At 41.4% G+C, this 57,671-nt stretch carries 46 protein-coding genes and 1 tRNA gene; 17 read left to right on the forward strand and 30 right to left on the reverse strand.

The window, feature by feature from the left end:
• Positions 1–1,919 (forward strand): OB-fold nucleic acid binding domain-containing protein (locus JWQ54_RS01430; protein WP_299579128.1); only part of this gene is annotated, 1,919 nt, incomplete at its 5' end.
• A 110-nt stretch (positions 1,920–2,029) separates the two neighbouring features.
• Here the strand turns inward: JWQ54_RS01430 and JWQ54_RS01435 are convergent.
• On the reverse strand, positions 2,030–2,263 hold the full coding sequence (locus tag JWQ54_RS01435; RefSeq protein ID WP_299579129.1) for a hypothetical protein: 234 nt from the start codon (positions 2,261–2,263) through the stop codon (positions 2,030–2,032).
• Positions 2,264–3,150: 887 nt separating this feature from the next.
• On the opposite strand from JWQ54_RS01435, the gene JWQ54_RS01440 reads away from it, so the two are divergent.
• Together JWQ54_RS01440 and JWQ54_RS01445 are read left to right on the forward strand one after the other, a co-directional pair.
• Positions 3,151–4,167 carry a family 43 glycosylhydrolase gene (locus JWQ54_RS01440; protein ID WP_299579130.1) on the forward strand — a complete coding sequence of 339 codons (1,017 nt, stop codon included), beginning with the start codon at positions 3,151–3,153 and terminating at the stop codon, positions 4,165–4,167.
• Between the two features lie 398 nt (positions 4,168–4,565).
• Positions 4,566–5,066, forward strand: coding sequence for a VOC family protein (locus tag JWQ54_RS01445; protein WP_299579131.1), 501 nt, complete (start codon positions 4,566–4,568; stop codon positions 5,064–5,066).
• Between the two features lie 103 nt (positions 5,067–5,169).
• On the opposite strand, the gene JWQ54_RS01450 is transcribed toward JWQ54_RS01445, so the two are convergent.
• From JWQ54_RS01450 to JWQ54_RS01460, 3 genes are all read right to left on the reverse strand, one after another.
• A complete protein-coding gene (locus JWQ54_RS01450; RefSeq protein ID WP_299579132.1) occupies positions 5,170–6,327 on the reverse strand; it encodes a heparan-alpha-glucosaminide N-acetyltransferase domain-containing protein in 1,158 nt (385 codons plus the stop codon).
• A gap of 577 nt (positions 6,328–6,904) precedes the next feature.
• Complete coding sequence (locus tag JWQ54_RS01455; protein WP_299579133.1) at positions 6,905–7,324, reverse strand: hypothetical protein; 420 nt, start codon at positions 7,322–7,324, stop codon at positions 6,905–6,907.
• On the reverse strand, positions 7,321–7,878 hold the full coding sequence (locus JWQ54_RS01460; RefSeq protein ID WP_299579134.1) for a sigma-70 family RNA polymerase sigma factor: 558 nt from the start codon (positions 7,876–7,878) through the stop codon (positions 7,321–7,323). Before JWQ54_RS01460 ends, JWQ54_RS01455 begins: the two co-directional genes overlap by 4 nt.
• A 113-nt stretch (positions 7,879–7,991) precedes the next feature.
• Here JWQ54_RS01460 and JWQ54_RS01465 point away from each other — a divergent pair, with 113 nt between their 5' ends.
• Positions 7,992–8,330: a hypothetical protein gene (locus JWQ54_RS01465; RefSeq protein ID WP_299579135.1), complete on the forward strand. Its 339-nt coding sequence runs from the start codon at positions 7,992–7,994 to the stop codon at positions 8,328–8,330.
• Between the two features lie 91 nt (positions 8,331–8,421).
• Complete coding sequence (locus JWQ54_RS01470) at positions 8,422–10,872, forward strand: outer membrane beta-barrel protein (protein ID WP_299579136.1); 2,451 nt, start codon at positions 8,422–8,424, stop codon at positions 10,870–10,872.
• A 55-nt stretch (positions 10,873–10,927) separates the two neighbouring features.
• Here the strand turns inward: JWQ54_RS01470 and JWQ54_RS01475 are convergent.
• A tRNA-His gene (locus JWQ54_RS01475) sits at positions 10,928–11,001 on the reverse strand.
• A 292-nt stretch (positions 11,002–11,293) separates the two neighbouring features.
• On the opposite strand from JWQ54_RS01475, the gene JWQ54_RS01480 reads away from it, so the two are divergent.
• Together JWQ54_RS01480 and rnhA are read left to right on the forward strand one after the other, a co-directional pair.
• Positions 11,294–13,384 carry a cation-translocating P-type ATPase gene (locus JWQ54_RS01480; RefSeq protein ID WP_299579137.1) on the forward strand — a complete coding sequence of 697 codons (2,091 nt, stop codon included), beginning with the start codon at positions 11,294–11,296 and terminating at the stop codon, positions 13,382–13,384.
• 137 nt (positions 13,385–13,521) lie between these two features.
• Positions 13,522–13,992, forward strand: a complete 471-nt coding sequence (rnhA, locus tag JWQ54_RS01485; protein ID WP_299579138.1) for a ribonuclease HI — start codon at positions 13,522–13,524, stop codon at positions 13,990–13,992.
• 79 nt (positions 13,993–14,071) lie between these two features.
• Here the strand turns inward: rnhA and JWQ54_RS01490 are convergent, their stop codons facing one another.
• From JWQ54_RS01490 to JWQ54_RS01530, 9 genes are all read right to left on the reverse strand, one after another.
• Positions 14,072–14,566: a metallophosphoesterase family protein gene (locus tag JWQ54_RS01490; RefSeq protein WP_299579140.1), complete on the reverse strand. Its 495-nt coding sequence runs from the start codon at positions 14,564–14,566 to the stop codon at positions 14,072–14,074.
• Between the two features lie 16 nt (positions 14,567–14,582).
• On the reverse strand, positions 14,583–15,287 hold the full coding sequence (locus tag JWQ54_RS01495; RefSeq protein ID WP_299579142.1) for a methyltransferase: 705 nt from the start codon (positions 15,285–15,287) through the stop codon (positions 14,583–14,585).
• Between the two features lie 25 nt (positions 15,288–15,312).
• On the reverse strand, positions 15,313–17,016 hold the full coding sequence (locus JWQ54_RS01500) for a GMC family oxidoreductase (protein ID WP_299579144.1): 1,704 nt from the start codon (positions 17,014–17,016) through the stop codon (positions 15,313–15,315).
• Between the two features lie 137 nt (positions 17,017–17,153).
• The gene (locus JWQ54_RS01505) at positions 17,154–17,543 is read right to left on the reverse strand and encodes a VOC family protein (protein WP_299579145.1); all 390 of its coding nucleotides are present in this window, start codon (positions 17,541–17,543) and stop codon (positions 17,154–17,156) included.
• The gene (locus tag JWQ54_RS01510) at positions 17,536–17,820 is read right to left on the reverse strand and encodes a type II toxin-antitoxin system HicB family antitoxin (RefSeq protein WP_299579146.1); all 285 of its coding nucleotides are present in this window, start codon (positions 17,818–17,820) and stop codon (positions 17,536–17,538) included. Before JWQ54_RS01510 ends, JWQ54_RS01505 begins: the two co-directional genes overlap by 8 nt.
• A gap of 103 nt (positions 17,821–17,923) precedes the next feature.
• Positions 17,924–20,146, reverse strand: a complete 2,223-nt coding sequence (gene purL, locus JWQ54_RS01515) for a phosphoribosylformylglycinamidine synthase subunit PurL (RefSeq protein WP_299579147.1) — start codon at positions 20,144–20,146, stop codon at positions 17,924–17,926.
• 152 nt (positions 20,147–20,298) lie between these two features.
• Positions 20,299–20,550 (reverse strand): hypothetical protein, encoded by a 252-nt coding sequence (locus tag JWQ54_RS01520; protein ID WP_299579148.1) that lies wholly within the window; start codon positions 20,548–20,550, stop codon positions 20,299–20,301.
• Between the two features lie 198 nt (positions 20,551–20,748).
• Positions 20,749–21,561, reverse strand: coding sequence for an energy transducer TonB (locus JWQ54_RS01525; protein ID WP_299579149.1), 813 nt, complete (start codon positions 21,559–21,561; stop codon positions 20,749–20,751).
• A 68-nt stretch (positions 21,562–21,629) separates the two neighbouring features.
• Complete coding sequence (locus JWQ54_RS01530) at positions 21,630–22,454, reverse strand: energy transducer TonB (protein WP_299579151.1); 825 nt, start codon at positions 22,452–22,454, stop codon at positions 21,630–21,632.
• 551 nt (positions 22,455–23,005) lie between these two features.
• Between JWQ54_RS01530 and JWQ54_RS01535 the strand changes: the two genes are divergently transcribed.
• The gene (locus tag JWQ54_RS01535) at positions 23,006–23,371 is read left to right on the forward strand and encodes a hypothetical protein (RefSeq protein ID WP_299579153.1); all 366 of its coding nucleotides are present in this window, start codon (positions 23,006–23,008) and stop codon (positions 23,369–23,371) included.
• A gap of 238 nt (positions 23,372–23,609) precedes the next feature.
• A complete protein-coding gene (locus tag JWQ54_RS01540) occupies positions 23,610–24,917 on the forward strand; it encodes an ammonium transporter (RefSeq protein ID WP_299579155.1) in 1,308 nt (435 codons plus the stop codon).
• A gap of 139 nt (positions 24,918–25,056) precedes the next feature.
• On the opposite strand, the gene JWQ54_RS01545 is transcribed toward JWQ54_RS01540, so the two are convergent.
• From JWQ54_RS01545 to JWQ54_RS01555, 3 genes are all read right to left on the reverse strand, one after another.
• Positions 25,057–25,635 carry a DUF4468 domain-containing protein gene (locus tag JWQ54_RS01545; RefSeq protein WP_299579157.1) on the reverse strand — a complete coding sequence of 193 codons (579 nt, stop codon included), beginning with the start codon at positions 25,633–25,635 and terminating at the stop codon, positions 25,057–25,059.
• Positions 25,636–25,701: 66 nt separating this feature from the next.
• The gene (locus JWQ54_RS01550; protein WP_299579159.1) at positions 25,702–26,781 is read right to left on the reverse strand and encodes a porin; all 1,080 of its coding nucleotides are present in this window, start codon (positions 26,779–26,781) and stop codon (positions 25,702–25,704) included.
• Positions 26,782–26,995: 214 nt separating this feature from the next.
• Entirely contained in the window at positions 26,996–28,615 is a 1,620-nt protein-coding gene (locus JWQ54_RS01555; protein WP_299579161.1) for an ammonium transporter, read from the reverse strand.
• A gap of 548 nt (positions 28,616–29,163) precedes the next feature.
• Between JWQ54_RS01555 and JWQ54_RS01560 the strand changes: the two genes are divergently transcribed.
• Positions 29,164–31,338 carry a glutamine synthetase III gene (locus tag JWQ54_RS01560; RefSeq protein ID WP_299579163.1) on the forward strand — a complete coding sequence of 725 codons (2,175 nt, stop codon included), beginning with the start codon at positions 29,164–29,166 and terminating at the stop codon, positions 31,336–31,338.
• A gap of 56 nt (positions 31,339–31,394) precedes the next feature.
• Here the strand turns inward: JWQ54_RS01560 and JWQ54_RS01565 are convergent, their stop codons facing one another.
• Complete coding sequence (locus JWQ54_RS01565) at positions 31,395–32,834, reverse strand: chloride channel protein (protein ID WP_299579166.1); 1,440 nt, start codon at positions 32,832–32,834, stop codon at positions 31,395–31,397.
• A gap of 167 nt (positions 32,835–33,001) precedes the next feature.
• On the opposite strand from JWQ54_RS01565, the gene JWQ54_RS01570 reads away from it, so the two are divergent.
• Positions 33,002–34,183, forward strand: coding sequence for an AIR synthase related protein (locus tag JWQ54_RS01570; RefSeq protein WP_299579168.1), 1,182 nt, complete (start codon positions 33,002–33,004; stop codon positions 34,181–34,183).
• 75 nt (positions 34,184–34,258) lie between these two features.
• On the opposite strand, the gene JWQ54_RS01575 is transcribed toward JWQ54_RS01570, so the two are convergent.
• The gene (locus tag JWQ54_RS01575; RefSeq protein WP_299579171.1) at positions 34,259–37,606 is read right to left on the reverse strand and encodes a TonB-dependent receptor; all 3,348 of its coding nucleotides are present in this window, start codon (positions 37,604–37,606) and stop codon (positions 34,259–34,261) included.
• A gap of 420 nt (positions 37,607–38,026) precedes the next feature.
• Between JWQ54_RS01575 and lpdA the strand changes: the two genes are divergently transcribed.
• Complete coding sequence (gene lpdA / locus JWQ54_RS01580) at positions 38,027–39,415, forward strand: dihydrolipoyl dehydrogenase (protein ID WP_299579174.1); 1,389 nt, start codon at positions 38,027–38,029, stop codon at positions 39,413–39,415.
• Positions 39,416–39,472: 57 nt separating this feature from the next.
• Here the strand turns inward: lpdA and JWQ54_RS01585 are convergent, their stop codons facing one another.
• Both JWQ54_RS01585 and JWQ54_RS01590 read right to left on the reverse strand, forming a co-directional pair.
• Positions 39,473–40,009 (reverse strand): RNA methyltransferase, encoded by a 537-nt coding sequence (locus tag JWQ54_RS01585; RefSeq protein WP_299579177.1) that lies wholly within the window; start codon positions 40,007–40,009, stop codon positions 39,473–39,475.
• A gap of 66 nt (positions 40,010–40,075) precedes the next feature.
• The gene (locus JWQ54_RS01590) at positions 40,076–41,254 is read right to left on the reverse strand and encodes a galactokinase (RefSeq protein ID WP_299579180.1); all 1,179 of its coding nucleotides are present in this window, start codon (positions 41,252–41,254) and stop codon (positions 40,076–40,078) included.
• A gap of 144 nt (positions 41,255–41,398) precedes the next feature.
• On the opposite strand from JWQ54_RS01590, the gene JWQ54_RS01595 reads away from it, so the two are divergent.
• The gene (locus JWQ54_RS01595; RefSeq protein ID WP_299579183.1) at positions 41,399–41,692 is read left to right on the forward strand and encodes a YciI family protein; all 294 of its coding nucleotides are present in this window, start codon (positions 41,399–41,401) and stop codon (positions 41,690–41,692) included.
• Between the two features lie 104 nt (positions 41,693–41,796).
• Here JWQ54_RS01595 and JWQ54_RS01600 read toward each other — a convergent pair whose 3' ends face one another.
• Complete coding sequence (locus JWQ54_RS01600; RefSeq protein ID WP_299579186.1) at positions 41,797–42,543, reverse strand: hypothetical protein; 747 nt, start codon at positions 42,541–42,543, stop codon at positions 41,797–41,799.
• A 159-nt stretch (positions 42,544–42,702) separates the two neighbouring features.
• The gene (locus tag JWQ54_RS01605; protein WP_299579189.1) at positions 42,703–43,566 is read right to left on the reverse strand and encodes an aldo/keto reductase; all 864 of its coding nucleotides are present in this window, start codon (positions 43,564–43,566) and stop codon (positions 42,703–42,705) included.
• 151 nt (positions 43,567–43,717) lie between these two features.
• On the opposite strand from JWQ54_RS01605, the gene JWQ54_RS01610 reads away from it, so the two are divergent.
• The gene (locus JWQ54_RS01610; protein WP_299579192.1) at positions 43,718–44,152 is read left to right on the forward strand and encodes a DUF6526 family protein; all 435 of its coding nucleotides are present in this window, start codon (positions 43,718–43,720) and stop codon (positions 44,150–44,152) included.
• 80 nt (positions 44,153–44,232) lie between these two features.
• Here JWQ54_RS01610 and JWQ54_RS01615 read toward each other — a convergent pair whose 3' ends face one another.
• The 3 genes from JWQ54_RS01615 to JWQ54_RS01625 all read right to left on the reverse strand — a co-directional run bounded on the left by JWQ54_RS01615 (position 44,233) and on the right by JWQ54_RS01625 (position 46,960).
• Positions 44,233–45,822, reverse strand: coding sequence for a DUF6600 domain-containing protein (locus JWQ54_RS01615; protein WP_299579195.1), 1,590 nt, complete (start codon positions 45,820–45,822; stop codon positions 44,233–44,235).
• Positions 45,823–46,075: 253 nt separating this feature from the next.
• Positions 46,076–46,489, reverse strand: a complete 414-nt coding sequence (locus JWQ54_RS01620; protein WP_299579198.1) for a DUF1761 domain-containing protein — start codon at positions 46,487–46,489, stop codon at positions 46,076–46,078.
• Positions 46,490–46,660: 171 nt separating this feature from the next.
• Entirely contained in the window at positions 46,661–46,960 is a 300-nt protein-coding gene (locus JWQ54_RS01625) for a DUF3892 domain-containing protein (protein WP_299579201.1), read from the reverse strand.
• 213 nt (positions 46,961–47,173) lie between these two features.
• Between JWQ54_RS01625 and JWQ54_RS01630 the strand changes: the two genes are divergently transcribed.
• Positions 47,174–47,533 carry a cupredoxin family copper-binding protein gene (locus JWQ54_RS01630; protein WP_299579204.1) on the forward strand — a complete coding sequence of 120 codons (360 nt, stop codon included), beginning with the start codon at positions 47,174–47,176 and terminating at the stop codon, positions 47,531–47,533.
• 75 nt (positions 47,534–47,608) lie between these two features.
• On the opposite strand, the gene JWQ54_RS01635 is transcribed toward JWQ54_RS01630, so the two are convergent.
• From JWQ54_RS01635 to JWQ54_RS01650, 4 genes are all read right to left on the reverse strand, one after another.
• Positions 47,609–48,295 carry a LytTR family DNA-binding domain-containing protein gene (locus tag JWQ54_RS01635; RefSeq protein ID WP_299579207.1) on the reverse strand — a complete coding sequence of 229 codons (687 nt, stop codon included), beginning with the start codon at positions 48,293–48,295 and terminating at the stop codon, positions 47,609–47,611.
• On the reverse strand, positions 48,295–49,437 hold the full coding sequence (locus JWQ54_RS01640; protein ID WP_299579210.1) for a TlpA disulfide reductase family protein: 1,143 nt from the start codon (positions 49,435–49,437) through the stop codon (positions 48,295–48,297). Before JWQ54_RS01640 ends, JWQ54_RS01635 begins: the two co-directional genes overlap by 1 nt.
• 16 nt (positions 49,438–49,453) lie before the next feature.
• Positions 49,454–50,518, reverse strand: coding sequence for a sensor histidine kinase (locus tag JWQ54_RS01645; RefSeq protein WP_299579213.1), 1,065 nt, complete (start codon positions 50,516–50,518; stop codon positions 49,454–49,456).
• Between the two features lie 233 nt (positions 50,519–50,751).
• Positions 50,752–51,105 carry a SnoaL-like domain-containing protein gene (locus JWQ54_RS01650; RefSeq protein WP_299579216.1) on the reverse strand — a complete coding sequence of 118 codons (354 nt, stop codon included), beginning with the start codon at positions 51,103–51,105 and terminating at the stop codon, positions 50,752–50,754.
• Positions 51,106–51,661: 556 nt separating this feature from the next.
• Here JWQ54_RS01650 and gltB point away from each other — a divergent pair.
• Both gltB and JWQ54_RS01660 read left to right on the forward strand, forming a co-directional pair.
• On the forward strand, positions 51,662–56,182 hold the full coding sequence (gene gltB / locus JWQ54_RS01655) for a glutamate synthase large subunit (protein WP_299579219.1): 4,521 nt from the start codon (positions 51,662–51,664) through the stop codon (positions 56,180–56,182).
• Positions 56,182–57,660: a glutamate synthase subunit beta gene (locus tag JWQ54_RS01660; RefSeq protein WP_299579222.1), complete on the forward strand. Its 1,479-nt coding sequence runs from the start codon at positions 56,182–56,184 to the stop codon at positions 57,658–57,660. Before gltB ends, JWQ54_RS01660 begins: the two co-directional genes overlap by 1 nt.
• The last annotated feature ends 11 nt before the right edge of the window (positions 57,661–57,671 follow it).

Here is a 57,671-nt window from a genome sequence, read left to right on the forward strand (position 1 = left end):
CAATGGGCTTATCCGAAGATAGCATTAAACGCATTGGTGCAACAATTTGGGATTTTAGCGAGGAAGGCTTTGACGAAAAAAGATTGACGGAACAAGGACTGAACCCACGTGACCCGTTGATCTACAAAGTATTGGAACTGACTACGCTACTGATGGGCTTCCCCCGGCAGTTGGGGCAACATACCGGTGGCTTTGTGATCACGGATAATAAGCTATCCGACCTCTGCCCGGTCCTTCATGCCCGGATGGAGAACCGCACACAATTGGAATGGAACAAGGATGACCTGGAAGCTTTGGGTATCCTGAAAGTAGATATATTAGGCCTGGGTATGCTGACGATGATCCGCAAGGCGTTTGACTTGGTGCAGCAGTGTTACGGTAAAAAATTAACGCTGGCGAACGTTCCCCAGGATGACCCAAAAGTTTACGAAATGATCTGTCATGCCGATACAATTGGTGTATTCCAGATCGAAAGCCGGGCACAAATGTCCATGTTGCCGCGCCTCAAACCCACCTGCTTTTATGATCTCGTGATCGAAGTCGCCATTGTACGCCCGGGGCCGATACAGGGCGACATGGTGCATCCCTACCTGCGCCGCCGTAACAAAGAGGAACCGGTGGAATACCCTTCAAAAGAACTGGAAGAAATATTAGGCCGCACGCTCGGGGTACCCTTATTCCAGGAGCAGGCCATGGAGATCGCCATTGTTGCCGCAGGGTTTACACCCGCAGAAGCAGACGAGTTGCGGCGCAGTATGGCGACTTTCAAAGCCAACGGCAAATTATACCTCTATGAAAAGAAGCTGGTGGACGGCATGGTGGCCAAGGGCTACGAGGAAGGCTTTTCCAGGCGGGTTTTTAAGCAGCTGCAGGGCTTTGAAGGGTATGGTTTCCCGGAGAGCCACGCCGCCTCCTTTGCATTGCTGGTTTATATATCTTCCTGGCTGAAATATTATTACCCCGATGTATTCTGCGCAGCATTACTCAACAGCCAGCCGATGGGCTTTTACCAGCCCGCGCAAATTGTTCGGGATGCGCGGGATCACCAGGTCAAGGTGCTGCCGGTAGATGTTAACTATTCATTTTGGGACAATAAGCTGGAAGAAAAGGACGGCGCGTATCATGCGGTTCGATTGGGTTTCCGGCAGGTCAAAGGGTTACGCGAGGAAGATATGACTTTATTAATAGCAGGCCGCCATTCATTTTACAGCCATGTTGACCAGCTGCAGGGGGCAGGCGTCCCCGAAGGTGCTTTGGAAAAGCTGGCAGATGCAGATGCCTTCCGCTCCCTGGGCGCAGACCGCCGCAAAGCTTTATGGGAGGTATCGGCTTTAGGCGACCGGCCCATAGCGCTTTTTGAGGGGCAACAATCGGAAAGCGTTAAAGAGGTACAGGTGCAATTACCGCTGATGACCGATGGTGAGCATGTGGTGCAGGATTATTCTTCTATTGGCTTATCCCTGAAAAACCACCCCGTAACACTCGTACGTGGAAAGCTGGACCTGCTGCACAACACAAAAATTGCTGATCTAAAAAACCGAAAAGACGGCGACCCTGTCAAAGTGGCCGGCCTGATCACCGTCCGGCAACGGCCCGGCACGGCTAAAGGCATCCTGTTTATGACGCTGGAGGACGAAACCGGCGCAGCCAATATCGTCGTGTGGGAAAAGCTGTTTGACAAATTCCGTAAAGAAATCATCCAGTCCCGCCTCTTCATGGTGGAAGGAAAATTGCAGATCGAGGGCGAAGTCATCCACGTAGTCGCCAGGCGCTGTTTTAACCTGAACAGCCTGCTGCGCGGGCTAACCATAGCAAACGAAGATAACCTGCCACTGCTGACACTGGCACGCGCAGACGAGACGACAGCGCCCGGTCCTGACAGCAGGGAGGCTTTTCATAAGGGGAGGAATTTTAAATGAGCAGAAATATCTGTGTGCATTGTGATAAGGGTGTAGATTAAAACCCCAGACAGCGAGTGCAAGGGGGCTTTTACTGCTTAGGTCGCTGCATAATACGCTGGCCAAAAAAATCATTTCAAGCATGCCTGATCCCGAAACACATAAAATTGGTAGCAAACTTCAACGAGAATATGAAATGGCTCTGCATCCCGTGATTCAGTAGGTATAGTATTTATCCATTCGTTCAATTCCATTATGCGTTTACACATGATCGGATAATATTTTGATATATCATTGCCGACGTACCAGTCTGCGGTTATATTCATTAAATCAAGGTGAATTTCGGCCATGAATGCATCATTCATTTTTATCAATGTTAGGGAGAGCTTCGGCTAATAATAGATTAATTCAGGGGGAGTTGTATTGTTTTTGCAGACTGCAATCGTGACGGGTTTATCATAGTAACCGGACTTTGATCGCAGGGCATGGGTACTGCCCAGCCGTTATTGCAGCAAGGACACCAAGCGATACTTTGATCAATGTAAACCGTCATGATTGTGATGCCGCATTGTTATCGGGCGGTCTGTCTACCAGAGATTGAACTTGCGGGCTTTTAACGCCAATACCATACGGCACCAGGCCAACGGGAGCTGTAGCTTTCATTAATGGGTCAGTATAAATTTAATCGGGGACTTAAAGGTATTATAATTTTTTGATTATCAAACAATTAAAATTTTCAGTGGATTAATTTCGTCATCTATTCGGTGCAGGCAATCTGCATAGTCAGATATCGAAAGCTCCTGCATTCTCTTGTCTTTTGCCTTCCCACGCAAAACAACGGTAAGCAATTGATCGGGAGCAGCATCCAAATTGACCCGCACCATACTGCCCCTATCGCGGGCGCTGAATACTTTGAATTAGATGCCTGCGGTTTGAAAATAGTTGTAATCAGGTATTACTCTCATAAATTTAAATTTCCCTATACAACACATCTTCAAAGGATATTCAATAGCACACAGAGTAGAAAAAAGCGTAGGAGTTCGAATTAAAGGCATACTGTAAAATGCACGACAGTAAAAACGCTTACTCCATAGCTGGTCTGAAAGAATTTGGTTCTAAATATCAAAGATAATAACGGTATTAATGTTTTATTAACGCTTTGTTATCCCGCAAAGCGTTATTTGCAACCGATACCACAAGAATAAAATTTGCTTAATCCCCTTTTGTAAAAACCAAATTATTAAGACAAACTATGCACATACGAAACTTTTTTTTCAAAGAGATCAAGACCGCTACTTTGAGGAAAACCACTGTCGTTTTATTTACTGCTGCAACTATATTTTCGGGTTGTAAGTCACAAAAATCAATTTCAATTTCTAAATTGGCGGAAAATCCGTTTATCAGGCATATGTATACCGCAGATCCCTCTGCAAGAGTATGGAAAGATGGCCGGTTATATGTTTATGCTTCACATGATGTGGATCCTCCGCGTGGATGCGATTTGATGGACCAGTACCATGTTTTTTCAACTGATAACATGGTGAACTGGAAAGATCACGGTGAAATATTGCGTGCCAGCCAGGTACCATGGGGCCGCAAGGAAGGTGGCTTTATGTGGGCTCCGGATTGTGTTTATAAAAATGGTACCTATTATTTTTATTTTCCTCATCCCAGTGGAACAGAATGGAATAAAACATGGAAAGTTGGAATTGCTACAAGCAAAAAGCCAACAGGTGATTTTGTTGTGCAAGGATACCTCGAATTAGGTAACGACAATTATGCGATGATTGACCCATGTGTTTTTGTTGATGATGACGGACAAGCTTATTTTTATTATGGCGGTGGTAGCAGATGCGCCGGAGCCAAATTGAAAGACAATATGTCTGAACTGGCTCAGCCTTTAGTATTTATGGATGGGTTAAAGGATTTTCATGAAGCTACGTGGGTGTTTAAAAAAGATGGATTATATTATCTCACTTATGCCGATAACAATAAAGTGAATGGAAAAAGTGCTAATCGTCTGAATTATGCAACGAGTAAAAGCCCTTTAGGCCCCTGGACTTATAGGGGTGTTTATCTAGACGCAACGGGCTGTGACACAAGCCACGGTTCAGTGGTAGAATATAAGGGGCAATGGTATGCTTTTTATCACAACGATGTACTTTCGGGACAGGGAAATCTTCGTTCTATTTGTGTGGATAAGCTATATTTTAATGCTGACGGAACAATTCAAAAGGTTATTCAAACAGGAAAGAAAAGCAATAAATAATAAGCAGCTTCCGGTCGTCTTATTGCAATTCTGCAAACCTGGGCTGAGTATAAACAATACATTATTGCAATGGCTTTTCAAAGGATAAGCCGTCACGCCTGCACGAACGAAGTTCCGAGATAATCTACCTGAAAAACAAAGAGTTACAAGCAAAAAAAGCGGGGCAAAAACCTGTTTTTCAGACCTCGCCCCATAAGGGGTCCTAATGGTACAAATGTCGAACCGGTTTATATTGGATTTGGAACAAATTGCTGGATTTTAGAACTAAGCTACCATTGAATTTTGATTCTGCCATTTGCACCCCTTTACCTTTCAATTCATTTTATCAAATATTTAATTGCGCTGGTGTTTGCAAAATCAACTTGCGTATTTCCTATCTTTAGGTTAAAATGCATATCATGAAAAAGTTTGCGCTAATCGGCCTGCTTTGCGCGGCCTTCCTGTTGGGCTATGGTTTCAGCCGTGTAACCAATACTGTTAATAGCGGTCCGCGCGTGACGGGCCTCGGTGGTATTTTTTTTAAGGCCAAAGACCCCGCGGCACTGAAAGCCTGGTACAGTAAGAACCTGGGCATCCGCATGGGGGAATACGGTTCAACTTTTGAATGGCACCAGGGCATGGACAGTACAAAAAAGGGGTTTACCGCATGGGCACCGTTTAAGGAAACCACCAAATACTTTCAGCCCTCTGAAAAACAATTTATGATCAATTATCGCGTGGAAGGGTTGACTCAACTTTTAGCCCAAATGAAAGCGGCGGATATCCTGCCGGTTGACAGCGTGGAAAAGACGAGCTATGGTAATTTTGTACACTTGATGGACCCGGAGGGCAATAAGATCGAATTATGGGAGCCCAATGATGTGGAATATGCCAAAATGGGCACCGCCACCACCAAATAAACAGCAGCGATGTCTATTCGCCTATGGTCGGTGTTATCCTTTAGACTTGCAGAAAAAAACGGAATGTGTAAAGATCAAACCGTGACTTACCGGCGGATGCCCACTACAAATAAGAGAGCCACCACCGGCGGTGCGCACGTTTATAATTACCATACCATTTACAAGGGAAATAAAATGCAGCCACCACAGACAGCCAAAAAAGATAGACGGCCCATAAAGGGAAACCAAAGCCTTGTGCCTGCCACACAAACGGATTTCCATCTGATTTGAATGGAAGGCCCTTCACTCCGATCAATAAAATATTCATAACCCTAAGCAGGCATAAATGCCCGATAAAATAGAAGTAGGGTACATTGCCATAGACTTCAAAGAAAGCGGTTACCCGATTATTGAACTTTTCTGCAAGTGCCAGCAGGACCATTACCGGCCCTAGTGTCATAGAGAAAAAGAGCAGTGAAGGCGTTTGTTTCGTTGTGTTGAGAAAAGACAGTAACGTATGGGCCGCATTCCGCTGGACCGACCAGGGAGCCGGGTCGCCATAATGGTTGACCATCCGCAATAGGATAAACACTCCGATGAACGATAAACCGCAAGCCAATAATACTTTTTGTCTTTTCCTAGCGTCGGCCCCGGTTTGATACAGTTTGCCAAAAACGTAGCCCAGCAGCAGTGCACCCGTCCAGGGGATGACCGCGTACAATTCGGCGATCGACCGGTGGGCGCTTAGCGGTATGATCGCTCCCCTGGCGGTCAGAAAAATAGTGCACAAGATACCCGTTATTTCATTTTCAGGAGGCCGCACGTAATCCAATGCATTATGCCCAAATAGAATGAGTAATGCTATAGCAGCGATCACCGCCCGCGGCGCATTGATCAGCAGCGCGAGGATAATCATCCCAAAGCCAATAACCCAAAGAACTTCCAGCACAAGCATGTGGTACTGCAGATCCAGGCTAAACAGTAAGCTGATGATCAGCAGGTCCGACAGAATGAGCCACGCCCCTCTTTTGAGCAGGACGCGGCTGAGTTCTTTTTTTGTTCTGCTCTGCCCTGCCAGGAATGCCGATACTCCGCTGAGAAAGACGAACGTTGGTGCGCAGTAATGCGTGATCCAGCGGGTGGAAAAAAGGATCACTGTTGTGGTATGCATGTTCACCGGCGAGGGCCCCGGGTAATGCAGGAAGTCGCGCGAATGGTCCAGCGTCATGATCACCATGATCAGGCCGCGAATAATGTCGATAGCATGGATGCGTTCTTTCATCGGTTCGGTTCAGATTTAAATACGGTAAGCCCAGCTTTCAGGTTGTTTCAACAACGAGTTGCCCACGGTTATTCGTTCCGGCCCAAGATTTCTGAACAAGAGAATTTTTATCGTTCAACTTCGTTTATTACCGCTTGCAATATACGACCAAAAATGCTTTCGCCAAAGCTTGCTTACCCCGCACTAAAGAACTTAATGCGGCAGTGGACGCTTGCATGATACCCGATTTCTCCGCTTTCAGACTTTAGTCGGCGTTATCACTGCATTAATTCCATTCCAAACAAAAAACGCCTCTCATTTACATGAGAGGCGCCTGGGTCGATCATGGGTCTATTTTCAAATAACTTTATAGCTGACTTGAAAAAAATTGCTCGAATTTGAGGACGGTAATGGGGCAAATTCGAACCAAGATGAATTTTATGGAAAAATCATTTTAAACAATATAGAGGTTGCAAAATGTAGCAATCCAGCGCGCGACCTTCAACCATACAACGCTTATTTTATCTATTATCTTAGTTGGTGCACGGCCTGGGAGCAAGTCTTCCAGGGAGCTTTAAGTTTAAAAATGCTGCTACTGTTAAAGCTCCGGCCTTTTAAAAATAGTTGATTTTATCAGTACCTGGTCGAGATATTGGATGGTTAGAAAACCGAATATACCCAAAAAAAATACCCATTTATAGTCTGTGGCTATGTTTAAAAATCCGCTGCCTAACTGTGGCTTTAATAGGAAAAACAGGCCATAGATCAATGCCATAACAACTGAAACTACCGCTATTGATATTAAATACGACCGCAGTTCGCTGTTCTGCCTGCTTTGGGCCTGCACCTGGCGTGTAACCCTGGCTGAAAAATCAAAAGGCAAGCCTTCAGCGGGCTCCCTACTGAGCAGGTCAAATAAGACGTGATAGGCTTTCGTGTCAACCGGGGGCATGCCGTCACTTTTATGTCCGTTTTCTTCCAGCCAATTTTGTATTTCTTCGTCATTCATCTTCTTCATAACAATTCGCTTTTAAGGTATATTTCCATCTTTTGCTTTAATAATTTTCGCGCCCTGAAAAGATAATTTTTTATCGTCCCTTCGGGCATTCCGGTAATTTCGCCGATCTCCTCATGGGAGAACTCATTGAGGTGAAAAAGTGTTATTACGGTGCGGTATTTGACCGGTAATTGTAAAACCAGCTGTTCAATATATTTTGCCGCATCTTTTTTGGTCAGCAGCAGCTCCGGGTTATCGTTGGTAAAATGGTAATTCTCCATATCCTCCGGGTAATTGATCGATACTTCCTTTTTATACTTTTTTATATAATTAATACCGGTAAAATAGGCTATCCGGGCTATCCAGGTGGAAAGCTTTGACTGATAGCCAAACCTGAAAAGGCTGTTATACACCTTAATGAAAACTTCCTGGCAAATATCCTCTACATCCTCCGGCTCACGTACCAGTCGGTTGACCACAACATAAACCAGGCGTTCATATTGTTTCACCAAAGACTCAAATGCGCCCATATCGCCATTTAAAATTTTGGTGACAGCCTCCCTTTCATTAAACATACCTCATTAGTCAGCAGTTATGAAAAAAGGTTGCAGTAAATATTTAAAAAAAATTGCAACCTAAACCCTTCCGGAGTTGACTACTGTGTAAATTTCATTTAAAAGAAATCAATATGAATCAGCAAAACTCAGCCTTCTTTGCGGTGATCGGACTGGCCGTCACCATCGCATGGGTCATCATATCCTGGTATAACTACCGCCTAAAAAAACGCATTATCGATTCCGGTCCCTTAAACGATGAAGCGCTTGGCTTCGTCAAAAAGCTGTCCGGTTCAGGTACCGAGGCGCTCAAATGGGGCTGCATCATCTTTTCGGCGGGGATGGGTTTGGTCGTGATCGATTTTATCAAATATGATAACGGGTCATCCTTACCCTTTGGCATCGAGGCCATGTTCATTGCGGCCGGTTTCCTGGTTTACTACTTCGCGTTAAAAAAACAGCAACAGCCTTAATTCCGCGGCCAGCATCATCATTCATTTTATAGAAATTAAAAGTATTTTTTACTTAAGGGGAAGATTATTGCCCTTTCAAACCTTTATCATCATGAAAAATAACTACGGGTATTTCATTTATTTTCTCTTTATCGTAATTTGCTTTGCTCAAAATTCGTCAGCTCAAAACAAAATAACAAGCGGCCGGATAAGTGGAAATATTACTGACAGCATCTCACAAGAGCCGGTGCGTTTTGCAACTTTGAGCCTTAGAACGGCAAAAGACAGCCTGGCTATGACTACCGTCAGCAAAGCAGATGGCAGTTTTAGTATGGACAATATCAGGCCGCAGACATACCGCCTGGTCATTATTTCAATTGGTTATGAACGAAAGATCGCGAACATTGACCTGGCAAATACCAAAGAAATAAATTTAGGCAGGCTAGGATTAACCCGCCTGACCCAAAGCCTAAAGGAAGTTCAGATAACAGCCGACCGGCCCATCGTTCAGCAAAAGACCGACCGCATTATTTACGATATGCAGGCCGACCCCGAAAGCAAAGTAACCAGTGTTTTGGGCATGATCCACAAGATACCCTTTCTTTCTGTTGACGCGGATGATAACGTGCTGATGAAAGGCAATACCAGCTTTAAAGTGCTGATCAACGGCAAAGAGTCGGGCATGTTCACCAATAATCTGAAGGAAATATTAAAAAGCATGCCGGCTACAAATATATTAAGAATAGAAGTGATCACGACCCCGCCTTCCAAATATGATGCCGAAGGTTTGGCAGGTATCATCAATATCATCACCAACCGCAAAATAGCAGGGGGCTACAAGGGGAATATTAATCTCAATGAAGGATTGCCGAATAGTGGCCCCGGTGCGGGCGGCTCGGTCACCGCGCAAAATGGCAAATTCGGTATCAATGCGTTTGGCGGCGGCAGTGCATACACTAACCCGGCGACAAATTACGAAACCAGGCGCACTGCTTTTGGCGGGAATCCTTCCCTGTTACAGCAGGCAGGCTATAACAGCGGCAGTGGTAGAAATGGCTACTTTGGCACAGATCTGAGTTATGAGATCGATTCGCTGCACCTGCTTTCAGCTGATTTTAACATCAGCGGCAATAAGAAAAATGGTTTTACCTATCAAAACTCCCGCCTTAAAGTGGCGGACGGCACCTTGTTGCAAGGCTATGACCTGGATAATCATAACCATTCCAACGGCAGCGGCTTTGATGCCGCATTGAATTACCAGTTGGGTTTTAAGTCGGATAAAAACACGCTGCTGACGTTTTCCTATCGCTATTCGCAGACCAGCAGCCATAATGCTGCCGATATCAGTTTCAGCAACCCTTTCGGCTATCCCACACCGGATTACCGGCAGCCCGATAACGAACAATCGCGTGAACAAACTGTTCAGGTCGATTATACAAAGCCTATCCATAAAGTGATAATGGAAGCCGGGGTAAAAGCCATTTTCCGTAATAGCAGGAGCGACTTTGAATACCTGTCGCTCGATAGCGCCAGCAACCAGTTTGAGAACGATGCGGCATTGGGTAATACCTTCAATTATGCGCAGGATGTTTTCGGGGTCTATAACTCGTACCGATTCAGTCTTAAAAAGTATAATTTCAGCGCTGGCCTCCGTGCGGAAGAAACGTACATAAAAGCCAATTTTATCTCCACCGGAACCTTTCTCGACAAGACGTATTTTAATATATTGCCATCACTTGCGATCAGCCGTCCGTTTGCCGGTAACCGCAGCCTGAATTTCGGCTATACACAACGTATCCTGCGACCGGGTATTGGCCGGCTTAATCCTTTTGTTGATCGCTCTAATCCTAATTTTATCATCGCAGGCAACCCTAATCTCCGGCCGGTGATCATGAATGACCTCCAACTGGGTTACAGCACTACCGCAGGTAAAAATATATCCCTGTTTGTTGCTGCTGACTATACTTTTTTTAATAACCTGGAACTGCCGGTCATTTCGTTCGACCCCGCAACACAAGTCACTATAACCACTTATGAAAACAACGGGAAGGGCGGCGGCGTGGGTGTTAATATCAACCTGAACTATTCACCGGTTAAGTTTTATAACCTCAGCATTAACGGGAATGCGCTGCAGTTTTTTGTAAACGGCACCGGCAATATAGCCGCCAGCCGGATGCACATCCTGGCGGGCCACGTTTCGCTATCCAACAGCTTTAGATTTGACGGCGGCTGGAGCGGTAATGTGAATGCAGACTACCAGAGCCGTATGCCGCATTCCATACAAGGCGTTTCGAATGCTTATTTCAGCACTTCAGTGAGTGTCAATAAAGAACTGGTCAAAGACAAACTCTATGTCTCTGGTGCAGTGAATAACCCTTTCACCAAATTCCGCAACAACGTTGTAACCACCACCTCGCCGGATTTTTTCCAGGTCGATGAAAATCAAAAATATTTCAGGTATGCTACCTTCAGCCTGAATTATAAATTTGGAAGGTTGAAGAATGATATCAAAAAGAGCCGTAAAAATATTAAAAACGATGATGTGGGCAACGGAGCGTTTTGAGCGTCATGGTTATACATAAAAAAGTAGCTGGCTACAATGTAGCCAGCTACTTTTGGGTAAATGATGGGGCTCGAACCCACGACCCTCGGTACCACAAACCGATGCTCTAACCAACTGAGCTACATCTACCGTTTTGGAGAGTGCAAAAATAGGAATCTTACGCTAATTTGCAAAGTCTTTTTTGATTTAAGTTGAAAGGCACATAGTGGTTGTAAAAGTTGTAGTATTTTTAACGATCAGATTACGTTGAAATGGCTGTAATAGTAGTAGACGTTATAAAAGGCGCATTTATTTTTCTAAATCCTTACGGCAACTTTAACCCGTACAACCAATAACCTCTACAACACTACAACTACTTAAAATTACAATATGGTTACTCATTTAGTTTAGAATGATTTTAATTAATGGGTAGCTTTGTAATATGACAGAGCAATTGGTTGAACTTAACGTGACGGGGATGCATTGTAATAATTGTGCCTTGTCTATCCATAAACTTTTAGAGAAAAAGGGATTACAAAATATATTGGTTGATTTTGCCAGTGAAGAAGTAAAGTTTTCAAATAACGATACCACTACCCTGCCCGGTATTATTAAGGACATTGAAGGCCTGGGCTTTAAGGTAGTTGATGACCCGGAAACTCAGATTACTCCTTTTTACGAAAAGGTAGAAAATAAATTCATCTTTTGTGCCATACTTACCGCTCCCCTGTTATTGCACATGGTTTTACCCTGGCATTTTCTGCATAATCCCGTTGTTCAGCTAATATTATGCCTGCCTGTTTTTTTGGTAGGATGCCTGCATTTTGGTAAGAGCGCTATTAATTCTATCAGAGGCGGGGTACCCAATATGGATGTGCTGATATTTACAGGATCGACAGCCGCTTTTATATATAGCTTGGTGGGTACCGTTCAAAACATGGGTGAACAATACCAGTTTTACGAAACCTGTGCCACCATTATTACACTTGTATTGCTGGGCAATGTCTTTGAAAAACGCTCAGTTACTCAAACAACCTCCGCTGTAAAGGATCTGATAAAAATTCAACAGGTAAGTGCTAATAAGATACTTAATGGCGAAGTAGAAGTTATAAGCGCCAAAGAAGTTCGCCCGGGTGATATACTCTTGGTGAACCACGGGGACAAGGTCCCGGTTGATGGTGAAGTATTATCAGGCAATGCCTCGGTTGATGAGGCCATGCTTACCGGCGAAAGTATTCCTGTTGAAAAAGAAAAATATGATACAGTTATAGGGGGTACTATTATACAGCACGGTAATATAACAATGCTGGCTACCAAAGTAGGTTCAAATACAGTATTGGCACAAATCATCGAGCTGATGAAAAAAGCACAGGCTGCCAAACCGCCTGTGCAAAAACTAGGCGATAAAGTGGCTTCAATATTTGTTCCTGCTGTTATTTTGATCGCATTGATAACTTTTGTACTTACCTATTTTGCCGGGGGAACCGGCGTGCAAACTGCTTTAATGAATGCCATTGCTGTTTTGGTAATTTCGTGCCCCTGTGCAATGGGTTTGGCCACTCCTACCGCTGTGATGGTAGGCCTGGGCAGGGCGGCCAAAAACGGCATTCTGATAAAAGGCGGTGATACCATTGAAGCAGTTGCCCATACCAAATATGTGGTGTTTGATAAAACCGGGACTTTAACCACCGGTAAATTCCGAATTAATGAAATAAAAGCAGAGGGCGATATAAGTGCTGAACAGATAAGGGGCATTATTATGGCAATTGAGGAACGGTCAAATCACCCGATTGCCAAATCATTGGTGAATGAGCTAAAAACACTGCCGCAAACCAAGCTGATATTAAAGTCGGTTAAGGAAGAAAAAGGATTGGGTATGCGTGCCGAAGATATAGAAGGTAATCATTACTTTTTAGGCTCGGGTAAAGCAACCGATGAAAAAGGATTTAATATATCACTTTACAAAAATCAAAAACTATTGGCCCAAATAGCTATTGACGATGAAATAAAGCCAGATGCCGCAATGCTTATTGTACAGTTAAAAAAAATGAACATCATACCTGTATTGCTAAGCGGCGATAAAAATAACAGGTGTTTAAAAGTTGCAAAGCTGATAGGGATAGATGACGTGCATTCAGAAAAACTCCCTGATGAAAAGCTAACCGTTATTGACATTTACAAGCAAAAGGGCAAAACTATAATGATAGGCGATGGCATTAACGATGCCCCTGCCTTAACCAAAGCTGATGTGGGCGTTTCAATGAATGATGCCAGCCAGGTAGCTATTCAGTCGGCGCGGGTAATATTGCTAAATACTGATCTTCATTCGGTGGTTAAATTCCTGCAGATCAGCAAACATACGTTGCTTACCATAAAACAAAACCTTTTTTGGGCATTTGCATATAACATTATTGCCATACCTATTGCTGCATTAGGTTTCTTAAATCCGATGCTGGGCGCATTTACTATGGCTTTCTCAGATGTTGTGGTGATTGGGAATTCTTTGAGGCTGAAAAGGAAGCGATTGGGTTAGTTTGTGAGTGGTCCATGGTCGATAGACCATAGTCCATGGTAAATCCTTTTTCATATAAAAAATACAGTTTAGCTTAATGTTTTCTATTTTTGAAGCCAACTATGGACTATCGACCATGGACTATGGACTAACAACAAATGATCGAAATATTTACAGACGGAGCATCAAGCGGAAACCCGGGCCCGGGTGGTTATGGTGTAATTTTACGTTCGGGCAAGCATTATAAGGAACTTTCTGAAGGTTTCCGTAAAACCACCAATAACCGCATGGAGTTGATGGCAGTTATTAAAGGCCTTGAAGCTATAAAAACGCCTAACCAGGACGTTACTATTTACTCCGACTCCAAATATGTTATTGATTCCATCGAAAAAAAGTGGGTAAATGGCTGGTTGCTTAAGGGCTTTGCCGGTAAAAAAAATAAAGATCTTTGGCTGCGTTACCTTGATGTCAGCAAACTGCATAAAATTAAATTTGTATGGGTACGCGGTCATAACGGCCATCCTGAAAATGAGCGTTGCGATGTTTTGGCTGTAGCCGCAGGTAAACAAAAAAACCTGCTGATTGATTCTGTTTTTGAAATGGAAAATGCGAAGGTAAACCTTTTGTGAGTAGTTGATTAAGTTAGATTGGGTTGATTAAGTTTTGAATGCATTAATAACCACTTACCTCATCAACTCAATCAACCACTCACTTACCAGCCAATTCAATAATCTGCAAATCCTGAATTTTGTCCTCATTTATACCGAACCTCATTAATGTGCGTACTTTTTGCCATCCCTGCTTGCCTGCCGCGCCAGGGTTCAAGTGCAGGCAACTGATCTTTTTATCATAAATAACTTTCAAGATGTGTGAATGTCCACAGATAAACAGCTGCGGTGGATTGGTATAAATTTCGGGCTTTACCTGCGCGCTATACCTATCCGGGTAACCGCCAATGTGCGTCATCCAAACATCTACGTTTTCGCATTTAAATCTTAAGTTTTCGGGGTAGGTTATTCGTATGTCAGCGCCATCTATATTGCCGTAAACGCCCCTGAATGGCTTAAAGGCAGCAAGCTTGTCTGCTACTTCAATATTACCAAAATCACCGGCGTGCCAGACCTCGTCGCAGTTTTCAAAATGTTTAAAAACCGCATCATCAAGGTAGCTGTGCGTATCAGATATAAGGCCTATTTTGGTCATTTAGTTTAGATAGTCGTTAAAAATTTATAAAATATGGCTGCAACAGCTTTTTATATTCCTCTGAATAAATTCCCGCAGTTTCATATACGATGAAATTAACTGTTTCTATTGAAACTTTTTCAAATCCAAAACATACCATTTCCCGGTGTGGCTCTGAATTTTTAAATGAACGGATGGCAATCGTTTTATGCAGATGCAGACCATTTTGCGTTGCTAATTCCCCTATCAGCGTTGCGGTTTGAACAGGTAATATCAACCAGCATAAGCCATTTTGCAATAAATGCTCGGCTATATCTTTCATTAATACTTCAAAAAAGTTCTGGTCAGTATGTTTTGCCAATGACTTTTTAGCCTTCGGCGATTCCAGCGAATTTAGATAAAAAGGTGGATTGGATATGATTAGGTCATATTTGTTTTCAAGGCGATTATCAAAGAAAGCCCCGATATTCATTGAAAAAACATCCAGTTGAGCATGAAAAACAGAGTTCTTAAAATTTTCTTCAGCCGTTTTGGCTGCTGATGAATCTATTTCAACGGCTTCAATCTTTGCGTCAGTAAACCTTTGGGCAAGCATCAATGCAATAACACCCGTTCCGGTACCAATATCCAGGATGTTTTTAGGGTTATTACCAGTGGCTATTGCACCAAGCAGCACCCCATCGGTATTGATCTTCATAGCACACCCTGTTTGATCAACACTGAATTGTTTAAACCTGAACATTCACAAAACTATTCAAATATTTAAACTATAAATTCCCTTTTTTCATCTCATTTACGGCATAGGTTGCTGCCCTTGCAGTTAAGGCCATATAAAGAATTGAAGGACTTTGATTTCCTGTGCTTGTCATGCAGGCGCCATCAGTTATAAAAACATTTTTACAATGATGCAGCTGGTTCCACTCGTTAAGTAATGATGTTTTTGGGTCTTTCCCCATCCGGCACCCACCCATTTCGTGAATATCCAATCCTGGGGCTTGCTTATTTTCATAGGTTGATACATTTGTGCACCCTGCTTTTTCCAGCATCTCCTTGCTTTGAACCAGGAAATCTTTGATCATCCGCTCATCGTTATCATCATATTCAACCGAAGTTATCAATAGCGGGATTCCCCATTGATCTTTTTGATCGGTGCTTAAACGTACATGATTTGTGATTTTTGGCACCGTTTCGCCCTGCATATACATATAAACCGTCCAGCGGCCCGGCTCGGTAAGCGAATCTTTATAAGCTGCACCTATTTCACCGTTTTGTGTTTCCACCGGGCCACGCTCGCGATTTGCGCCCATAAATGTGGTGAAGCCACCAAAGTAGTCGGTCTCCTGCGTATTTAAATTGCGGTAATTAGCCAAAATCAATTCTGTTGGATTACGGCCATAATAATAGCTATCTAAATAACCTTCCATTTCGCCGCTAACTGATGCCCGGTAATTCTGGAAAGCCACATATTTCCCCAGCAAACCATTATCATTGCCCAAGCCATTTGGGAACCTGTTTGATTTTGAATTTAACAGCACCAGGTTACTGTTTAAAGCCGATGCATTTAAAAATATAATGCGGGCAAAATAATCGGTAACCTCTTTGGTATTGGTATCAATAACCCTAACGCCGGTAGCCTTGCCCAGTTTTTCGTCGTAAATAATAGAGTGTACTACAGAAAAGGGCCTTACCGTTAAATTACCGGTGCGTTTAGCCCAGGGCAAGGTTGAGCTTACTGAACTAAAATACCCACCAAACGGACATCCGCGCATACATAAATTACGTGCCTGGCATTGCGCACGTCCCTGGTCTAAATGGATCTGATTGGGCTTGGTTAAATGTGCCCAGCGGGCATGCACCAGGTGCCTGTCTTTATAATTTTCACTTATTTTTTTACTGATAACTTCCTGAACAACATTCATATCAAACGGCGGTAAAAACTCACCGTCGGGCATAGCTTCAATACCATCCTTATTGCCGCAAACGCCTATAAATTTTTCCACATGCGAATACCAGGGCGCAACATCGTTATAACCAATTGGCCAGGCTATGCCGTAGCCGTAACGTTCGGGATTGGTAAACTCAAACTGGCTCCATCGCTGGCATGCACGGCCCCAGGTTAATGATTTACCGCCAACCTGGTAACCCCGGATCCAATCGAAAGGTTTCTCCTGGATATATGGATGATCTTTATCTTTTACAAAAAAATGCGCATTATCTTCTCCGTATCCCGCTGCCTTACTTATCAACGGATTTTCCTTTAAAAATGCCGTACTCATCCGGCCACGGTGTTTAAAATCCCATGGCGGCATGGTTGCAGTAGGGTAATCCTTAATATGCTCAACATTGCGCCCACGCTCCAGCACAAGGGTTTTCATGCCCTGCTCGCACAATTCCTTAGCAGCCCAGCCACCGCTGATGCCTGAGCCTATAACAATAGCATCATAAGTATTTTTCTCCGTTCCTTTTGACATAATAAATTAGGTATTCATAAAAATCAGGCGTTAATCAACTATTCTCAAATGATATACTTGGTTGATAATGAGAACGACCAATATTCCAGAAGTATTATAATTTGGTTTGATAAATATAGAGCTTGTTTGGCAGGTTATCAAGCTTCATAAAGCTCAATAGGCAATTCATCAGGGTCGGCAAAAAAAGTAAAGCGCTTTCCTGTAAACTCATCTACTCTTATAGGCTCAATAGCGATCCCCAGCTTTTGGATGTGCAATGCAGCTTCTTCAACATCATCAACCTCAAAAGCTAAATGACGTAAGCCAGCGGCTTCGGGCCGGGATGGCCGGGACGGTGGGTCTGGAAATGAAAAAAGCTCGATCTGGTATTGGCTTCCCCCCTCCAGATCAAGCTTATATGATCTTCTTTCTTCGCGGTAAACTTCGCGAACTATCTTTAAACCAAGCACCACGCTGTAAAAATGTTTAGACTTTTCATAGTCTGAACAGATGATAGCTATGTGGTGTACCCGGTTTAACTTAAGCATGCTGCGGCACAGCTATTTCCACTTCGGTTATAAAATACTCTTCCGCAATTTCGCCTGCTTTAAATACGCCATCTGAAATATGCTGACTGATACCTTTTGCTTTAGGAATATCTTCATTATCACTTACCATCGCATCTATATGCAGGTGCAATGCTTCCTTTATTTCTGATACTGTTTCTTCAACAGTTTTTCCCGTAGCAACACAACCCCAAACATCCGGCGAAAATGCCGAATAGTTATTCTTTGTCTTTTCAATAACAACAAGATACTTTTCCATTATACAAACATATCAGCGGGAGACGCGAAGCATCGCGTCTCTACGAAAATTCCTTTTTATTTTTTTTGACTACAGACTTTCGACTAAAGACTTTCGACTCCTCTCACGCGCCTAAAATTTCATGCAGCACATTATTATAAACCATTTTTATATCAGTGATATGACCGAACAATTCTTCATCTACATTTAAAAAACCGTTGGTAACAGTTCCCAGCAGGCTAAAGTCTATTTCGCTGGTAGCCATCATTTCAATAAAGCGTTCCTGGTCAGCGGGTGCAATGCTTACTACTACCCTGCCCTGAGCCTCACCAAACAAAAAGGCATCCTTACGAATAGCGCTATCGGTTTCAATTTCGAATCCTAAGCCATTTGGCATAGCCGATTCAATAAGGGTAACATATAAACCGCCATCAGCCACATCATGGGCCGATTGGATCACTTTATGCTGGATCAGTTGTTTTACAACCTGGTGCATAGCATATTCCTTATCTAAATCAAAATAAGGAGCGGGTGCTGCCAATATTTTATGGTACGATGCCAGGTATTGTGACGATGCAATATCATTAACAGATTCACCCACTAAATAAACAAGGTCGCCTGGTTGCTTAAAGTCTGATGTCATCATGTTCGACAGGTCATCCATTACCCCAAGCATTCCAATTGTGGGTGTTGGAAATACCGGCCCATCGTCTGTTGATTGGTTATAAAAGCTTACGTTGCCACCTGTAACCGGGGTCTCAAATTTGCGGCAAGCCTCGCCCATTCCCTTTATGGCACCGACAAACTGCCAGTAAACTTCAGGCTTATAAGGGTTGCCAAAATTAAGGCAATTGGTTATCGCAACAGGTTCACCGCCGGCGCAGGTTATATTACGGGCCGCTTCGGCAACTGCAATAGCTGTACCTTTTTGCGGATCGGCATAAACATAGCGTGATTGGCAATCAACAGTAATTACTATCGCCTTATCAGTATCTTTAACCGCAACCACAGCGGCATCGCTTGGGCGGTTAGTCGTCATGGTTGAGGTACCGATCATTGAGTCATACTGATCAGTTACCCATCTTTTTGATGCAATATTAGGGTGACCTATCAAATGTTCAGCAACAGCAATAAGGTCTGCAGGTTCTGGAACATCTTCAATTTTAAATTTTTGGTTTTCTGCAAAATAAGCGGGTTCGCGGTATTCACGTTCGTAAACCGGGGCACCACCACCCAATACAAGATCATCAGCAGGGACATCAGCAACCATTTCGCCATTCATATAATATATAAGGCGTTTGGTATCTGTTACTTCACCAATAATGGCACAGTTCAGATCCCATTTATCAAACACAGCCTCAACTTCCTTTTCACGGCCTTTATGAACTACAATAAGCATCCGCTCCTGTGATTCGGAAAGCAAAATTTCATAGGGCTTCATATGCTCCTGGCGCATTGGTACCTTATCCAAATAGATAACCATACCGTGCTCACCTTTGGCAGACATTTCAGAGTTTGAGCAGATAATACCTGCCGCTCCCATATCCTGCATACCTACAACAGCGCCGGTTTTAATAACCTCAAGCGTGGCCTCAAGCAAGAGCTTTTCTTGGAAAGGGTCACCAACCTGAACAGCAGGAAGATCATTAACAGAGTCTTCTGTTATATCTTTTGATGCAAATGCTGCACCATGGATCCCATCCTTACCGGTTGCAGAACCAACTATATAAACCGGGTTGCCAACACCATATGATGTTGCCGATACAGTATCACCTTCTCTCACTATTCCTGCCGAAAATGCATTAACCAATGGATTAACGTTGTAACAATCGTCAAAAAACAGCTCGCCGCCTACAGTCGGGATCCCAAAAGCATTCCCGTAATGGCTGATACCTTTAACCACACCTTTAATAAGCCACTTTGTACGGTCGAGACTCAAATCGCCAAAGCGAAGCGAGTTCAATTGCGCAATTGGCCTTGCACCCATAGTAAATATATCGCGGTTTATACCGCCTACTCCTGTTGCGGCACCCTGATATGGTTCAAGCGCCGATGGGTGGTTATGTGATTCTATTTTAAAGGCACAGCCCACGCCGCCGCCAAGATCCACAAGGCCTGCATTTTCTTCACCTGCCTTAGCCAGCATCCGCGGACCATCTTTTGGTAAGGTTTTTAGCCAGGTGATTGAGTTTTTGTAGGAGCAGTGTTCGCTCCACATTACCGAGAAAATAGACAGTTCGGTAAAATTGGGCACGCGCCCTAATATTTCTTTTATACGTTCAAATTCTTCGGGTAGTAAGCCTAAATCTTTGGCGGTTTCAACGGTGGTTAATTCCTGGTGCTCCAATGTAATATCGTTTTTTTGAAAGGAAGCACAAAATTAGTAAAAAAGGTGAAAGGATAAAGGTAAAAGGCGAAAGGTTTTTATTAATGCGTTAAGACACAGTTTGCAGATCAGGATCAGGTTTTGTGTTTTGATAGACGTTTTTTATGCATTCGTCATTCACTTAAAGACATGGTTTTGCCATTTATCACATCATAATAACTAACCGCGTATGTACCACTATTAACCTTGTACCAATCGTAAGTAAATAATCTTTCGCCTTTTTCCTCACTTGTTGAAACATAATAATACTGGTCTGTTTTAGTTGGAGTGTTTTGGATATAAGCCCTCAAAAATGTAATTGAATGTACGCTTTCGCGGATCTTGTTTTCCTTTACTACCTCAGGCAAAGAATTAATTAGTTTCAAAACTCGTCTTTCCTGTTTATTTGTCCCATTACAATCCTGGGCTTTAATTTTCAGGGAGATTAACATTAGTAAGCCAAATACGAGGGCGACTTTTTCATAATGGATGACTTACTAAATATACGGATATTGAAATTTTAAGCCTTGCGACATTTAAAAAATGTCGCAAGGCAGTCCTCCAAGATAACAATCTTTCACTTACTATTCCGACAGCTGAAAATTAATCGGTATCGAATATTTCACGCGTACCGGCTGGCCGTTTTGCATACCGGGTTTCCAGGCCTTGGCAAGTTTTAATACACGCAAGGCTTCTTCATCAAAGCCATGGCCTGCACCTTTGTCAACAGTTATATTTGATAAGTGCCCGTCTTTTTCTATAATAAAGCTCAGGAAAACTTTACCGCTTATTCCATCTTCCTGAGCGGCAACAGGGAATCTTAAATTTTTATTTAAAAATTTGGCCCAGGCAGCATTACCGCCAACAGGCATAGGCATTACATCAAGACCACCCGAAAGGTGTACTGATTCATCCGGCCCCGGTGTACCAGGAGGCGTTTCAATTATAGCAGTGTTGGTGCCAGTAACAGGTCCCTTTGTTGTTTCTGCCCCTATAGCTCCTGTAAGATCCGCATTTTTTGGCGGGTTAACAGTTTGAGGATCTGGCTTTGCAACCATCTCTACAAACTTGGTAGTCGCTGTAACAGGAGGCAAAGCTTCAGCTTTTATATGTTTTGGCGGTACAGGAGGTTTAACTTCCTTAATGTTCTTAACTGGTGGGGGTTGAATATATGGATCATTTATTACTTGAATTACTTTAACCTGATCAGGGGTTGTTTTTAAAACTATACTTGCTCCACAAAGCACAGCAATACTAAAGAAGGCAATTCCCATGGCCTTTATCATATTACTGGCATAATGCTGCCTTAAATAATAAGCGCCATATTCTTTGTTACGGTCATCGAATACAAGATCGAGCCACTCGGTCTTGTACAAATTAAATTTTGAGATAAGCATAGGATTGAAATTAAATTTTAGGTTAAAACATCTGTTAGCATAAATCTTAGTATTGTAACTATTTGCCTTTACTCAGACAGTTGAAAGTTAATTGGGATCGAATATTTTACACGTACAGCTTGACCGTTTTGCATACCCGGTTTCCAGGCTTTGGCTAACTTCAATACGCGAAGCGCTTCTTCATCAAAACCATGACCAGCAGGCCTATCAACCGTTATATTTGATAAATGACCGTCTTTTTCTATAATAAAGCTAAGAAAGACCTTGCCACTTATTCCATCTTCCTGGGCAGCAGTTGGGAACCTCAAATTTTTATTTAAAAATTTGGCCCAGGCAGCATCACCCCCAACAGGCATCGGCATCACATCAAGACCAAACGAGGGGTGAACCGATTCATCAGGAGCAGGCGCAGTTCCTGTCCCGCTGGGTGTGTTATCAACAGGCAACTCAACATTAGCACCGCCTTTTCCTTCCAAAGTAGCCTGACCTACAGCGCCTTTAATTTGATCATTTATAACAGGTTTTTCCGCATCATGATCTGGTACTACAACCGGAGGTACAACCTTGGTTGTTAACACTTGGGTCACTGGTAACGGTTTCGGAGTTTTTATATGTGCAGGAGGATCTATTTTTTTTACCGGTGGTGTTACAGGAGGCAAAACAAGGGGATGATTACCATCATAATGCGTTATATGGATAATTGGTTTCTCCGAACTTAGTATTATACTGGCTCCGCAAAGCACAGCAATACTAAAGAAGGCAATTCCCATGGCCCTTACCATATTACCGGCATAATGTTGCCTTAAATAGTAAGCTCCATATTCTTTGTTACGGTCGTCGAATACAAGATCGAGCCACTCGGTCTTGTACAAATCAAATTTTGAGATAAGCATAGTGATTGAAATTAAATTTTCTATTATAACGTTATAACAATATATGGTATTGCAACATTGTAACTTTTAGGATTATTTCAATAAATAAATGCAACATTGTGTATTTTAATAACTAACAATATAGTTTTTTATCAAAACACTAACAAAATGCAACATTGTGTATTTTAAGCTTCACCATTTTACCTGCCGTTTTGTTGTAATTCTACTTTTTTTTCTTAATCGGTATAAAATATTTGTTTGGGCCCAATTGGGCCCGTTATGCTGTTTCTATTCATCATTGAATGTTTTAACAAATTAATAAGAGCAATCAGTAGTCCCATATCCTATTTAGTCAGCTTTTTGAAACTATTTGTGGGGATTTTTTTAATTTATTGCTACTGAAATGCTTTAATCAATCAATAAGTGATCAAAAATCCATCCAATTGAATATTAAAACGCACACAAGCACACAACAAAGCACATTACTGTTAATATTTACATAATTTCAATCTAAAAATTAAAAAAATCATATTTAATGTGCATTTTATTTAAAAAATATTTACTTTTATGACATGCAAATCAGGCTTTTTAAAATAATCGCCTTCTTTTTTTTAATTTTTAACGGGTATTATGTATCCGCTAATAATTTTTTTCATAATAATTACCGGGAAGAGTCTAAAAAAGCAGCATTTGTAAAAGAATCGCTAAATAAATTTCCGCATGACCCTTTCAATTACGAATTTATAATAAACAGGATCCCTGTTCAATTATCGAATGTACAGCAAGCCCGCAACGTGCATTATTCGCAGGGAATCGGTAACAATCCAAATACTTACAGCATAGCCGTAAGGTATCTTAATTTTATTTGCGGGCGGGGCAACAGCGGGCTCTCGCGATTTCGCAAACTCATCCTCTTTCCATTTCACGCTTTTTGGTAGGATTAAAAGGTGAATAGAAAACATCCACCGTTGTGCTGATTACACATACGGAATTATTGTTTTTAATTTAGTTTTTAATACTGCCCGGAGTTTTGATTGAGCTCCGTGCAGTTTATTAGTCTTGAGTCGATAGTCTTAAGTCCTAAGTCAACACGAATTGAAGAGCATTTTTTTCACTTTTGACTTCTGACTTACGACTACAGACTTTTCCTTTATTCTTTTCCCAAAAAACTTAAACATGAAAAAATTCATACCCTTTAGTGTACTTATAATTGTAATTATACTTGCCCTCGTTTATCCCTCCGTTGATATTGTAAACATAAAAGACAGCCTGATAAACTCCGGCGATACTGCCTGGTTACTGGTTAGTACCGCGCTTGTGCTGATAATGACTCCCGGTCTTGCATTTTTTTATGGTGGCATGGTAAGCAAAAAAAATGTGCTGTCAACCATGATGCAAAGCTTTGTTTGTATGGGTGTTATTACCATTATATGGGTTATATTCGGCTTCAGCCTTGCTTTTGGCGATGACATTGGCGGCGTAGTTGGCGACCCTAAAACATTTTTTATGATGAAGGGCATGCTGGGTAATGCAACCTGGAAGCTTGCCCCTACCATTCCCCTGGTACTATTTGCTATGTTCCAATTAAAATTTGCGGTAATAACACCGGCGTTGATCACCGGTGCATTTGCCGAGCGGATCCGTTTTAACTCCTATATCATATTCCTTTGCTTGTTTATGATAGTTATATATGCCCCATTGGCGCACTCAACATGGCATCCCGATGGCTTTTTGTTTAAACTTGGTGTGCTTGATTTTGCAGGCGGTACAGTTGTACACATGTCTGCCGGATGGGCGGCCCTTGCATCAGCATTGTATCTTAAACAGCGAAACCAAAAGGCACATTCTCCGGCCCGTATCAGCTATGTATTATTAGGCACAGGCCTGCTTTGGTTCGGCTGGTTTGGCTTTAACGCAGGTTCGGCCTTAGGTGCAAATGCTTTAGCAGCAACGGCTTTGGGTACTACCACAACAGCATCAGCAGCGGCAGCAATATCCTGGATATTTTTCGATATGCTCCGCGGCAAAAAGCCTTCAGTTATGGGCGCATGTATTGGAGCTGTTGTAGGCCTCGTTGCCATTACCCCGGCAGCAGGTTTTGTAACAATTCCGCACTCATTAATTGTAGGTATTGTTGCGGCAGTAGTAAGTAACCTGGTAGTTATCTGGAGGTCATCAACCAGCATTGATGATACACTTGACGTATTTCCCTGTCATGGTGTAGGTGGTATGGTTGGCATGCTTATGACAGGTATTTTCGCTCACGTAAATGTTAACTCAGCAAATACTACCGGCAATGGCTTATACTATGGTCAAACACATTTATTTGTTGTTCACCTTATTGCACTTGTAGGTGTTTCAGCATTTGCTTTCTTTGGTTCATTACTGCTATTAAAAATAACTGACACGATAAGCAAGCTGCGTGTATCTCCCGAAGAAGAACTTATCGGGCTTGACAGAACCCAGCACGACGAAGAACTATAATTGCAATCAACTCATACCAAGCTATCTAACTGCTATAAAAACTAAAAAAGCTACACTTTAACATGTAGCTTTTTTAGTTTTTATTAATTCTTCTTAGTCATTGCTTAACCTTTTGCCTTTAAGCTTTCACCTCCCTAATTTACCAATCTTTAGTTGAGATCTTTTTAATCGGGGCCTCTTTTTTTAGTGATGACGTTTTAACCATGTATTGCTTCAGCTTATCGCCAAATTGCTTGCTATAAGCACCTGTTTGGTCAAGATAACTATCGATCTGCTTCTTAGTAAGCTTTGCTGCTCCGCTCTCCAGCGGAATTTCAATACCATCCACCGATACCGATTTACCATACCTGTCTGTTTTATAAGGCTTAAATATAAAATCGGTTAGCCAGAATCTGTATTTATGCTCTTTACTTTCAATTGTATAATTAAAGTTTATTTCACCGTCCTCATGCTTCAGCAACAAAGTGCTGGTAACCACCAACTTCCCTGTTCCTGTAATGCTCTCATTTGTTTGATTCTGTGTAACCTTAAGTTTGGGATAAGCCGTTTTTAAAAAATACAGTGCCCTGTTGTACATCGTATCAGCTATTAAATTAGCCTGATCAACAACCTGGTAATAAATATATTTATTATTCTCATCAAAAGGTAAAAGTTCCTTTTGGGCTATTGCAGCCTTGGCGGCCAGGAAAAAGGTTATGACAATTAATACTTTTTTCATGTTATAAATATAAGAAAGCCGCACCGGTTTAGCGGTGCGGCTTTTGAAAACAAATTTAAATATTGTTTAAAAACCGTAAACAGCAGCTAACACAAATTGTGAAGCTGTTTTTGTCGGCGAAAAGCTACTGTTAGTAAATGGCATGTCTTTGTTATGATCAAACCTGATTTCAGGTATGAAGGTTAAAGGACCTGATTTAATGTTAGCGGTTACAGTAAAAGCGCTATAAGTTGTACTGGCCGTTGCAGGAGTTGATTTTAGTTTGAAAGATTCACCTCTTAAACCTAATGTAACAGCTTTAGAAACTGCTAACTGGGGATACAAGGCAACGCCACTGTAATCTGCTGCGCCTGCACCAGTTTTGTTGGCTGCATTCAAACCTAATTTAAAGGCATCGGTAATTTGATAAGATGTAGTTAGATCTTCAATTGTGCCTGAGTATTTACCCGACATGAAGTTAAGGTAAGCAGTCCAGCCTTTTACAGGAGCCACCATTAACTGTGCGCCAAAGGTTGAAACTTCGCCATTTTGGTGTATTGCACCGCTACCATCGGTATATGATTGGGTAACTGCGGTATAACTATTCCACTGATCGTTAAAGATACCCGCCATTAAGCTTACTTTGTCGCTAAACGCATAGGTGGCTTTAAAGCCTGCGTTTTGGAAAGGGCCGGCCCCAAACAGGTATGAAGTTGAATAGTTAAAGTTGCCTACCGGCGAAATTACTTCGTAACCAACAAAAGTTGCCATATAACCTGCTGTTAAATTAAATTTATCAGTCACATCAAATGAAACATACAGGTTTTGGATATTAAATGAATTGTTGGCGTTGGCGGCGGCACCATCGCCATTTGGAGTTGATTGATACTGGCCTCTTGGACCGAAAGCTAGTTCACCAACAAAAGAGGCTTTACCAACCTTCTTTTTTAAGCCCAGGTCGATCATGCCAATAGATACCGAGTTATTATCAGAAGCGAAATAGGTCCCGATATTTGCATGTCTGGAGAAATCGTACTTATAATAAGTATCAACCGAGCCATAAACTACCAGGGGGGCATCGCTGGTGGTCTTAACTGTGTCCTGCGCTTTTAACGCAAAACTGAAGGCGGATAGAGCAATAAATAAAAGTAAAAGTTTCTTTTTCATGATTAAGTGTTAAATTGAATGTTTGAATTAGTTTGATTGATTGAATTGTGAATTATTAAAGCATAGAAATCTCCATCTGAATTAATTGAAATTTTAATTCAGCATTGTTTTAAATAAATGGCATTATTTATAAAGAACCTTATGCGGCCGGCTGTTAAGAGGATGGTAATTTTAGATTTAATTAACCAGCCGCATAAGGGTATATTAAATTCGATTAAGCGGTAACTTTGGTACCTGTTTCAAACAGGCCGCTTAAGCTGATATCTTCTTCTTGCGGAGGATATGCTTCAATTCCATGATCGAATACATCAATACCTCCAACACCGGCTTCACCATGTTCTTCAACACGCAATCTCCATGGGTTTGGTAATTTATTAATGATAAACATCATTATAAAGGTCACCACAAAAACTGCAATTGCAATAGTGAAAGTACCTATAGCCTGCGCTGTAAGCACACTGGTACCACCACCATAAAACAAACCGGTAACCGGTGCAGAATTATCAGCACCGGTAGGCCCGGTAACTCCATATTGTCCGCTGGCAAATAAACCTAGTGAAAGTGTACCCCAAATACCATTTAAGCCATGTACAGAAACTGCACCCACCGGATCATCAATACGGAACCACTCGAAAATATAAGTACCGGCAAATACAATAAAGCCAGCAACAGCGCCTAACATGATAGCACCCAAAGGACTAACCCAGTAGCAAGGACACGTAATAGCTACCAAACCTGCAAGAAAACCATTAACAGTAAACGCTAAATCGAATTTACCTTTAGTTGGGCCCCACCATAATGCGGCAAGCATAGCTGTAAATCCTGCAGCGCAAGCCGCAAGTGTAGTGTTTGCAGCAACACGACCAATACCCTGGCCATCCATTGCTGAAAGCGTACTGCCCGGGTTAAAGCCGTACCAGCCAAACCATAATATAAAACCACCCACAGCAGCAACTAATAAGTTATGTCCGGCAGGTAATCCTCCTTTTGCTTTATCATCCCGCGCAAATATTCTGCCCAAACGAGGGCCTAATACTATGGCTCCGGCCAATGATGCCATACCACCAATAGTGTGTACTACTGTTGAACCAGCAAAATCGCGGAAGCCCTGGCCCAATGATGGCAGGAAGTTTCCTGCAGTTCCCATCAATGCAAGGAAGCCATCCGGTCCCCAGGCCCAGTGACCAATTATAGGATAGATAAAACCGGTAATGCCAATACTGTAAAGAATATCCCCACGGAAGCTTGTGCGGCCTATCATAGCGCCTGATACTATTGTTGAACAAGTATCAGCAAAAGCATACTGAAATATCCAGTGTGCTAAAAGCGGGATACCTGTAGTACCGTATGTTAAAGGGGTATTTTGTAAAAAGAACCAGTTGGTAATAGTTTTTCCGTCAGCCCCTAATCCGCCCCAGCCAATAAAGCCATTACCGTTACCAAACATAAATGCATAACCAACAGCATAAAATAAAATCCCACAAAGGCAGGTATCAAAAATACACTCCATTAAAACGTTAACCGTTTCCCTTTTACGTGCAAAGCCAGCCTCAAGCATCACAAAACCCGCCTGCATGCCAAATACTAAAAAGGCAGCAACCAGTGTCCATACTGTATTAACTGTATTAATCAATGATGTTTCATGTGCCGTATATACTTCGGCAGCAGCGTGCGCCTTGGTAGGAAGAAGCCCGGGCAGTGTCATCATAGCTAATATAATAAGACCAAGTCCTATCATTTTCCCCGCAAAAATGGTTGCCCCAAGTTGCCATTTTTCCCGTGTCAGTTGTCGGACTGAACTAAGCAAGCCCTCCTTTGTTGATTGTAGTTTCATTGTTTTGATTAGTTTAATTTAGTTTGATTGATATATTTATTAAGGTGAATTCTCAAAATCCGGGAATACTCGTTAAAAATCGATACAGTTCTAATGCTTTTTTATCAAATACTTAATAATTGTACCGTTTTTATAAATATTTCTATGAAATTAGGTATGAATTTTAACAAAAACAAATTTTTGAACAATAATTTAACATTAAAATTATCATTTTTATTAAAATTACAATTTTAACATAAAAAACCATGCAATTTTTAAACATTTAATAACAAAACAGCAAAGTCATAAATTATTACCCGCAAACTATCCGGATTCTGAAAAATAATTCAATTGCTATCTAATATTTAATGAATTCTCATCAAAAAGGCCCGAAATACCCCTCAACACTTTATATTTTACCCCAAAAACATATCATAATCACCCATAAACCCTAAAATTTCTATGTTTTTTTAAAAAAACAGCACGTCTTATGATATTTATTTAAAAATCTATACATATAATAAAGTATAATTTTAATTTTGAGCTAAACCATTATTAAATTCAATTTCATGGGTAATATTCGTTTTCAGGCTTTGCAAGCAGTGCTCACCAGGGGGATTCCCGAGGTAAAATTCCCATCTCAAAAAATCTCTGATTTTTTTGGAGCAAACGTTTTCGATAAAAAGAAAATGAAGGAATACCTTTCGTCCGAGGCTTACCAGGGCATTATTAATTCTATTGATAAAGGCGAGCCAATTCCAAGGGATATGGCCGAGCAGGTTGCTTCTGCAATGAGATCATGGGCAATGGGCAAAGGGGCCACGCATTATACACACTGGTTTCAACCCCTCACCGGCTCAACTGCCGAAAAGCACGATGCATTTTTTGAGCCCACCGGCGACGGTGGCGCTATAGAACGATTTTCTGGCGATGCACTGGCACAACAGGAGCCTGATGCTTCCAGCTTTCCAAGCGGCGGCATCCGTAATACCTTTGAGGCCCGCGGCTATACTGCCTGGGATCCTTCATCCCCGGCCTTTATTATGGCGCGCACTTTATGTATTCCTACGGTTTTTGTTTCGTACACAGGCGAAGCACTTGATTATAAAGTGCCATTATTAAAGGCTTTGCATGTTTTAGATAAGGCTGCTGTTGATGTATGCCATTATTTTGATAAAAGCATTGAAAAAGTAAATGCTTCATTGGGTATTGAACAGGAATATTTTCTGGTTGATATTGCCCTGTTTAATGCCCGTCCTGATCTGTATTTAACCGGCCGTACCCTATTTGGTCATATGTCTGCAAAAAATCAGCAGCTGGAGGATCATTATTTCGGTGCGATACCTGAGCGGGTGTACACTTTTATGCAGGATATGGAAACAGAGGCCTTATTATTAGGCATCCCCTTAAAAACCAGGCATAATGAAGTTGCACCTTCACAATTTGAGTGTGCACCAATTTACGAAGAAATAAACCTGGCAATTGATCATAACCAACTATTGATGGACTTGATGGACAGGGTGGCAAAGCGGCACAATTTTAAGGTTTTGCTGCACGAAAAGCCTTATGCCGGCATCAACGGTTCGGGCAAGCACAACAACTGGTCGATGATTACCAATACGGGTAAAAATTTATTATCGCCTGGTAAAACGCCAAAAAACAACCTGATGTTCCTTACATTTTTTGTAAATACTATCAGGGCGGTTTATGAACATGCCGATTTGTTAAGAGCCTCAATAGCTTCAGTAAATAACGATCATCGATTAGGTGCAAACGAAGCGCCCCCGGCTATTATGTCCATATTTTTAGGCACGCAATTAAGCGATGTGCTTGATGAGATAGAAACATCAAGGATCAGCAAAAAAATAAAGGAAGATGCTTTACTTTGGCAGGGCATTCCAAAGATTCCGCAGATCTTAAAAGACAATACTGATCGTAACCGTACTTCGCCTTTTGCCTTTACAGGCAATAAATTTGAGCTGCGTGCGGTTGGTTCATCAGCAAATTCAGCAAGCCCGATGACTATTTTAAACATGATAGTTGCTGATCAGCTTAAAAAATTCAAATACGATGTTGATAAGCTTATAAAAAAGGGCGAAAAGAAGGACGTTGCCTTGCTGATAGTTATTAAAAAATACATTAAAGAATCGAAGAACATCCGTTTTGAAGGCAATGGCTATAGCGAGCAATGGGAAATAGAGGCCGCCGAAAGGGGGTTGACTAATATAAAGACTACTCCCAAAGCGCTTGACGCTCTACTATCTGATAAAACGGATTATTTATTTACAGATACGGGTGTATTTACTAATCGGGAAGCACATGCCCGTCATGAAATTTTATTAGATAGCTTTTATAAAAAACTACAGATAGAGGCCCGCGTTATTGGCGAACTTGGCGTTAACGTAATTATACCTGCAGCTTTGGCTTACCAGAGCAAACTGGTTGAAAATGTGAAGGGATTAAAGGATATCGGCCTTGATAAAGAAACTTACAAGGCACAGTTAGACATCATTACTAAAATAGCTGAGCACGTTAACTTTATTAAGTCAAACATTGAGGAGATGGTTAATGCACGTAAAAAAGCAAATACTATTGAAGATATCCGCGATAAAGCTATCGAGTACGATGAAAAAGTAAAACCATTCTTCCAGCCTATCCGCTATCATGTTGATAAGCTTGAACAATTGGTGGACGATTCACTATGGCCGTTACCAAAGTTTAGGGAACTGCTGTTTATAAAATAGACACCAATTTCACGAATTATTTCGAATTTCACGAATTAGATTTGAGTAAATTCGATTTAATTCGTGGAATTCGTGCTTTTTAATTCGTGTGATTCGCCTGAATTAGTGAAATTCGTGTCATTCAATTCGTGCAATTCGTCTAAATTCGTAGTATTCGTGTCATTTAGTTCTTTTATGTATTGAACCTTAAGATGATCATATAGAGAGTGTTTGTCAATCAAAATTGATACAAGGCTGGCTATCATACCTGCCAGTATAAGGTGGAAGATAACGTTATGACGGTCTGTCATTTCAAGCACCAATATTACCGATGTAAACGGCGAGCGGGTAACGCCGGTTAAAAACCCAACCATCCCGGCTAAAATAAGCATATTGGCATTATTGTCAGACACTTTGAACCAGCCTGCTATTAACGAGCCAACGCTGGCGCCTGCACCCAGTGCGGGTGCAAAGATCCCACCGGCTGCCCCTGTTGTAAATGAAACCAATGTGCCGCCTATCCTTAATAAAGGCGTATACCATGCAACATATTTATCTGGCGTGAACAATGTTTTTTGCATAATATCCTTCCCTGATCCTAAAGCCCCTTTATCAATAAAAAACGCCATCGATACCAAAATAAGTGCGCATATAATTACGTATACAACATGCTGCCAGTGAAATTTAAACCTGGCTTTAAAAGCGGATATAAATAGTACCAGTTTTGACATGGCGCTACCGCACAATCCCGAAATAATAGCAACCAGGGCTACACCTAAAAATATATATCCCGATAGGTTGTCAACCTTTGGGTAGCCAAGGTATAAATATGGCCCTAAAAGCGCTTGAGCTGACAAACCGGCAATAATAACTGACGAGAAAATAGCCGTTTTATAATAGCTAAAGTGCGTTTTTGTTAATTCTTCAATAGCAAATACAATTCCGCCAAGTGGCGTGTTAAACGCAGCAGCCAAACCAGCAGCTGCACCTGTAACCATCATATTTTTCTTAGCAATTTTTGGCCACCATTTAGGCAATAGCTGGTAAACAATTTTATATATGGAGGTTGCTATCTGGATAGTTGGCCCCTCCCTGCCAATTGCGCCGCCACCAACTGCCATAACCAGGCTTGATGCTACTTTTACTACTATTATGCGAAAGCCCAAAAGCTTATCAATTACCTGGCTCGTTTTAGGCGATGAGATCTGTATAGCCGCCATAACCTGCGGTATACCACTGCCGCGTGCATAAGGCGAAAATCGTTGTACCAGCCACCATGCCAATACAAAGCATGCAGGTGATACAATAAAAAGCAACCAGGCATGATGATTAAAAATAAACATGGTAACATCTTCGGCAGCTACAAAAAGCTTAGTGTACAATACAGCTGCCAACCCGGTAATTATTGAAGCTATCCAGAACGGGATGGCTTGCAGGGCATTCTTTTTTAGGTTCTCGTTGCGGATCCTGTCAAATGATCGTTTTAGTTGAAGGCGGAGCCAGGAAATTATTTTCATTAAGCAGCGAAGATGTTATTAGTTAACACAAATTTTCGCGAATTATTTCGAATTTCACGAATTATGTTAGTGCGAATTTGATAAAATTCGGTAATTAGTTATTAATTAGATTTGTGGAATTCGATTAAATTCGTGCCATTCGTGTTATTAACTTTTATATTTGCCCCATGAATTCTTCGCAAAGGTATGATCAAAGAGGTGTATCGGCCTCTAAGGATGATGTACATAATGCTATAAAAAATATTGATAAGGGAATTTTCCCAAAGGCATTTTGCAAAATAGTGCCCGATATTTTAACCAATGATCCACTTTATTGTAACATAATGCATGCTGATGGAGCTGGGACAAAATCATCATTGGCTTATACTTACTGGAAAGAGACCGGTGATATTTCTGTTTGGCGGGGAATAGCCCAGGATGCCATTATTATGAACCTGGACGATCTGCTTTGTGTAGGCGCTACGAATAATATTCTTTTATCATCAACCATCGGCAGAAATAAAAATTTAATTCCGGGCGAAGTTATTGCAGCCATCATAAACGGAACAGAAGAGATCCTTGCCGAATTAAGACAAGCAGGCATAGGCATCTATTCAACCGGCGGAGAAACTGCCGATGTTGGCGACCTGGTGCGTACTATTATAGTTGATTCAACCGTTACCTGCCGTATGAAACAGGCTGATGTGATCTCGAATCATCGTATCCAGCCGGGTGATGTAATTGTCGGACTTGCATCTTACGGACAAGCATCCTACGAAAAAGAATACAACGGCGGCATGGGCTCAAACGGCTTAACATCAGCCCGGCACGATGTTTTTAATAAAACAATCGCTGATAAATATCCCGAAAGCTACGATGCAGCTATCCCCTACGAACTTATTTTTTCAGGCAGTAAAAACTTAACTGACCTGATTGATACAGGTAACGGACAAAGCATCACAGCCGGCAAGCTGGTATTATCAGCAACCCGCACTTATGCCCCTATTATCAAAAAAATATTGGATGGCTACCGCCAAAACATACATGGCATGGTACATTGCAGCGGAGGCGCGCAAACAAAAGTGCTTCACTTTATTGATAACCTGCATATAATAAAAGACAACCTGTTCCCTGTCCCCCCACTGTTTAACCTGATCCAGCAGGAATCAAAAACAAGCTGGCAGGAAATGTACAAAGTATTTAATATGGGGCACAGAATGGAGCTTTATATTCCGCAGGAAATTGCTGACGACCTGATAAAGATCTCGCAAAGCTTTGGGGTAGATGCACAGATCATCGGCCGCGTGGAAGCTGCCGATAAAAAGCAGGTAACTATCCGCTCGGAGTTTGGGGAGTTTGTGTATAATTAATCATTAAAAAAAATTTATATAAAAAGGGTCCCCGATAAAAATCGGGGACCCTTTTTATATAGTTAAAGATTGATATTAGTTGAAAATATATCTTAAACCTAACTGACCTTGCCAGCGTGATAACTGACTTGTTCCGTTAACAAATGATTCGGTAACAGGGGTTGACTTAGCAGCATTCAGATAAGGGAACGAATAAGTTGGCCTTCCCGTAGCAGTTCCACCAACATTTCCTTTATAATTCAGAATGGTTACGCTACCAAAGTTTACACCTGTAAAGGTAGTTTGATAGTTACCCCAGTCTTTATTAATGAAGTTACCGACGTTGATCATATCAAAGCTGATCTCGATGGTATTTTTAGATTTACCAACCATTACATAAAAATCCTGAACAATTTTTAAATCAAGCCTTTTGAAGTACGGCAGTATTACGCCATTTCTTTGGGTGTACTCACCTCTGTGTTTGCTTAAGTATTTATCCTGGTTGATAAAATTATTCAATTGAGCCCACTGTGTGGCGGCATCACGGGTATCAACAGGGCCTTTGGTAGGGTCTGTGTTATTTGGCACCAAAATGATGTCGCTTTGTGTTTTTGGTACATACATCAGGTCGTTGGTTGCGCCGTCATTGTTCGGGTCGCCACCGGTTAGGTATGATACAGCGCCATTATTAGCCATTTCGAATAATAAACCTACTGATGTAGCTGCATGACCGGCGTATTCTTTTTTATAGAAAACTGAAGCTATTATACGGTTAGGCTGAACGAAAGAGCTGTTTGAAAGATTATCAGCATTTGGATTGCCTGCAACATAACGTGTGCTCCAGATAGTTGCTGCAGTTGAACCACCGTCGTTAACATCTTTTGCGCCACTATGGGTATAAGCTACGTTAGCATAAAAACCATTGCTGAATGATTTTTGCAACTGACCGGTAACAAAATACGAATAGCCTTTGCTGGTATTAGTCATATAATATAACCCTGTTATAATAGGGTTTTGAGCATTTATAACACCAGTATTTGTTCCGCCTTTTGATGGTGGCTGGGTAAAGTTGCTGTTTTTATAACGTATCTGTCCTTCAGGGCCGTCAAGCGTATTACTACCATTTGACAATACAAGGTTCTGGTGATAAATAGCATTTATATCTTTAGTGTAAGCGCCTTCAATTGTGGCTATAATTCCACCAGGCAACCTGTGGTCAACGGCTAAGTTGGTTCTCCATATTTCAGGGTACTTTAAATTAGGGTTAGCTACATCCAGCTCGTAAGAAGTATTAGGGGCAACAGTGTTGCCCGGAGTAGGAACAGGGCGACCATGATTCACATCAGGATTAAAAACTAAACGTGGGTCGCCGGGTGTTGTAACAGTACCTGAACTAAATAATAAACCATTGTTTGAAGCCTGGTTTGAGATCCATACAAAAGGAACAGTACCCGCAAATATACCTGAACCACCACGAACCTGTGTAGTTTGATCACCAAATACATCCCAGTTAAAGCCTACACGCGGAGAAACCAAAACCCTGTTTGAAGGCAGTTTTGAAGGATCAACATGGATGCCATTGGCATAACCACCCTGGAAAGTTAATGCAGCGGCATTGTTATTTGGGGCCAAAGAGGTTGGAAACACGTCATAGTCAGCCCTGATGCCATAGGTTAAGAGAAATCTATCAGTAACGTGGAATTTATCCTGTACGTAAACGCTGTAAATAGAAGCTTTAATTTTAGCATAAGGGAATGAACCATCAGGTAATGCTGAATAACGGTAGGCATAAGAAGCAGCTGGTTTATTTGCAAGAAAGTCTGCAGCTGAGTAAAAAGTATATTGCCCGTTATAATCAGGAGCAAAACCATTTGTATAGCTCTGGATCTGGTCATTAGTACCAAAAGTGATCTCGTGTTTACCTGCATATAAGGTAAGGTCATCACTGAACTGGGCAATGTTTGTATTCAACAAGTTGTCTGCAGTGAACAACTCATAGCCAAAGCTGGTTGTTAAAGCTCCAATTTTACCCGCAGCATCAACCTGGCCATTACCTATATCAACCATTGGAATGTCTGAGCTTCCTGATGACGCACGGAAATCGCGTAAAGCTGAATAGCCAACAGTTAACCTGTTTGAAAGCTTATCACTGATATGTGAGTCGAGCTCTACGATACCGATATTAAAGTTATTGTTAATGCGATAGCCTGCACCAAAAAACGGCAGCGTGTTTAAACCTGCAGAACGTGTTGTGGCATTTAAACCAATTGTACCGGAATTACTTGGCGGCTGATCGGCATAGGATTTCAGGTAAAAATATTTAGCACTCAATACATTGTTTTTATCAATGTTCCAGTCTAATTTAACAGTTAATTTATTGCTGGAAGTGGCTAAATTATAGCCTTGGTAATCACCTGGATTATAACCATAATCAGTGATCAGTTTTTTCTTGATCGCGTCAAGGGTAGTAGCATCAGCCAGCGAAACATTTCCGCTTGCACCTGATCCGGTAGCTACGTATGATGAGTAAGGCGCGCTCACCCGTTCTTCCTCACCCGAAACAAAGAAAAATAATTTATTTTTGATGATCGGTCCACCTATGCTGGCTCCAACCTGGTGATAGTTAAATGGTGTTTTGGTTATTTGTTTACCCGCTGCATTATAACCTGTTAAGCCTGTGCTGCGTAAATAATCATATACAGTACCTTTAATTGTATTGGTACCTGATTTTACTACAGTATTAACGCCAGCACCAGTAAAGTTACCCTGCCTAACATCATAGGGGGCAATATCCACCTGGATCTGGTCAATGGCATCCAATGAAATTGGCTGTGAACCGGTTTGACCACCCAATGTGCCGGATAGGCCAAAAGAGTTATTAAATAAAGCACCGTCAACAGTTAAGTTATTAAAGTTACTGCTGCGTCCGCCGAAGCTTAAGCCATTAGCTGATGGAGTAAGTTTGGTAAAATCGGCCAGTGAACGGTTAATGGTAGGTAAATTTTCGATCTGGTTGCGACTGATCGTTTCGCGGGCGCCGGTACGTGAAGAATTGATCACTTTACCCTGAGAACCCCTGATAACTACTTCGCCAATCGCTGTGGTATTGTCCACAAGCTTAGTATCCAGCTTCTGATCTTGACCGATCGAAAGCGTGAGGTTTTCCTGGATATTATCCTTGTAACCAATAAAGGTTACTTTAAATGTGTACGGGCCGCCAACTCTTAAGTTTGGCAAGTTGAAACGACCATCCGTGCGTGTTACAGTTGAATACACTGTACCCGTGGGCACATGTGTAATTGAAACGGTTGCTCCGGGTATAGGGCCTTTGCTATCGGAAACGATCCCGTTAACACTGGCGGTGGTAACACCCTGGGCTGATACATTTTTACTGATAAAAAATGTGATCCCGGCAAGTAAAATAAAAAGTAAAAACTTCCTCATACAATTTTGTTTTTGTTTAAAACCTAATTAATTAGTCGCAAAGATAACTCATCCCATTACAGTCAATATTAAGTTTGTGTTAATATTTATTATATGTTTTTCAACAATAACGAATAATTCACATAGATTTTTTAATAAAGACCCATTATTTATACAATATTTCGCGATAAAGTGATTAATTATTAATATTTAGTTAAACCATGGTTTTTATAGATATTATGATTTACCGTTAACAATTACCTCAAGCTATAATTTTACCATTTGGTACCTTTTAGTTAGCTTTGGCGTCGAATTTAGCGATGGCACGCAGCAAAGCCAGTTAACTGAACATAAAATTTTTGTTTCCGTTAAAAGGCAAAGCTTAATTATTTCTATTCTCAAAATACAAAAGGTCATTTTAAAAAACATTATAATCAAAATATGAACTACGATTTAATTGTTATAGGTTCCGGTCCTGGTGGTTATGTAGCTGCTATCCGTGCTTCACAGTTGGGTTTAAAAACTGCTATAGTTGAAAAAGAGTCGCTTGGCGGCGTTTGTTTAAATTGGGGTTGTATCCCAACAAAAGCTTTGATAAAAAGCGCCGAGGTGTTTGAATACATCAACCATGCGGCAGAATATGGTATAAAGGTTGGCAGCAGTGAAATTGATTTCGAAGCCATGATAAAAAGAAGCCGTGGTGTTGCTGACGGTATGAGCAAAGGCGTTCAGTTTTTAATGAAGAAAAATAAGATAGATGTAGTTATGGGTACCGGCAAGCTGAAAAGCAAAGGCACCGTTACTGTAACTAACGCCACTGGCGTAGCCCAGGATATAACTGCAAAACATATAATTTTAGCAACCGGTGGCCGCTCACGCGAACTGCCTAACCTTAAGCAGGATGGTAAAAAAGTAATAGGTTACCGCCAGGCGATGATATTACCTAAAAAACCAGAATCAATGATAGTTGTTGGTTCAGGAGCCATAGGAATTGAATTTGCTTATGTATATAATGCAATAGGCACTAAAGTTACCGTAGTTGAATTTTTGGATAACATTGTACCATTGGAGGACGAGGAAGTTTCGAAGCAGTTGGCACGTACACTTAAAAAGCAAGGTATCAATATCATGACAAGCGCTAATGTTGAGTCGGTTGATAGCAGTGGTGATATTTGCAAGGTACAAGTAAAAACCGCAACAGGTACAGAAACACTTGAAGCTGAAATAGTTTTATCAGCAATTGGCATTTCAACAAATCTTGAAGGCATAGGACTTGAAGAAAACGGCGTGCAAACTGACAAGGGTAAAATTATAGTTGATGACTATTACAAAACCAACGTTGATGGTGTTTATGCCATAGGCGATATTGTTAAAGGCCAGGCCCTTGCACACGTTGCATCGGCAGAAGGCATTATATGTGTTGAGAAAATTGCCGGCTTAAACCCTCATCCGTTAGATTATAATAACATGCCGGGCTGTACTTATTGCTCGCCTGAAGTTGCTTCTGTGGGCTATACCGAAAAAGCTGCAAAAGCTGCCGGTTATGAATTAAAAATTGGTAAGTTCCCATTCTCAGCATCGGGCAAGGCCAGCGCTGCAGGTGCAAAAGATGGTTTTGTAAAATTGATATTTGATGCTAAGTACGGTGAGTTTTTAGGAGCTCACATGATAGGCCATAATGTTACCGAAATGCTTGCCGAAGTAGTCACTGCACGCAAGTTGGAAGCTACCGGGCATGAGATCATAAAATCAGTACATCCGCACCCAACCATGAGCGAGGCTATTATGGAAGCTGCCGCTGATGCGTATGGTGAGGTGATACATTTGTAATTTTCAGTCCATGGACCATGGTCGATAGTCAATAGTTTTTTGGCTTCCGACCATGGACTATCGACTATGGACTATGGACCTATAAAAGTCCCACAAAACAATTCCCGCTGATACTACTATATTAAAAGAGTGTTTTGTTCCAAATTGAGGGATCTCGATGCATGCATCAATATTTGCCATTACTTCTTCACTTACACCATTTACCTCGTTTCCAAAAACAAGGGCATATTTTACGCCTTCGGCCGGTGAAAATTCATTCAGCATTACACTATTTTGTGCCTGTTCAACCGCTATAATAGCATACCCCTCATTACGTAATTGTTCTATAGCTTTTAAAGGGGTTTCAAAATACTTCCAGTTAATTGATTGTGTAGCGCCTAATGCCGTCTTTTCTATTTCACGATGAGGCGGACACGCGGTTATACCGCAAAGGCAGATCTGCTCAACTGCAAATCCATCTGCAGTACGAAAAATGGAGCCTATATTATGCATGCTCCGCACATTATCAAGCACAACAGCAACCGGAAACTTCTCCATAGCTTTAAATTCAGCTACGGAAGCACGGTTTAGTTCATCAAGTTTTAGTTTCTTCATTTCAGCAAAAGGCTTAAAGCAAAAAGCCGAAAGCCATTAATACAATTATAATTCTTTTTCTCAGCTTTAAGCTTTGGTCTTTTTGCTTTCAGCTAAAAGTTCCCCTACTCCACCGCCAATAAGTGAGCTGTATACAGATGGGGCATAACCAATTTTGCTGATGTAATACGCGATAACTTTTTGGCTAAAGCTCTCAAAAGCGCTTTCTTTAACTAAAGCTATGGCGCAACCTCCAAAGCCGGCTCCTGTCATACGGGCACCTGCCACATTGGTATCAGTTTTACAATATTCGGCAACGGCATCCAATTCTTTACCGCTAACTTCATAGAGATCACGTAAGGAATTGTGCGAGGCATACATTAACCTGCCAAACTCATCTAAATCATTTTGGCTAAGGGCAACGGCGGCAAGCTTAACCCGGTCATTCTCTTCAATAACATGTTTGGCCCGTTTGTATATTATTTCATCAGTAATTAAATTACTATGTTTGTTAAAGGTTTCCGTATCAATATCACACAGATTATTGATATCCAGTTGCTGCTGCAGCGCAGTCAAAGCCGCCTGGCATTCCTCCACCCGTTCGTTATACTTTGATTCGGCCAGCTTACGGGGTTTATTGGTATTTATAATGGCTAAAATGTATTCACCTAAATTACTGTCAACAGCCTGGTAATCCAGTGTATCGCAATTTAACATAAGGGCCTTGTTTTTTTCACCAAAGGCTACTGCAAACTGATCCATTATGCCGCAGTTTACCCCAATAAAATTATTTTCGACCGATTTGGACAGTTTCACCAGGTCGAGCTTTGAATAGCCGCTGTTCATCAGGTTATTTAGTGCAAAAGCAGTAACCACTTCAATAGAAGCAGATGACGACAAGCCTGAGCTGATGGGAATATCACCATAAAAAAGCAGATCCAAACCCCGAACAGGGCGACCATCTTTTAAAAAATATTCAATAACGCCAAGCGGGTAATTAAACCAGTACTCCCCTGTTTTACTGTAATCGTCCTGCACAGGAATATCCAGCTTATCTTCAAAATTCAAACTCCTGAACCTGAAGATGCCATCCTTATTAGGCGAAACAAGTAAATAAGTTCCAAAAGTGATTGCGCAAGGCATTACCAGTCCGCCATTATAATCAATATGCTCGCCTATCAGGTTTACGCGACCGGGAGAAAAGTAAGCATTTTCGGCTTCTTTATTGTATATTTTATTAAACTCCTGCGCAAGAAAGTGCTTCATTTAGAATTTGTAATTGGTTGAAAGAGCAAATATGCAAAAAATGTAATATTAACAGTTATTATTCTTTTTTATTTTAATATTGTTACTTAAAATTCTTTTAATTAAGCACTTTGGACTTAATTTGCTTCATTAAATATTATAAACATGAACCAATATCTTGTTACTGCTTACGATTTTACCGATGCCGAAGCTTTGCCACGCCGCATGAGTGTGCGCCCGCATCATTTGGACGCAGCTGCTGAACTGAAAAAAAACGGCAATTATGTTTTAGGGGGAGCCGTCCTAAATGATGAAGGTAAAATGATTGGCTCAGTAATGATCCTTCAATTTGAAACTGAAGAGGAACTGGAAGCCTGGAAACAAGGTGAGCCCTACATTACCCAGGGAATTTGGGAATCGGTTGATGTAAAACCGTTTAAGGTTGCCAGTGTGGGATAAGAAAGGCTAAACTATGAGCTTTTAGGGCTTACTGAATTATTAAATGGCCTCCTGGTTGTAAATACCGGGCGGCCACTTAATATTATTTAAAAAACCTTTACAGGTTAAACCTTGGTTTTTTCTCCTGTAGTAAGGTCAACCGTGTATATTGTTCCATTAATTGTCAGTTTGGCGGTACCATCACCATTGAAAACAAGTGTGCCGGTAAAGCTGAAATTACCTTTTTTCGGAACGCTGCCGTTTAAACTAAATGTAGCGGTACCACTGGCGATGGTTCGTGCCGGTTTACGAAATTTCAAGTCTTTGACTTCTATAGTAAGGTTACTGTTACCATGGTTAGTAGTATCAATTTTTGAAACAAATGATCCGTTACGTAAAAAGGTTCCGTTAAAAACGTAAGCAGTTGCAGTTGGGGTTAAACCGGCAAGCCTGAAAATTAAATTACCTGTATTGGCAGATGAAATATGCGGGCCGCTAAAATTGCCGCTGTAGTTAACTTTCCCTGTAATATTATCGGGGATGTTATTACTGTTGCAATTTAAAGTATAGGAATATCCTAAGCCATAGCTATAGCTGACAGGAGCCCCGGCTCCGCTTTTTTTTGTAATTGTATCTGTTTTCGTGCTTCCGCAGGCAAGGTGCGTATCCATATAAACTTTAGACTGTACAGCAACATCATCACTTATACTTGCGAATCCGTTTGAATTAACCGATAAAGACCCGGCAACCATATCTGCTGCGTCAGCACCTGAAACATTAGCGGTGATTTTTTGTGACGGGTTATCAGTTTTTTTACATGCCACTGCTCCGGCCAATAGCAAAATCATGATGGAAAGTTTAATTTTTTTCATAACTAATTCATACGTTTTAACAAGAAGTTTTGTTGCATTTTAATTATTTAAAATTGAGTTGCTTTAACCGATTAAAGAAAACATTAAAAAAGGCTTTAAAATCCGCATGGTTTTAAAGCCTTTTTACATTTCACGAGCTTTTCATGATTTGATTATCAATCATTTGGGATCTATGCTATTTAGTTCCTGAATATCATCTTCTGCAAGTTCAAGGGAAGCTGCACTAACGTTTTCTTCCAAATGTTTTACGCTTGATGTTCCGGGGATCAGCAAAATATTATCCGAATGATTAAGCAGCCAGTTTAAAGCTACCTGGTGAACAGTGGCATTGTGCTTATCGGCTATCTGTTTTAGTTTATCCTGACTTGCTACGTTGCCTGCATTAAGCGGGAACCATGGAATAAACGCAATTTTATGTGCTTTGCAATGTTGCAGCACATGCTCCCATTTACGATTATCAACACTGTACATATTTTGTACAGATACAACTTCAAAGTATTCCTGCGCCTTTTTAATAATGTCGACATCAACCTCTGATAAGCCTATGTGTTTTATCAGCCCTTCGTCCTGTGCCTGCCGTAAAAACTCAAAACTTTCTTCAGCCGGAACAATCGGATCTATCCGGTGAAGCTGGTAAAGATCTATCTGCCCGAGCTTTAAACGTTTAAGACTACCCTCAAGTGCTTTTTTCAAATGATCGGGCTTTGCATTTATAGGCCATTCATCAGGTCCGGTGCGCAGCAATCCACCCTTAGTGGCTATTACCAGCTCGGCAGGATAAGGATAAAGCGCTTTAGCAATTAGCTCCTCTGACACATACGGACCGTAACTATCAGCAGTATCAATAAAATTTACGCCAAGCTCTACAGCACGCTGCAAAACCTTTATGGCTTCGGCCTCATCTTTTGGTGGCCCCCAGATACCCTTGCCTGTAATACGCATGGCGCCATAACCCATTCTGTTAATTGTTAGTTCGCCACCTATCGTAAAAGTTTTTTCGGATGTAATTAATGAGTTATTCATATCGATTGCGTTTTGGTAAAAAATATTAACGCAATTTCTCGTTATTTGTTCTTCACTCAACATTAAAAAGTCGTTTCTAAACGTTCGCCATAAATCAAATAGTAGTATCTTGAAATAGTAGTATCTTGGCCTAAATAAAAAAATAATTAACATGTTAGCGCAAAATAACGCCCATCACGCCCGTTACGTAAAAGGATATCACTTTGTACTTAGTGCTTTTCTTCTTATCGGCACCATTACAGCCCTGGTAAATTTATATTTACAGTGGGCAGCACATTATGATATGTTGAATTCCATATTAATAGCTCTTCTTTTTATTTGTGGCCTTTTCGTTTTTTACTACATGCGGCAATTCCCTTTAAGGGCACAAGACAGAGCCATCCGTGCCGAAGAAAGTCTCAGGCATTTTATATTAACGCACAAACCTCTTGACAGCAGGGTTACCATGAACCAGATTATTGCACTGCGCTTCGCGCCCGACGAGGAGTTTATTGTGCTTGCTGACAGAGCTGCAAAGGAAAATCTGTCCTCTGCCGAGATTAAAAAAGAAATTAAAAAATGGCGGGCAGACCATCACAGGATGTGATTTGTCAAAAGCCAGAAAACTAAATAAACAAAAAAGGCGTCCGTAAATCGTAAATCAGGCGCCTTTTTTGTTTATGATCGTTATTGTTGTACCTGTGGTCGTTGAACTTCTTGTTTTACAGGTTCAGGCTTCTTAGCCTCAACCGGTTTTGGTCGTGGTTGAGTCACAGGCCGTACAACAGGTCTTGGATTCTGCTGACCTTGCTGCGGATTTGGATTTACCTGACCACTATTAGGTCTTGGATTCTGTTGACCTTGCTGCGGGCTCGGATTTACCTGTCCGTTATTCGGTCTTGGATTCTGCTGACCCTGCGGATTTGGATTTACCTGTCCGTTATTCGGTCTTGGATACTGCTGACCCTGCGGATTTGGGTTTACCTGTCCGTTATTCGGTCTTGGATTCTGCTGACCATGCGGATTTGGGTTTACCTGACCAGTATTCGGTCTTGGATTCTGCTGACCTTGCTGTGGATTGGGGTTTACCTGTCCGTTATTCGGTCTTGGATTTTGATTTCCTTGTCCATTTTCAGGTCTTGGATTTTGCTGTCCCTGTTGCGGGCTAGGATTTTGGTTATTATCTTGTCCATTACCCGGTCTTGGGTTTTGATTTCCCTGTTGCGGATTTGGATTTACCTGTCCATTATTCGGTTTTGGGTACTGCTGACCTTGCTGCGGATTTGGATTTACCTGTCCGTTATTTGGTCTTGGGTTTTGATTTCCTTGTCCATTTTCAGGTCTTGGATTTTGCCGACCCTGTTGCGAATTTGGATTTTGGTTATTACCCTGACCATTGCCTGGCCTTTGGTTTTGTTGGTTAGGGTTTCTATAATCGCCTTGTCCAAAATTTACCACACGCTGAGGCACAGGCCTTTTACCACCCTGATCTGTTGGGGTTTGTTTTATAACCGGCCTGTAAACATTCAGCTGGTTATTTGATAATGATTGCCCGGGTTTATTAATAATACCGATCCTAACGGGCCTTATAGTGGTATTGGTTCTACTTTCAACATCATTAACCCTTGGACCACGATTGTAAGTAAATCCCCGGTGATTATTTCTGCCATTGCTGTTATTATAGTTGCCGGTGTTTATATTATTTATAATGGTTGTATTATTAATAACAGTTACATTATTCCTAACTATATAATGATTAATATTTGCCTGGTTAATGTGCCCTGCCTGTACATAATTCCAGTCCTCATTTCTTGGTCTCCAATTAGCATTATAACCAACATTAGGAGGCAATGGTGCCCATCCGTAATAGTCACCACTCTGGCCCCAGGTTACCCATGCAGGCGCCCACTCGTTCCCCGGCATCCACATCCATCCGTAACCACCATCGTAAAACCATCTGCCATAGTGGAAGGGTGCCCATCCCCAGCTGTAGTTTGATACCCAGGTCCAGCCTTCATCACTGTAAACCCAATTACCATCGGTATCATAGGGCCTAAAATTCTCATCAACATTTGGCTGCCATACGTAACCATAATCCGGGTAATCTATCCATTGCCCATAAGGACTAAGCTCGTCATAAAATACCTGGTCTGTTACCGGCTGTTGGGCGTATTGTGACTGGTCATCATAAACCGGCTGGGGATTACTGGTGTATATTATTGGTGAGCAGGAACTTAAAATTACTGCTACCGGTAGTATGTAAAATATTTTTTTCATGACAAGAACTGTTTAATATGTATATAATAATTCCATATACATATGACAGGCGCAAAATTATTAAGTTTAATGGCAGCTAATAATTATTATTCATATTAATAGTTGATTGAGTTAGATTAGGTTGATTGAGTTGGATTCAGTTTTTACTTGGTCCGAATGCCCGAAAGAGACTCCTTATTAATAATTAAATAACCACTCATTAGTCAACTTAATCAACCCATTAAACCTAATCTAACTCAATCAACCCTAAAGATCACCTCCACACTCCAATAATAGCTCCCATTAAAGTAAGTGATACAAGACTGTAACCGCCGTTTATAAATATGTAGCGCCAGCTCTTTAATTCAAATAAACTATGAATGGCAATGGCGCTAAATGTCCAGATTCCCGCTAAAAAACCTGCTTCTGCACCCCAAGCCACAGTGGTTTTACCGGCACATGAATCTGCAAGAAACAGCCCCAGGTTTACCGCCATAATGAGTGAAAAAACTGCTGTAAAGCCAAATATTTTGCCTTTGTTGCCTGTTTGAATCTGTTCCATGGTTAGGTTGCTGTCTGTCATCCAGGCATTGCCAAATAAAGGCTTTGAATACCAAATCCCTCCTATCATAAATGCTGATAACCCTGCTACAATTATAGCAAGCCAGTTAATGTGTGAAATGTCCATTGTTTAAATATTTAAGTTTCAATAAATATAATAATATATTATACCTAAGTCAAAAGTTTAAGTGGCATACTTAAATTGTTCTTATAATTTAATTGCCATTAAATTATAAGAAATAGGAGTTGAAATAGAGCGAAATTTTTGGTTGATGCTTATAAGATTAGCTTAAGCAGTTTATTTTTCCTCACATTGTGGCAATAATAAAAGATTGTCTGTTATAGTTTCATCAACAACGGTTTTAACATATTTATTCCCCCGCGGGCAAACTGCAGGTATAAGGTAGGTTTTTTTTCCCTTAGTATCAGTAATATAAGCCTCGCCGTTACCTTCCTTTATCCAGTCATGCATCAGCGTTCGTTCGGTTACACCGTTTACGTTTATCCGTTCATTAATCCATTCAAAATGATCAATCTCTAAATAAGGGTTATCGTTACTGTCCTCATCCTTTTTAATGCAAATTATTCTTACGGCCATTTTCGTCGTGTTAGTTAATCAGGTGCGGTAAAAATAAATCAAAGAGCTTAACAAGTATTGAGTATTTCCACCTGTTTTGATGCGTAAAACTACGTATTGTACCGGGTTGTAAACATTTGTTTTAATTTAATGGATATAAATTATTCCCGCGGGCAACCTTTTCTACTCACCATCCGTGATACTATAAACAACATTTAATTAAATACCTATCTCATGAAAAGGAAATTCATTTATTTATCGCTGGTAGTTTTAGCTTGCATATCATTAATTTACAGCTGTTCATCAAACAAAGCAAAAGTAAACCCTACGCCCTCTACCCCTGCTGCTACAGTGGCTATACAAAATTTTGCATTTGTGCCGGCAACTGTAAACATTAAGGTTGGGAACTCTGTAACCTGGACAAACATGGATACCGCACCCCATACAGCAACTGACCTGGCAAATGCATTTGATAGTGGTAGCCTTGCAACCGGTGAAACTTTTAATTTCACATTTAATACGGCGGGTACTTATACCTATCACTGCCTCATCCATTCAATGATGAAAAATGCGACAGTGATTGTAAGTAACTAATTTGAAAGTTTTTGTTAAGGTATAATAATGATGAGAGGCACTGTGGCTTTACCGCGGTGCCCTTTTATTTTTAATTTATTGCTTCACCTTCCGCATCAAATCATCCCTTAAATTCATTGATACCGGGATCTTTGTTCCATCAATCAGAACCTGGTTCCGCTCTATCTTTTCTATTTTGGCAATAGCAACAATATATGATTTATGTACCTTTTGAAAAGCATCCTGTGGCAATTTGTCCAGCAATTCGGTCAATGTCATCCGGGTTAGGGTACGTTTTTCGCCTTCATAAATGCTCAGGTAATTATCACCTGCTTCAATGTATGTTATTTTCGATGGATCAATTTTTACCAGGTTATACCCATCCTTTACAAAAAGGCCACTATTTAAGCCCTGCTGTTTGTTTTCGGCCATTATCCTTTCATTAACCAAAGCACAGGCCTGCAACAGGCGACTTAAACTAATTGGCTTTAGCAGGTAATCGGTAGCTGCAAGATCAAAACCTTTAACTGCATATTCAGGATAAGCTGTAGTAAATACAATGTGTGCCTGCTTTGGTATCAATGCGGCAAACTCAATCCCGGTTAAATCCGGCATCCTAATGTCTAAAAACACAAGATCAACTTTATTTTGCTGCAAAAAAGCCAATGCATCAGTCGTGCTTACAAACGTTGCCTTCAGATCTAAAAACGGAACCTTCTCTGCATGTGTTTTAAGCACATCCAATGCAATCGGCTCATCATCTATAGCTATCGCGCTTATCATTATTTATCCCCGGCTTGTTCCAGTTGTTTCTTTAATTCTCCGGGTTCAATATTTTTTGCAATTACCCTGCCTTTTGGATCTATCAGCACGTTTTGCGGGATGGCTTTAATACCATATTGTTTTATTACCGTATTATCCCAGTGCTTTAAGTCTGATACCTGAGGCCATGTTAAGCCATCATCTTTAATGGCCTTTAGCCATGCTGCTTTTGTATCATGCCCATCAAGCGATACACCCAATATAGTAAAGTTTTTACCTTTTACCTGTTTAAAAGCCTTCACCCATTTCGGGTTTTCAAACCGGCATGGCCCGCACCATGATGCCCAAAAATCAATCAGCACAAATTTGCCCCGAAATGATGTAAGCTTAACCGGCCGGCCTTTCACATCATTTTGGGTAAAGTTGGGTGCTATGGAACCCACAACCACCTTGCTTTCTAACAGCATCTTAAACTGTGCGCCCGTTTTGCCATTTCGCAAACCAACATCTATTTTTTTAAATAAAGGGTTTATTTCGGCGGTATCCGGGAAGGCTCCGGCATAGTCAATAAGCGTTACAAGCGCTATGTAGCTTTTAGGATTTTGCTGAATGAACTTTTTCAACAACGGCCGGCGGGCGGCTTTAAGACTGTCATCATAGGCTACATAGGCCTTTTCGGCCGCCGGTGTGTGTAATTTTTGCATTTGGGCCGACAAGTGATAAAGTTTGTGCTCAGCATTTACACCAATTAGTACCTTCAATCTTGTATAATCCTGGTTAACCTGCGAATTGGTAAAAACCGCCGTCGAAACAGAATCTTTCAACTTTAACGCGATGTTACCGGGCTGCATATAAAGTTTCAAGGCGTCAATTTCGTCAACAGGGATTTTAAGCAGCCTTTTCAGGCCGATGCCTCTATGGTCCATTAACAGCGTTGCAAATAGTACATCTTTCCAGGTTCCCTTAACCTCGAATTGCCGGTTAACAACCGCGGCAGAATCAACGTATTTTTGCCCTTCGAACTGGTAAAGCAAATACACTTTTGAAGCCTTGCCCGATTGGCCCATATTGCCGGTGATTGTAAATCCGAGGGGCGCCTGGGCCATTAATTTATCGCTGAATTGTGTGCATAAGACAGCGATTATTAATATTATCTTTTTCATAATGATATTGGTTTAGTTAGATTACAATTGAAAGATTAACCCTGAATGTATTCCTGTCGTTTTGGACAGAAAGCTGGTGCAGGCCCGGGTACAACATTTGAAGGCGCTGCGTCACGTTTGATATGCCCAGGCCTGAACCTTTCTCTGCATTGACGCTTGAAAAAACACTATTTTCAATAATCATGATAAGTTGATGCTCCTTAACGTAAATATTAAGGTTAATGTTGCTGGGCTTATCCATGCTGATGCCATACTTCCATGCGTTTTCTATCAGCGGGATCAGGAGCATCGGAGCTATCTTGTATTTTATATCTGGATGTTTTATCTCTATATTAATAGCTATGTTATCTTTTTGAGGAATTCTCAGTTTTTGCAGTTCAAGATAATTTTCAACAAACTTTAATTCTGTTTCCAGGCTGATAAAATTCTCTTTTATACCATCCATATTATAACGCATCATATCTGATAGCAACTCAATAGCCCCGGCTGTCTTCACTGCCTTTTCATTTAGCGCCATGCCATAAAGGTTGTTAAGTGTATTAAAAAAAAAATGCGGATTGATCTGTGCCTTTAATAAATGCAACTCACTCTCTGATTTTTTTTGATAAAACTTTATCCATTGATAGCGCTCATAAAAGAAATTATATAATACAGCATATCCAGCAATATAGGCTATTATAAACAGCGCCGCCTCGATAAATTGAGCTAGTATGGGATAAAAAACATAATGCCTGGTGAAAATCAGGCTTACTGCACCTCCGGTAATCCCCAGGCAAATGCTGCTAAAAACAAACCATACTAAATTTTTTCGTTGAAAAACAAACCGGAAGTTTACTTCGGCCAAAAAAGCCAGCAGTAAGATCCATAAACATAAAGGCTGATTTATATTGTGATTGATAAAATTATCCAAAAAGCTTACCGGTGAGCCATCCTTATTAACGGTATAAGCCAGGTCGAGCTTTACTTTATAGATGTACTCAAACCAGCTCCAGATATTTACTATTAACCAAACTGTAATAACATGCAGCAGGAACCTTTTAACAAAGCTATAGATCGTTAATCTTGTAATTGACTCTTCCATTTTTTATTTGCTTACTCAAATGAAAGAGGATTTTTTGACCCGGTAAAATAAATGAGCTGAAAGTACTGAACTTTGGGGTGAAATGAGGGATATATCTGTATGGATTGGGTTGCCGCGCTACCGCTCAGTAATGACAAAAACTTAATAGGAATTCAAAAATTAACGAAAAGGTGTCTTTTATAAATTGAATTCTGAAAATTCTTTAATTCGGTGAATTTTGATTCAGACAATAATCAGCCCATAAAAAACTGCTGGGTCACAATTTTTCCATTATCAACTTTATAAACGCAAAGCTCTTCAAGCAGTTTGCTTTCCTGCCCTTTAACGGTAAAATGTATTGACATAATTACACTAAAATAACTGCCTGCAAAAAGTGCTTCAGACATTTTAATATCGTGGATTTCTACATTTGCAAGAAACTGTTTTTCTCTTTCAATTAAATTATGAAGCCCGGTAAAAGGCTCATTTTTATAATTGGGGTCAATACTCACCGCATTATCGTCATATAATTCAGTATAGGCTTCAACAAATTTAAGTTCAGTGCATAACGATGTTAGTCGATTGGCGATTTCAGGTATAGTGTTCATTCTTTTGAAAGCATCTCTTATGACACTGACTAACGTCAATGATAAACGAATGTTTACTACTTCAGTTATTTAAAGCCAAGAATGATACAGAAATGATATAACAAAGAAGTCTTTAACTGATCTTATACAAAACATGTTGTTTTAATACATGCCCGTTTTCAATGGATGGATGTTCAAAAAACCGAAAGAAAAGACAACAATCAGTTTATCGGATTTTCTATAAATATTTCTTTCATACGCTTTCAATTACAATTGTCGTTACTAATAGGTATTAAAGTGAAAAAAAATAAATTTTTAAAGGATAATCTCTTGTAATACCTCATTTCCTCATTGTATATGGATTTAGTAGAAGTTAATGAATAATCAAATTACAACAATTCATAGTGTCAATTTATAAAACTAACACCATAAAGTATATTTTATTAACAATTTAATAATTTAACGCATTATAAATATCAGGTTATTTAGAAAAATTTAAAAATTTTAAGATATTTTCAATTTAAACTCACATTCTGTAACTTCGTAGTTGCACCATTTATAAACTTTTATTAATACAATGGATCAAGCTGAAAGCCAACAGGGCCTTTACAGGCCAGAATTTGAACACGACTCGTGCGGTACCGGATTTATAACTAACATTAATGGTCATAAAAGTTACCAGATAATTGACGATGCCCTTACCATGCTCGAAAACATGGAGCATCGCGGTGCCTGCGGTTGCGACCCCGAAACCGGCGATGGTGCCGGGATACTAATACAATTACCCCATGAATTTTTCATGGAAGAATGCTCTAACCTGGAAATCAGTTTGCCTGAACCAGGTGAATACGGCGTTGGGATGATCTTTTTCCCAAAGGAATCGGCTCTTAAAAAGGCTTGTAAAACAGTGATCGACAATGCGGTTGAAAAACTCGGGCTGCATACTTTGGGCTATCGCAAAGTATCCGTTAACTCGTCTGTTATTGGGGAAACTGCCCGCAAGGCTGAGCCAAATGTTGAGCAGATCTTTATTTTAAGACCGCATAACATTACTAACACCGATGATTTTGAACGCAAGCTTTATATACTGAGGCGCTATATTAATAAAACAATTACTGAAACCATTCCTGCCGCAGCTGAGCACTTTTACTTTACCTCGTTATCCTGTAAAACTATTGTTTACAAGGGACAGGTAACTACTTACCAGCTGCGTAAATATTTTACTGATCTTGCTGATTCGCGGATCGCATCAGGCTTTGCCATGATTCACTCCCGTTTCTCAACCAATACGTTCCCCTCATGGAAGCTTGCACAACCATTCAGGCTGATCGCCCATAATGGCGAGATCAATACACTTACAGGTAACTTAAACTGGTTTTATTCGGGCTTAAAATCATACGCATCTGCTTACTTCACCAACGAAGAAATGGAAATGCTGCTGCCGGTAATTGATAATAATCAATCCGACTCGGCCTGCCTTGATAATATAATTGAGATCTTGCTGCACACCGGCCGCTCATTGCCGCATGTTATGATGATGCTGATTCCTGAAGCATGGGATGGCAACGAGCAAATGGACCCAATTAAAAAAGCATTTTACGAATTCCATGCGTCATTAATGGAACCATGGGATGGCCCTGCCGCTATTACTTTTACTGATGGCAGACTGGTAGGCGCATTGCTTGACAGGAACGGCTTGCGCCCTTTACGATTTGTAATAACCAATGATGGCCGCGTTATTGCCGCATCAGAAGCCGGCGTGCTTAACCTTGACGAAAGCCTGGTATTACGCAAAGGCCGCCTGCAGCCGGGCAAAATGTTACTGATTGATACCGAGCAGGGTATGATCATTACTGATGATGAAATAAAACAGCAGATAGCATCACGTCAGCCTTATGGCCGTTGGCTTGAAAATTACAAGATCCGTTTAGGTGAGCTTGCTGAACCGCGTTTAGCATTTGCCAGCCTATCTGAAGCTGCCGTTTTCCGTTATCAGCAGGTCTTCGGATATACCCGCGAGGATATTGACACCATTATAAAGCCTATGGCATTGGATGGTAAAGAGCCAATTGGCTCAATGGGTACCGATGTGCCGCTTGCAATATTGTCTGACAAGCCGCAGCATTTGTCCAGTTACTTTAAACAGTTTTTTGCCCAGGTTACCAACCCTCCCATCGACCCGATCCGCGAACGTTTAGTAATGAGTTTAGCTACTTTTATAGGTAACAACGGCAATTTATTAGATGAGGATAAAATGCATTGTCATTGTGTGGTATTGCAGCATCCAATTCTTAAAAACCATCAGCTTGAAAAGTTAAGAAGTATTGATACCGGGATGTTCCATGCCAAAACCCTGCAAACCTATTATAATGCCGATGGCATGCCTGGCTCGCTTGAAAAAGGAATAGCAAGGCTTTGCCGTTATGCTGAGGATTCTGTTGATGATGGTTTTGAAGTATTGATATTGTCTGACCGTGCGATTGACTCGGAGCACGCCCCTATCCCGTCTTTATTAGCGGTATCAGCAGTACATCACCATTTGATCAGGAGCGGCCGTCGTGGTGCCGTAGGTTTAGTAGTTGAAACCGGCGATACCTGGGAAGTGCACCACTTTGCCTGCCTGCTTGCGTTTGGTGCAACAGCTATTAATCCGTACCTGGCGCTTTCAACCATTGAAACGCTGAAAAACAATGGCAGTTTAGAAACCAGCCTCGATTTAAAATCGCTGCAAAAAAACTATGTAAAATCTGTTAATGATGGCTTGCTGAAGATCTTCTCAAAAATGGGAATCTCAACTTTGCAATCTTATCATGGTTCACAGGTATTTGAAATATTGGGGATCAATCAAACTGTTGTTAATAAATATTTCACAGGTGCTGTAACCCGTATTGGTGGTTTGGGGCTTGATGAAATTGCCCGCGAATCGCTTTGCAAACATAAAATAGGCTTTGGCGGATCCAAATCGGGAACAAATTTATTGCCTGAAGGCGGCATTTACCAGTGGAAACGCCGCGGCGAGCAGCACTTGTTTAATCCTACAACTGTTCACTTGTTGCAGCATGCTACCCGCAGCAATAGCTACGAAGTTTATAAAAACTACGCGAAAGAAATAAACGAGCAAAGTGAAAAGCATTTTACCATCCGTGGCTTGCTTGACTTTGCCCATCACCGCGAAGCAATAACAATCGACGAAGTTGAGCCTGCCGAAAATATCATGAAACGCTTTGCGACAGGCGCTATGTCATTCGGTTCTATCTCACATGAGGCGCACAGCACAATGGCCATTGCCATGAATCGCATTGGCGGCAAAAGCAATACCGGCGAAGGTGGTGAGGATGAGTTAAGATATGAATTGATGCCTAATGGCGATTCAATGCGTTCGGCTATCAAACAAGTGGCATCGGCCCGTTTTGGGGTTACCTCAAACTACTTGACTAATGCCGATGAACTGCAGATAAAAATGGCACAGGGTGCAAAACCAGGTGAAGGCGGTCAGCTTCCAGGTCATAAAGTTGATGACTGGATTGCTAAAACACGCCACTCAACTCCGGGTGTTGGTTTAATATCGCCGCCACCGCACCATGATATTTATTCAATTGAAGATCTGGCACAGCTAATATTTGACCTTAAAAATGCTAATCGTGCTGCGCGAATCAATGTAAAGCTGGTATCAAAAGCAGGTGTGGGTACTATAGCGGCCGGTGTTGCCAAAGCACATGCCGATGTTATTTTAATTGCCGGTTATGATGGCGGCACGGGCGCCTCTCCTATCAGCTCTGTAAAACATGCGGGCCTGCCCTGGGAGCTTGGCTTAACCGAAGCTCACCAAACACTGGTACGCAATAAACTGCGGAGCCGGGTTGTACTGCAAACAGACGGACAATTAAAAACCGGGCGTGATTTGGCTATAGCCTGTTTAATGGGAGCGGAAGAATGGGGTGTTGCTACCGCAGCTTTGGTCGCCGGGGGCTGTATAATGATGCGTAAGTGCCATTTGAACACCTGCCCTGTCGGCGTTGCCACACAGGACCCGGAATTAAGAAAACTATTCTCGGGCAAGCCTGAGCATGTGGTTAACCTGTTCCGCTTTATGGCAGAGGAATTGCGCGAAATTATGGCTGAGCTTGGTTTCCGAACTATTAATGAAATGGTTGGCCGCGTTCAGTTCCTGAAAGTAAAAGATGGCCTTCAGAACTGGAAAGCACAAAAAATAGATCTATCGGGCATATTGCACCCTGTAAATAATCCTAAGGATGTCACCCTGTACAATAGCGAAAAACAGGATCATGGCATGGATGCCATACTCGACTGGCAATTGTTAGAAGCTGCTAAACCGGCTCTTGAAGATAAAACACCAGTGTTTGCATCCTTTGATGTTAGGAATGTTGACCGTACCATCGGCACCTTGCTATCCAACGAGATCTCAAAAATATATGGGTCTGCCGGTTTGCCGGATAATACTATCAACTATAAATTTAAAGGTTCAGCGGGACAAAGCTTTGGCGCGTTTGCTACCAAAGGAATTTCGTTTGAGCTGGAAGGTGAGGCTAATGATTATGTTGGCAAAGGGTTATCAGGCGCACAACTGGCTATTTATCCTTCAGAAAAGGCAACCTTTACACCCGAGGAAAATATCATCATCGGTAACGTAGCCTTATACGGTGCAACATCGGGCGAGGTATTTATCCGTGGTATGGCAGGAGAGCGCTTTGCGGTACGTAATTCAGGCGCAACAACAGTTGTTGAAGGTATTGGTGATCATGGCTGCGAGTACATGACAGGTGGCCTTGCATTGATATTAGGCGAAACAGGCAGAAACTTTGCTGCCGGCATGAGCGGCGGTATTGCCTGGGTCTATAATCCGAACAATACGTTTGCTGAAAACTGCAACACAGAAATGGTTGATCTTGATCCTTTATCAATACAGGATGAACAACAGATAACTACTTTACTGCACAAGCATGTTAATTTAACAGGCAGCAAGGTTGCACAAACATTACTTAAAAACTGGGATAAAGCAGCAGCCCAATTTGTTAAAGTATATCCAAAAGAGTATAAAAAAGTATTAGAGAAATTACAATATCAAACTATCAGCTAATGGGAAAACCAACAGGATTTCAGGAGTTTAACAGAGAGCTTCCCGCAAAAACACCGGTTGCAGAACGCGTTAAGAACTATAATGAATTTGTACACTCATATTCTGACGAAAAGCTTAACCAGCAATCGGCACGCTGCATGAATTGCGTCATACCTTTTTGCCATTCAGGCTGTCCGCTGGGTAACATCATTCCTGAATTTAACGATGCCGTTTATCGTAAAAATTGGGAAGAAGCATATAATATACTTTCATCAACCAATAACTTTCCGGAGTTTACCGGCAGGATCTGCCCTGCTCCATGTGAGTCGGCATGTGTGTTGGGTATAAATAAGCCAGCGGTTGCTATTGAAGAGATTGAAAAACACATTATTGAAATAGCTTATTCAAAAAATTTGGTACAGCCAACAGCTCCGCTTATAAAAACAGGCAAAAGTGTAGCGGTTGTAGGCTCGGGCCCGGCAGGATTAGCAGCTGCAGCCCAGTTGATTAAAGTCGGTCACACAGTAACGGTTTATGAGCGCGATGACCGTGCAGGAGGTTTACTTCGTTACGGGATCCCTGATTTTAAACTGGAAAAATGGGTAATTGACCGCCGTATTGAAGTTATGGAAAAAGACGGTGTTGAATTTAAATACAATACCGAAGTAGGCAAAGATGTTTCGGCAGATGAAATTGTACGTAATAACGATGCCGTTATAGTAGCGGGGGGGTCAACCATCCCGCGTAACCTTAATATCCCCGGCAGGGACGTAAAAGGGATTTATTTTGCAATGGATTTCTTAACGCAGCAGAATAAACGTGTTAGCGCCATTGAAGTTAATGCCGAAGAGATCTTAGCTACAGGCAAAGATGTAATTGTAATTGGTGGCGGTGACACCGGATCTGATTGCGTAGGAACTTCAAACCGACAGGGTGCAAGCTCTATCAAGCAATTTGAAGTGATGATGCAGCCACCTGCACAACGCACTGAACATATGCCATGGCCAACCTATCCAATGGTACTTAAAACCACCAGCAGCCACGAAGAAGGCGCCGACCGTTACTGGGGTATCAATACCGAAGAGTTTTTAGGTGACGAAGAAGGCAACTTAAGAGCCATCATGGTAACTGAAGTAAGCTGGGAACTGGATGTAATGGGCAGGCCAATTAAGTTTAACAAAGTTGAAGGCTCAGAGCGCGAAATACCTTGCCAGCGGGTTTTTCTGGCAATGGGCTTTTTAAACCCGCAATATGAGGGAATGATAGAAAGCCTGGGCATTGAGCTTGACCAGCGCAAAAACGTAAAAGCGACAGAAGCCGCTTACCGCACCAGTGTTAGCAAAGTATTTGCAGCCGGTGATATGCGCAGAGGCCAGTCGCTTGTGGTTTGGGCAATATCTGAAGGTCGTGAAGCTGCACGCAGGGTTGACGAGTTTTTAATGGGGCATTCTATACTGGAAAGTAAAGATGCAGTGAACCAGTTTGAGCAGGTTTTCTGATGTGCGGATGC

The organism is Mucilaginibacter sp. (assembly GCF_028288225.1).
GTDB lineage: Bacteria > Bacteroidota > Bacteroidia > Sphingobacteriales > Sphingobacteriaceae > Mucilaginibacter.

What these genes read in the sequence shown, in the direction of transcription:
- JWQ54_RS01445 (WP_299579131.1), top strand. Translation starts at nt 4,566, where the DNA reads ATGAAAAAGTTTGCGCTAATCGGCCTGCTTTGCGCGGCCTTCCTGTTG.
- JWQ54_RS01605 (WP_299579189.1), bottom strand. Translation starts at nt 43,566, where the DNA reads ATGAATAACTCATTAATTACATCCGAAAAAACTTTTACGATAGGTGGC.
- JWQ54_RS01455 (WP_299579133.1), bottom strand. Translation starts at nt 7,324, where the DNA reads ATGAAGAAGATGAATGACGAAGAAATACAAAATTGGCTGGAAGAAAAC.
- gltB (WP_299579219.1), top strand. Translation starts at nt 51,662, where the DNA reads ATGGATCAAGCTGAAAGCCAACAGGGCCTTTACAGGCCAGAATTTGAA.
- JWQ54_RS01635 (WP_299579207.1), bottom strand. Translation starts at nt 48,295, where the DNA reads ATGATAAGCGCGATAGCTATAGATGATGAGCCGATTGCATTGGATGTG.
- JWQ54_RS01625 (WP_299579201.1), bottom strand. Translation starts at nt 46,960, where the DNA reads ATGGCCGTAAGAATAATTTGCATTAAAAAGGATGAGGACAGTAACGAT.
- JWQ54_RS01490 (WP_299579140.1), bottom strand. Translation starts at nt 14,566, where the DNA reads ATGACCAAAATAGGCCTTATATCTGATACGCACAGCTACCTTGATGAT.
- JWQ54_RS01540 (WP_299579155.1), top strand. Translation starts at nt 23,610, where the DNA reads ATGAAAAAATTCATACCCTTTAGTGTACTTATAATTGTAATTATACTT.
- JWQ54_RS01440 (WP_299579130.1), top strand. Translation starts at nt 3,151, where the DNA reads ATGCACATACGAAACTTTTTTTTCAAAGAGATCAAGACCGCTACTTTG.
- JWQ54_RS01640 (WP_299579210.1), bottom strand. Translation starts at nt 49,437, where the DNA reads ATGAAAAAGATAATATTAATAATCGCTGTCTTATGCACACAATTCAGC.
- JWQ54_RS01460 (WP_299579134.1), bottom strand. Translation starts at nt 7,878, where the DNA reads ATGTTTAATGAAAGGGAGGCTGTCACCAAAATTTTAAATGGCGATATG.
- rnhA (WP_299579138.1), top strand. Translation starts at nt 13,522, where the DNA reads ATGATCGAAATATTTACAGACGGAGCATCAAGCGGAAACCCGGGCCCG.
- JWQ54_RS01565 (WP_299579166.1), bottom strand. Translation starts at nt 32,834, where the DNA reads ATGAAAATAATTTCCTGGCTCCGCCTTCAACTAAAACGATCATTTGAC.
- JWQ54_RS01465 (WP_299579135.1), top strand. Translation starts at nt 7,992, where the DNA reads ATGAATCAGCAAAACTCAGCCTTCTTTGCGGTGATCGGACTGGCCGTC.
- JWQ54_RS01590 (WP_299579180.1), bottom strand. Translation starts at nt 41,254, where the DNA reads ATGAAGCACTTTCTTGCGCAGGAGTTTAATAAAATATACAATAAAGAA.
- JWQ54_RS01530 (WP_299579151.1), bottom strand. Translation starts at nt 22,454, where the DNA reads ATGCTTATCTCAAAATTTGATTTGTACAAGACCGAGTGGCTCGATCTT.
- lpdA (WP_299579174.1), top strand. Translation starts at nt 38,027, where the DNA reads ATGAACTACGATTTAATTGTTATAGGTTCCGGTCCTGGTGGTTATGTA.
- JWQ54_RS01505 (WP_299579145.1), bottom strand. Translation starts at nt 17,543, where the DNA reads ATGCTTAAGTTAAACCGGGTACACCACATAGCTATCATCTGTTCAGAC.
- JWQ54_RS01660 (WP_299579222.1), top strand. Translation starts at nt 56,182, where the DNA reads ATGGGAAAACCAACAGGATTTCAGGAGTTTAACAGAGAGCTTCCCGCA.
- JWQ54_RS01650 (WP_299579216.1), bottom strand. Translation starts at nt 51,105, where the DNA reads ATGAACACTATACCTGAAATCGCCAATCGACTAACATCGTTATGCACT.
- JWQ54_RS01595 (WP_299579183.1), top strand. Translation starts at nt 41,399, where the DNA reads ATGAACCAATATCTTGTTACTGCTTACGATTTTACCGATGCCGAAGCT.
- JWQ54_RS01645 (WP_299579213.1), bottom strand. Translation starts at nt 50,518, where the DNA reads ATGGAAGAGTCAATTACAAGATTAACGATCTATAGCTTTGTTAAAAGG.
- JWQ54_RS01495 (WP_299579142.1), bottom strand. Translation starts at nt 15,287, where the DNA reads ATGTTCAGGTTTAAACAATTCAGTGTTGATCAAACAGGGTGTGCTATG.
- JWQ54_RS01575 (WP_299579171.1), bottom strand. Translation starts at nt 37,606, where the DNA reads ATGAGGAAGTTTTTACTTTTTATTTTACTTGCCGGGATCACATTTTTT.
- JWQ54_RS01470 (WP_299579136.1), top strand. Translation starts at nt 8,422, where the DNA reads ATGAAAAATAACTACGGGTATTTCATTTATTTTCTCTTTATCGTAATT.
- JWQ54_RS01615 (WP_299579195.1), bottom strand. Translation starts at nt 45,822, where the DNA reads ATGAAAAAAATATTTTACATACTACCGGTAGCAGTAATTTTAAGTTCC.
- JWQ54_RS01535 (WP_299579153.1), top strand. Translation starts at nt 23,006, where the DNA reads ATGCAAATCAGGCTTTTTAAAATAATCGCCTTCTTTTTTTTAATTTTT.
- JWQ54_RS01550 (WP_299579159.1), bottom strand. Translation starts at nt 26,781, where the DNA reads ATGAAAAAGAAACTTTTACTTTTATTTATTGCTCTATCCGCCTTCAGT.
- JWQ54_RS01610 (WP_299579192.1), top strand. Translation starts at nt 43,718, where the DNA reads ATGTTAGCGCAAAATAACGCCCATCACGCCCGTTACGTAAAAGGATAT.
- JWQ54_RS01450 (WP_299579132.1), bottom strand. Translation starts at nt 6,327, where the DNA reads ATGAAAGAACGCATCCATGCTATCGACATTATTCGCGGCCTGATCATG.
- JWQ54_RS01525 (WP_299579149.1), bottom strand. Translation starts at nt 21,561, where the DNA reads ATGCTTATCTCAAAATTTAATTTGTACAAGACCGAGTGGCTCGATCTT.
- JWQ54_RS01480 (WP_299579137.1), top strand. Translation starts at nt 11,294, where the DNA reads ATGACAGAGCAATTGGTTGAACTTAACGTGACGGGGATGCATTGTAAT.
- JWQ54_RS01500 (WP_299579144.1), bottom strand. Translation starts at nt 17,016, where the DNA reads ATGTCAAAAGGAACGGAGAAAAATACTTATGATGCTATTGTTATAGGC.
- JWQ54_RS01560 (WP_299579163.1), top strand. Translation starts at nt 29,164, where the DNA reads ATGGGTAATATTCGTTTTCAGGCTTTGCAAGCAGTGCTCACCAGGGGG.
- JWQ54_RS01585 (WP_299579177.1), bottom strand. Translation starts at nt 40,009, where the DNA reads ATGAAGAAACTAAAACTTGATGAACTAAACCGTGCTTCCGTAGCTGAA.
- JWQ54_RS01435 (WP_299579129.1), bottom strand. Translation starts at nt 2,263, where the DNA reads ATGAATGATGCATTCATGGCCGAAATTCACCTTGATTTAATGAATATA.
- JWQ54_RS01510 (WP_299579146.1), bottom strand. Translation starts at nt 17,820, where the DNA reads ATGGAAAAGTATCTTGTTGTTATTGAAAAGACAAAGAATAACTATTCG.
- JWQ54_RS01570 (WP_299579168.1), top strand. Translation starts at nt 33,002, where the DNA reads ATGAATTCTTCGCAAAGGTATGATCAAAGAGGTGTATCGGCCTCTAAG.
- JWQ54_RS01545 (WP_299579157.1), bottom strand. Translation starts at nt 25,635, where the DNA reads ATGAAAAAAGTATTAATTGTCATAACCTTTTTCCTGGCCGCCAAGGCT.
- JWQ54_RS01600 (WP_299579186.1), bottom strand. Translation starts at nt 42,543, where the DNA reads ATGAAAAAAATTAAACTTTCCATCATGATTTTGCTATTGGCCGGAGCA.
- JWQ54_RS01555 (WP_299579161.1), bottom strand. Translation starts at nt 28,615, where the DNA reads ATGAAACTACAATCAACAAAGGAGGGCTTGCTTAGTTCAGTCCGACAA.
- JWQ54_RS01620 (WP_299579198.1), bottom strand. Translation starts at nt 46,489, where the DNA reads ATGGACATTTCACACATTAACTGGCTTGCTATAATTGTAGCAGGGTTA.
- JWQ54_RS01630 (WP_299579204.1), top strand. Translation starts at nt 47,174, where the DNA reads ATGAAAAGGAAATTCATTTATTTATCGCTGGTAGTTTTAGCTTGCATA.